This window comes from Paenibacillus sp. KS-LC4, assembly GCF_036894955.1.
Classification (GTDB): Bacteria; Bacillota; Bacilli; order Paenibacillales; family Paenibacillaceae; genus Pristimantibacillus.
The window spans coordinates 4,828,400-4,886,070 of sequence record NZ_CP145905.1; the positions used below are offsets into that span (position 1 = coordinate 4,828,400).

53 protein-coding genes, 2 pseudogenes and 1 riboswitch (2 of these 56 running past the window's edge) are annotated in these 57,671 nt (G+C 46.4%); of the genes and pseudogenes, 17 read left to right on the forward strand and 38 right to left on the reverse strand.

What is annotated here, in order from left to right; genetic code table 11:
• Positions 1 to 778, forward strand: the 3' portion of a protein-coding gene (locus tag V5J77_RS20430) for a YafY family protein (RefSeq protein WP_338552678.1). The gene continues 164 nt to the left of window position 1, outside the view; only the last 778 of its 942 coding nucleotides appear in the window; its start codon lies beyond the left edge, outside the window; it ends in the stop codon at positions 776 to 778.
• A 30-nt stretch (positions 779 to 808) separates the two neighbouring features.
• Positions 809 to 1,297, forward strand: a complete 489-nt coding sequence (locus V5J77_RS20435; protein ID WP_338552679.1) for a DinB family protein — start codon at positions 809 to 811, stop codon at positions 1,295 to 1,297.
• A gap of 93 nt (positions 1,298 to 1,390) precedes the next feature.
• On the opposite strand, the gene yunB is transcribed toward V5J77_RS20435, so the two are convergent.
• Entirely contained in the window at positions 1,391 to 2,635 is a 1,245-nt protein-coding gene (gene yunB, locus V5J77_RS20440; protein WP_338552681.1) for a sporulation protein YunB, read from the reverse strand.
• Between the two features lie 173 nt (positions 2,636 to 2,808).
• Between yunB and V5J77_RS20445 the strand changes: the two genes are divergently transcribed.
• A complete protein-coding gene (locus tag V5J77_RS20445) occupies positions 2,809 to 2,997 on the forward strand; it encodes a hypothetical protein (protein ID WP_156182362.1) in 189 nt (62 codons plus the stop codon).
• A 49-nt stretch (positions 2,998 to 3,046) separates the two neighbouring features.
• On the forward strand, positions 3,047 to 3,532 hold the full coding sequence (locus V5J77_RS20450) for a hypothetical protein (protein ID WP_338552682.1): 486 nt from the start codon (positions 3,047 to 3,049) through the stop codon (positions 3,530 to 3,532).
• A gap of 145 nt (positions 3,533 to 3,677) precedes the next feature.
• Here V5J77_RS20450 and V5J77_RS20455 read toward each other — a convergent pair whose 3' ends face one another.
• The 3 genes from V5J77_RS20455 to V5J77_RS20465 all read right to left on the reverse strand — a co-directional run bounded on the left by V5J77_RS20455 (position 3,678) and on the right by V5J77_RS20465 (position 8,608).
• Positions 3,678 to 5,603 (reverse strand): LTA synthase family protein, encoded by a 1,926-nt coding sequence (locus V5J77_RS20455; protein ID WP_338552684.1) that lies wholly within the window; start codon positions 5,601 to 5,603, stop codon positions 3,678 to 3,680.
• A 203-nt stretch (positions 5,604 to 5,806) separates the two neighbouring features.
• Complete coding sequence (locus V5J77_RS20460) at positions 5,807 to 7,897, reverse strand: YhgE/Pip domain-containing protein (protein WP_338552685.1); 2,091 nt, start codon at positions 7,895 to 7,897, stop codon at positions 5,807 to 5,809.
• A 126-nt stretch (positions 7,898 to 8,023) separates the two neighbouring features.
• Positions 8,024 to 8,608, reverse strand: a complete 585-nt coding sequence (locus tag V5J77_RS20465) for a TetR/AcrR family transcriptional regulator (protein ID WP_338556952.1) — start codon at positions 8,606 to 8,608, stop codon at positions 8,024 to 8,026.
• Between the two features lie 322 nt (positions 8,609 to 8,930).
• Between V5J77_RS20465 and V5J77_RS20470 the strand changes: the two genes are divergently transcribed.
• On the forward strand, positions 8,931 to 9,353 hold the full coding sequence (locus V5J77_RS20470; RefSeq protein WP_338552686.1) for a DUF4395 domain-containing protein: 423 nt from the start codon (positions 8,931 to 8,933) through the stop codon (positions 9,351 to 9,353).
• 127 nt (positions 9,354 to 9,480) lie between these two features.
• Here V5J77_RS20470 and V5J77_RS20475 read toward each other — a convergent pair whose 3' ends face one another.
• Positions 9,481 to 10,626: a hypothetical protein gene (locus V5J77_RS20475; RefSeq protein WP_338552687.1), complete on the reverse strand. Its 1,146-nt coding sequence runs from the start codon at positions 10,624 to 10,626 to the stop codon at positions 9,481 to 9,483.
• A gap of 248 nt (positions 10,627 to 10,874) precedes the next feature.
• Here V5J77_RS20475 and V5J77_RS20480 point away from each other — a divergent pair, with 248 nt between their 5' ends.
• Positions 10,875 to 12,893, forward strand: coding sequence for an acyltransferase family protein (locus tag V5J77_RS20480; protein WP_338552688.1), 2,019 nt, complete (start codon positions 10,875 to 10,877; stop codon positions 12,891 to 12,893).
• Positions 12,894 to 13,015: 122 nt separating this feature from the next.
• On the opposite strand, the gene V5J77_RS20485 is transcribed toward V5J77_RS20480, so the two are convergent.
• From V5J77_RS20485 to V5J77_RS20520, 8 genes and pseudogenes are all read right to left on the reverse strand, one after another.
• Entirely contained in the window at positions 13,016 to 14,506 is a 1,491-nt protein-coding gene (locus V5J77_RS20485; RefSeq protein WP_338552689.1) for an RtcB family protein, read from the reverse strand.
• A 239-nt stretch (positions 14,507 to 14,745) separates the two neighbouring features.
• Positions 14,746 to 15,963 carry a glycoside hydrolase family 5 protein gene (locus V5J77_RS20490; protein WP_338552690.1) on the reverse strand — a complete coding sequence of 406 codons (1,218 nt, stop codon included), beginning with the start codon at positions 15,961 to 15,963 and terminating at the stop codon, positions 14,746 to 14,748.
• A gap of 362 nt (positions 15,964 to 16,325) precedes the next feature.
• Positions 16,326 to 16,679, reverse strand: coding sequence for a hypothetical protein (locus tag V5J77_RS20495; protein ID WP_338552691.1), 354 nt, complete (start codon positions 16,677 to 16,679; stop codon positions 16,326 to 16,328).
• A gap of 53 nt (positions 16,680 to 16,732) precedes the next feature.
• Positions 16,733 to 17,113 (reverse strand): VOC family protein, encoded by a 381-nt coding sequence (locus V5J77_RS20500; protein WP_338552692.1) that lies wholly within the window; start codon positions 17,111 to 17,113, stop codon positions 16,733 to 16,735.
• Between the two features lie 84 nt (positions 17,114 to 17,197).
• Positions 17,198 to 17,722, reverse strand: coding sequence for a DinB family protein (locus tag V5J77_RS20505; protein ID WP_338556954.1), 525 nt, complete (start codon positions 17,720 to 17,722; stop codon positions 17,198 to 17,200).
• A 91-nt stretch (positions 17,723 to 17,813) separates the two neighbouring features.
• On the reverse strand, positions 17,814 to 18,302 hold the full coding sequence (locus V5J77_RS20510) for an NUDIX domain-containing protein (protein ID WP_338552693.1): 489 nt from the start codon (positions 18,300 to 18,302) through the stop codon (positions 17,814 to 17,816).
• Positions 18,303 to 18,344: 42 nt separating this feature from the next.
• The gene (locus V5J77_RS20515; protein ID WP_338556956.1) at positions 18,345 to 18,893 is read right to left on the reverse strand and encodes a GrpB family protein; all 549 of its coding nucleotides are present in this window, start codon (positions 18,891 to 18,893) and stop codon (positions 18,345 to 18,347) included.
• Positions 18,894 to 18,923: 30 nt separating this feature from the next.
• Positions 18,924 to 19,421, reverse strand: a pseudogene (locus V5J77_RS20520) (YfiT family bacillithiol transferase); the annotation flags it as partial.
• A gap of 207 nt (positions 19,422 to 19,628) precedes the next feature.
• Here V5J77_RS20520 and V5J77_RS20525 point away from each other — a divergent pair.
• Positions 19,629 to 20,387, forward strand: coding sequence for a class I SAM-dependent methyltransferase (locus V5J77_RS20525; protein ID WP_338552695.1), 759 nt, complete (start codon positions 19,629 to 19,631; stop codon positions 20,385 to 20,387).
• Positions 20,388 to 20,430: 43 nt separating this feature from the next.
• Here the strand turns inward: V5J77_RS20525 and V5J77_RS20530 are convergent, their stop codons facing one another.
• The 12 genes from V5J77_RS20530 to V5J77_RS20585 all read right to left on the reverse strand — a co-directional run bounded on the left by V5J77_RS20530 (position 20,431) and on the right by V5J77_RS20585 (position 33,266).
• A complete protein-coding gene (locus tag V5J77_RS20530) occupies positions 20,431 to 21,177 on the reverse strand; it encodes a sulfite exporter TauE/SafE family protein (RefSeq protein ID WP_338552696.1) in 747 nt (248 codons plus the stop codon).
• A gap of 248 nt (positions 21,178 to 21,425) precedes the next feature.
• A complete protein-coding gene (locus V5J77_RS20535; RefSeq protein WP_338552697.1) occupies positions 21,426 to 21,803 on the reverse strand; it encodes a hypothetical protein in 378 nt (125 codons plus the stop codon).
• Between the two features lie 174 nt (positions 21,804 to 21,977).
• Positions 21,978 to 22,532: a GNAT family protein gene (locus V5J77_RS20540; RefSeq protein WP_338552698.1), complete on the reverse strand. Its 555-nt coding sequence runs from the start codon at positions 22,530 to 22,532 to the stop codon at positions 21,978 to 21,980.
• Between the two features lie 48 nt (positions 22,533 to 22,580).
• Entirely contained in the window at positions 22,581 to 23,126 is a 546-nt protein-coding gene (locus V5J77_RS20545) for an O-acetyl-ADP-ribose deacetylase (RefSeq protein ID WP_338552699.1), read from the reverse strand.
• Positions 23,127 to 23,155: 29 nt separating this feature from the next.
• On the reverse strand, positions 23,156 to 24,067 hold the full coding sequence (locus V5J77_RS20550; RefSeq protein WP_338552700.1) for a hypothetical protein: 912 nt from the start codon (positions 24,065 to 24,067) through the stop codon (positions 23,156 to 23,158).
• A gap of 120 nt (positions 24,068 to 24,187) precedes the next feature.
• On the reverse strand, positions 24,188 to 25,258 hold the full coding sequence (locus V5J77_RS20555) for a glycoside hydrolase family 88 protein (protein ID WP_338552701.1): 1,071 nt from the start codon (positions 25,256 to 25,258) through the stop codon (positions 24,188 to 24,190).
• A 45-nt stretch (positions 25,259 to 25,303) separates the two neighbouring features.
• Positions 25,304 to 27,832: a hypothetical protein gene (locus V5J77_RS20560; RefSeq protein WP_338552702.1), complete on the reverse strand. Its 2,529-nt coding sequence runs from the start codon at positions 27,830 to 27,832 to the stop codon at positions 25,304 to 25,306.
• A 5-nt stretch (positions 27,833 to 27,837) separates the two neighbouring features.
• Positions 27,838 to 28,662 carry a carbohydrate ABC transporter permease gene (locus V5J77_RS20565; RefSeq protein WP_338552703.1) on the reverse strand — a complete coding sequence of 275 codons (825 nt, stop codon included), beginning with the start codon at positions 28,660 to 28,662 and terminating at the stop codon, positions 27,838 to 27,840.
• Positions 28,662 to 29,567: a sugar ABC transporter permease gene (locus V5J77_RS20570; protein WP_338552704.1), complete on the reverse strand. Its 906-nt coding sequence runs from the start codon at positions 29,565 to 29,567 to the stop codon at positions 28,662 to 28,664. Before V5J77_RS20570 ends, V5J77_RS20565 begins: the two co-directional genes overlap by 1 nt.
• Positions 29,568 to 29,663: 96 nt before the next feature.
• Positions 29,664 to 30,965, reverse strand: coding sequence for a sugar ABC transporter substrate-binding protein (locus V5J77_RS20575; RefSeq protein ID WP_338552705.1), 1,302 nt, complete (start codon positions 30,963 to 30,965; stop codon positions 29,664 to 29,666).
• 35 nt (positions 30,966 to 31,000) lie between these two features.
• On the reverse strand, positions 31,001 to 31,867 hold the full coding sequence (locus tag V5J77_RS20580) for an AraC family transcriptional regulator (protein ID WP_338556959.1): 867 nt from the start codon (positions 31,865 to 31,867) through the stop codon (positions 31,001 to 31,003).
• A gap of 715 nt (positions 31,868 to 32,582) precedes the next feature.
• Positions 32,583 to 33,266, reverse strand: a complete 684-nt coding sequence (locus tag V5J77_RS20585) for a class I SAM-dependent methyltransferase (RefSeq protein ID WP_338552706.1) — start codon at positions 33,264 to 33,266, stop codon at positions 32,583 to 32,585.
• Positions 33,267 to 33,623: 357 nt separating this feature from the next.
• Between V5J77_RS20585 and V5J77_RS20590 the strand changes: the two genes are divergently transcribed.
• From V5J77_RS20590 to V5J77_RS20605, 4 genes are all read left to right on the forward strand, one after another.
• Positions 33,624 to 34,106, forward strand: a complete 483-nt coding sequence (locus V5J77_RS20590; RefSeq protein ID WP_338552707.1) for a DedA family protein — start codon at positions 33,624 to 33,626, stop codon at positions 34,104 to 34,106.
• A gap of 35 nt (positions 34,107 to 34,141) precedes the next feature.
• A complete protein-coding gene (locus V5J77_RS20595) occupies positions 34,142 to 34,708 on the forward strand; it encodes a methyltransferase domain-containing protein (RefSeq protein ID WP_338552708.1) in 567 nt (188 codons plus the stop codon).
• Positions 34,709 to 34,819: 111 nt separating this feature from the next.
• A complete protein-coding gene (locus V5J77_RS20600) occupies positions 34,820 to 35,500 on the forward strand; it encodes a response regulator transcription factor (protein ID WP_338552709.1) in 681 nt (226 codons plus the stop codon).
• Positions 35,493 to 36,599 carry a HAMP domain-containing sensor histidine kinase gene (locus V5J77_RS20605; RefSeq protein ID WP_338552710.1) on the forward strand — a complete coding sequence of 369 codons (1,107 nt, stop codon included), beginning with the start codon at positions 35,493 to 35,495 and terminating at the stop codon, positions 36,597 to 36,599. Before V5J77_RS20600 ends, V5J77_RS20605 begins: the two co-directional genes overlap by 8 nt.
• A gap of 193 nt (positions 36,600 to 36,792) precedes the next feature.
• Here the strand turns inward: V5J77_RS20605 and V5J77_RS20610 are convergent, their stop codons facing one another.
• The 3 genes from V5J77_RS20610 to V5J77_RS20620 form a co-directional block, all read right to left on the reverse strand.
• Complete coding sequence (locus V5J77_RS20610; protein WP_338552711.1) at positions 36,793 to 37,221, reverse strand: hypothetical protein; 429 nt, start codon at positions 37,219 to 37,221, stop codon at positions 36,793 to 36,795.
• Between the two features lie 336 nt (positions 37,222 to 37,557).
• Positions 37,558 to 39,723 (reverse strand): 1,3-beta-galactosyl-N-acetylhexosamine phosphorylase, encoded by a 2,166-nt coding sequence (gnpA, locus tag V5J77_RS20615; RefSeq protein WP_338552712.1) that lies wholly within the window; start codon positions 39,721 to 39,723, stop codon positions 37,558 to 37,560.
• Positions 39,724 to 39,735: 12 nt separating this feature from the next.
• Positions 39,736 to 40,755, reverse strand: coding sequence for a glycoside hydrolase family 88 protein (locus tag V5J77_RS20620; protein ID WP_338552713.1), 1,020 nt, complete (start codon positions 40,753 to 40,755; stop codon positions 39,736 to 39,738).
• 232 nt (positions 40,756 to 40,987) lie between these two features.
• Here V5J77_RS20620 and V5J77_RS20625 point away from each other — a divergent pair, with 232 nt between their 5' ends.
• From V5J77_RS20625 to V5J77_RS20640, 4 genes are all read left to right on the forward strand, one after another.
• On the forward strand, positions 40,988 to 41,929 hold the full coding sequence (locus V5J77_RS20625) for an AraC family transcriptional regulator (RefSeq protein WP_338552714.1): 942 nt from the start codon (positions 40,988 to 40,990) through the stop codon (positions 41,927 to 41,929).
• Positions 41,930 to 42,027: 98 nt separating this feature from the next.
• Positions 42,028 to 42,909, forward strand: a complete 882-nt coding sequence (locus V5J77_RS20630) for an AraC family transcriptional regulator (protein ID WP_338552715.1) — start codon at positions 42,028 to 42,030, stop codon at positions 42,907 to 42,909.
• A 108-nt stretch (positions 42,910 to 43,017) separates the two neighbouring features.
• A complete protein-coding gene (locus V5J77_RS20635) occupies positions 43,018 to 44,298 on the forward strand; it encodes a glycoside hydrolase family 27 protein (protein ID WP_338552716.1) in 1,281 nt (426 codons plus the stop codon).
• A 361-nt stretch (positions 44,299 to 44,659) separates the two neighbouring features.
• Positions 44,660 to 45,241, forward strand: a complete 582-nt coding sequence (locus tag V5J77_RS20640; protein ID WP_338556961.1) for a hypothetical protein — start codon at positions 44,660 to 44,662, stop codon at positions 45,239 to 45,241.
• A gap of 76 nt (positions 45,242 to 45,317) precedes the next feature.
• Here V5J77_RS20640 and V5J77_RS20645 read toward each other — a convergent pair.
• Positions 45,318 to 45,583: pseudogene (locus tag V5J77_RS20645) on the reverse strand (GNAT family N-acetyltransferase); the annotation flags it as partial.
• Positions 45,584 to 45,804: 221 nt separating this feature from the next.
• Here V5J77_RS20645 and metE point away from each other — a divergent pair.
• Positions 45,805 to 48,078, forward strand: coding sequence for a 5-methyltetrahydropteroyltriglutamate--homocysteine S-methyltransferase (gene metE, locus V5J77_RS20650; RefSeq protein ID WP_338552717.1), 2,274 nt, complete (start codon positions 45,805 to 45,807; stop codon positions 48,076 to 48,078).
• A gap of 17 nt (positions 48,079 to 48,095) precedes the next feature.
• Here metE and V5J77_RS20655 read toward each other — a convergent pair whose 3' ends face one another.
• The 4 genes from V5J77_RS20655 to V5J77_RS20670 form a co-directional block, all read right to left on the reverse strand.
• Positions 48,096 to 49,037 carry a LysR family transcriptional regulator gene (locus V5J77_RS20655; RefSeq protein WP_338552718.1) on the reverse strand — a complete coding sequence of 314 codons (942 nt, stop codon included), beginning with the start codon at positions 49,035 to 49,037 and terminating at the stop codon, positions 48,096 to 48,098.
• 166 nt (positions 49,038 to 49,203) lie between these two features.
• A riboswitch (cobalamin riboswitch) is annotated at positions 49,204 to 49,410 on the reverse strand.
• Between the two features lie 201 nt (positions 49,411 to 49,611).
• Positions 49,612 to 50,313: a metallophosphoesterase gene (locus V5J77_RS20660; protein ID WP_338552719.1), complete on the reverse strand. Its 702-nt coding sequence runs from the start codon at positions 50,311 to 50,313 to the stop codon at positions 49,612 to 49,614.
• Positions 50,314 to 50,666: 353 nt separating this feature from the next.
• Positions 50,667 to 51,524: an RNA methyltransferase gene (locus V5J77_RS20665; RefSeq protein WP_338552720.1), complete on the reverse strand. Its 858-nt coding sequence runs from the start codon at positions 51,522 to 51,524 to the stop codon at positions 50,667 to 50,669.
• A 9-nt stretch (positions 51,525 to 51,533) separates the two neighbouring features.
• Complete coding sequence (locus V5J77_RS20670) at positions 51,534 to 52,199, reverse strand: TrkA family potassium uptake protein (protein WP_338552721.1); 666 nt, start codon at positions 52,197 to 52,199, stop codon at positions 51,534 to 51,536.
• Between the two features lie 187 nt (positions 52,200 to 52,386).
• Here V5J77_RS20670 and sspI point away from each other — a divergent pair, with 187 nt between their 5' ends.
• Positions 52,387 to 52,617 (forward strand): small acid-soluble spore protein SspI, encoded by a 231-nt coding sequence (gene sspI / locus V5J77_RS20675; RefSeq protein WP_338552722.1) that lies wholly within the window; start codon positions 52,387 to 52,389, stop codon positions 52,615 to 52,617.
• A 6-nt stretch (positions 52,618 to 52,623) separates the two neighbouring features.
• Here the strand turns inward: sspI and V5J77_RS20680 are convergent, their stop codons facing one another.
• From V5J77_RS20680 to V5J77_RS20700, 5 genes are all read right to left on the reverse strand, one after another.
• Complete coding sequence (locus V5J77_RS20680) at positions 52,624 to 53,877, reverse strand: alpha-D-ribose 1-methylphosphonate 5-triphosphate diphosphatase (RefSeq protein WP_338552723.1); 1,254 nt, start codon at positions 53,875 to 53,877, stop codon at positions 52,624 to 52,626.
• Positions 53,878 to 54,247: 370 nt separating this feature from the next.
• A complete protein-coding gene (locus V5J77_RS20685; RefSeq protein ID WP_338552724.1) occupies positions 54,248 to 55,351 on the reverse strand; it encodes a Xaa-Pro peptidase family protein in 1,104 nt (367 codons plus the stop codon).
• A 239-nt stretch (positions 55,352 to 55,590) separates the two neighbouring features.
• Positions 55,591 to 56,694 carry a Gfo/Idh/MocA family oxidoreductase gene (locus V5J77_RS20690; protein WP_338552725.1) on the reverse strand — a complete coding sequence of 368 codons (1,104 nt, stop codon included), beginning with the start codon at positions 56,692 to 56,694 and terminating at the stop codon, positions 55,591 to 55,593.
• Complete coding sequence (locus V5J77_RS20695; protein WP_338552726.1) at positions 56,687 to 57,388, reverse strand: ThuA domain-containing protein; 702 nt, start codon at positions 57,386 to 57,388, stop codon at positions 56,687 to 56,689. Before V5J77_RS20695 ends, V5J77_RS20690 begins: the two co-directional genes overlap by 8 nt.
• Before the next feature lie 18 nt (positions 57,389 to 57,406).
• Positions 57,407 to 57,671, reverse strand: partial view of a Gfo/Idh/MocA family oxidoreductase gene (locus V5J77_RS20700; RefSeq protein WP_338552727.1) — the final stretch only. 905 nt of this gene lie beyond the right edge of the window; only the last 265 of its 1,170 coding nucleotides appear in the window; its start codon lies off the right edge, out of view — the gene reads right to left on this strand; the stop codon is at positions 57,407 to 57,409.

Below are 57,671 nucleotides of genomic sequence, written 5' to 3' on the forward strand. Positions count from 1 at the left end.
TGCGGGAGGCTTTCGACTAATGGATGGCTATAAGCTGCCGCCGCTGCATTTCGATTCGCAGGAAGCACTCGCTGTTTTATTTTCGCTGAATGCGATGACCAAAATGGCCGACACCCCTTTTAACCAAGCACGTTTTACAGCTATTGATAAAATTCGTGCCACCATGCCGGAGCATATTTTGCAGCATATAGAGCCGATCCTGGATCGTTTGGAAATTTCCATTCCCGATCGGAGCTACAAAACGCCGCTTCTGGAGAAGCTGCTCCAATATGCAGGAACATCCATCTGGATCCGCGCCTTCTATCGCTCCGAGCAGCATCAAAGATCACTGGAGCTGCTGCCCCTCCGGCTCTATACAGCGCATGGCTTCTGGTATTGTGAGGCTTATTCCGTGCTGCATGAAGAGCAGCGTACATTCCGCGTTGACCGTTTTGTGGAATTGGAGCCCATCGACCCGCCGCCAGCGGCTTCAGCCTACCTGGACAAGGCGATATCGGCGGAGCCCGGTGCAATGGAGCTAGTTCATATCGCTGCCCAATTAACGTATCGGGGAGCTTTACTCGCCGAGCAGGACCCTCATTTTGGGCAGCTGGTCAAGCAGGTGGACAGCCAGCTGTGGCTGCTTGAAATGGATTTGCCCATGTCCGAGTGGGACTGGGCCGTTCAATTTTTCACCCATATTGGCATGGATGCCGAAGTGACACAGCCGCCAGCACTGCGCAAAGCAATTTATCAACGAGTATGCCAGCTCGCTGCCCGCTATGAACAGCATGAATAAATAATCGAACAAACAAGGAGACGATATATCATGTCAGGAACATTTACCGTTAGAGATCATTTATTAGAGGAATTGGAGCTGTCCGTTCGGACAAGCTGCTCCTTCATTGCCCAAATTCAGCCATCGGAATGGGACTTTCGCCCTCAGGACAATATGCGCTCGCTGCTAGAGCTTGTTCATCATATAGTAGCTATTCCAGCGAGCGATCTTGCCATCTTGCAGGAAAAGACAGAGCATGAAGTAGTTGCGGTTGAAAATGGAGCCGCTGGCATTACGAGTCCAGATGAGCTGATTCAGCGTTTTCAAGCCAACCTTGCAACGTTTAAGCAGTATATCCTCTCCTTAAGTGAGGAGGAGCTGCTGAATCGCTCCTCTAAAGCTTATTATTTGGAGCATGGCATCGTTCAGATCAAATGGCTTATTGAAGTCGTTACCCATACGTTCCACCATCGTTCCCAGCTCTACAATTACTTGAAGCAAAACGGACATGACGTGAATTTCTTCATGCTGTACATGTAATTTCTGCTTACGCTTCAATAAAGCCACAAGGAAGCACAAGGATTCACTATGTGCCACTGATGCTGACGCTTGCATCAGTGGCTTTCCTTATTTCTAATGCTCGCTTTCATTGTCCGCGCTAGGCGCAGGCAGCGCTGGCGCATCCAGCTGCTCCTCCAGCATGCTGCCGTCCGATGGCTGCGTCACTCCTGTTCCTTTTGATAAAGGCAGTGCAATATTAGGGGCGCTAGGGGCAGAGTTGCCGACTGGATTGCCTTTGTTGTCGTAATAATACATTGGGACGTCGCCAACGACGAGCAAATAGGAAATCGGAATTTCCGTCTCCACCATTTGCGGCTCCGTTTCGAAAGGAATAATAATGGCAACCTCAGCGACAATATGAATGTATACCTCAATCAAAATCATATTGATGCCCGCATTTTGCTGCCGTGTGCTGAGATCTACTTTAACAGCGCCGACCGGCTCAAATTTCACGGGCACACGGGGGCCATACGAAGCGATAAGCGGACTGCCCAGCGCATTGCCAATCGGGATATGCTCGGGTATTTCCTTCAGATCAGCAAGCGTCGATTGCACCGTTTTAATCGTCTGCGCCCTAATTTTCGTATGCTCATTGTAGTTCAGCATGAATCCCGACACTTTGCCGTTGCTGTTCATTTTCCAATCTACCAGCTTCTCGAACTCGGATTGGCTGGCCACCTGCTCCGTTGTCGCTTTATTAATCGCCTGTGTTGCTACCTGCTTGATTCGCAATTGGGCAACCTTAGTGAGCGGCTCGCGCAAATGCTTATCAACGTATAAAAAAGACTGGATGCCGCCAAAAAGCAGCGTCAGCACAATAATGGCAGTCCATATTTTGAGCTTCCGCCTTGGCGACTTTGGCCGCGAGCCCCGGCTTCCTCCTCCAGACGACTGTGACTGCCCAGGCTGAAAAGCATCATAGGTCGCTCGGCGGGCTGCATCGCTCCCAGACTGCGATTTTGCCACGAAACCGCTATGTCTGCTCCCTTTGCCGAGCAGCGGCTTCCTCATCCCCCAGCTTTTGGGTCGACTAGCGGTGGGACTAGTATGGCTCCCTCTACCCCAGCTTTTGGGCAAGCTCATGCTTGCGCTGGCAAGCTTGCCACTGCCCCAGCTCTTGGGCCGGCTAACCCTTGCGCCATATCGCTTGCCATTGCCCCAGCTTGTGCCGCTGCGGCTGCCTGCATTTCCGCTTGCGTTTCCACGACTGCTCCAATTGACCGTCTTTACCCGCCGCAGCGGCAGGCCAGGCCAGGATAGCTTTCGATTGCGGTTCAACAGCTGAAGCAGTCCCCATTTTCTCCCCCATCTTGCCATGCTTCTATCGCCTCCCGCCTAAGGATCGTCCCACTCTGTATTCAAGCTTATGCTTGGCTCGGATAAAAAAGAAGAAAGGCTGCCCGCGCTGACTTGCACCCGCAAAAAAGCTCCATTGTTCAGGTTATAGCTTTCATCCTGACGGTGAAGCCTATATAATGGAGGAACTTACGGTGCAATTGGATTGGAGGCTGGTACCCATGTTCACCTATCGGGAGAAGCTGTATATGCTGAAGACGCTGAAGCAAAACAAAGCAAAACGGTTATTCGGCTTGCGGAAGCTGCCGCCTGAGCATCAAGCTCTCGTCGACAAGCTGGAGCAAATGGTACGCAACGAACAGGTCAACAAGGCGCATCTGTAGCCAGCGCCCTTTACGCTAAAGTAAACTGGATTCAACGATGGAGGAAATTATGCTAACCTTTGAACAAAAGCTTGAAATCATTACATCCTTTCCCGAGCTGGAGCGCAGCGATGTATCGCTCGGACGCGTTAACTTTCAATATGCAGACAGCGTGTACGACCGCAAAAATGTCGTGTACCACCTGCATCCGAACGGCAATGGCTTCGTTTATGCCGCTCTGCTCAGCGGCTATGACATCGACGACAAGGGTCTCGTCAACATTCGCAGTCTGGATGAGCCCGCGCTTCGCACGTTGATTGCCGAGGCAATCAAATCGCTATCGTTCAAGCCTGAAGTGCCGCTGACAAGATCACAGCGCAGAAGACAACGGGCCAATTCCGATCAGCAATGGGTGAACGAGGATTCGCAGACGCTTCAAGTACGGTTTGAGGAAGATACTTGGATGATCTACGAGGGACTTAATTTGGAGATGGCCTTCGAAACCTACGAAGAGGCTGTCGAATATTTGGAAGAGGAAGGCTTTTCGCGGGAGTAGCCGCCTGCCTGAAAGACGAGCAACGCGATAAAGCAGTTAGCGAAGCCATTGAAAAGTGGAAAAATTCGAATAATAATGGTGAAAAGCTCCGCCAATAGGCAGAGCTTTTTTTTCACAATAAAATTCGCTCACTCATCTATTATCCTTAATACGCTTCAAGCTCGCGCTTTGGCAGCATTCGCACGTATTTATCAGATAAGCTCATGAGCTTCAAAATATAATCATAGTCGCTGCGGTACTGCTCAAAATTCGCAAGCGGCTCCATCGTATCAAGTGATACGGCAGTGCCGTCATCAAAGCCTTTGCCGGGAACGAACAAAATATCATTATTGAAAAATGATCCGCTCGGCAAATAATAGCGCATCCCCAGCACATTCCGATTGATGTTCAGCAGATCATGGCCGAACAGCGTAGCGCCCGACAGCTCCGGCTTAAGGCCAATCAAATTAGCAATCGTCGGCATCATATCCAGTTGACCGCCTACCTGCTCAACTACCTGCCCTTTGCCGCCCTTAATACCGCCCGGCATATGGACGATAAACGGTATATTAAAGCGGCTGAGCCGCGCATCATAAGTCATGTCAAGCTCTGTCTTAAATTGCTCTGGATCGACTTTGTCAGGCTGTAGTCCAAAATGGTCGCCGTACATAACCAGCACCGTATTGTCCCATAATCCCTGCTCCTTAAGCTTGCTGATCAATGTGCCAATGGCGTAATCGGTGTAATGGATTGCCGTCAAATAGTCGCCCAGTTGAGTGCCTGCAAGCGAATCCGGCAGCGTTAGTGTTACGCGCTCAGCCGGCACCTTAAAGGGAAAGTGGCTGGATGTTGTAACGAACTGCGCGTAAAACGGCTGCTTCATCGCGGAAAGCTTTTGGACGCCAACCCGGTAAAGCTCCTCATCTGAGGCTCCAAAATCATTAAAATGGTCATTCGTATAATAAGGCTTATCGTAATAAGCCTGAAAACCAAGCGCCGGATACAGCTTGTCGCGATCCCAGAACGTCACGTTATTAATATGGAAGGTGGCGGTATCATAGCCCTGCTCCTGCAATAGCTTCGGAAGGCTTGGGAAAGCGCGGTCTCCGTACCCTTTTGACATCGCTTCGCTGCCGACCGGGTAAATCGACGTATTCGACATAAATTCGGCATCCGATGTGTTGCCTTGGCCAATTTGCTGATACACATGTGGAAAATAGTAGCCCTCATCCGCCAGCTGATTAATGTTCGGCGTAATCTCCAAGCCATCAACCTTAAGATGAATAGGAAAGTTTTGGAAAGCCTCCATTTGCAGGACAATTAGATTTTTACCGGCTGCCTTGCCAAATTGAACAAGCCTTTTCTCCGATTGCTTGGCTGGCACATCCTTATTAGATCCCGCATCAGCATAAGGATAGCTTGCTTGCAGCTCATTAATTTCAGCAATCGTTTCTGGCAAGCTGCCGCTTTCAGTCTCGATGGCTTCACTGCCAGCCTGCCAAGCCGCAGATGCCTGAAAGCCGATAAACCCAAGATTTTTCGCCCGCTCCAGCTCATTTACAATCGTTTGATCCATATAAACCTGGCGGCCAAAAAACGATGTACTTACGATTAACAGGACAAGCAGCACCGACACTCTTCCTATACGCTTGTATTCATAAACTTTTCGTGTACGAAAGCGTCTTACTGCATACACCGCCAGCCAAATCGCCACATCAAGAAAATAAGCCAAATAGACTGGCTGAATTAACGTCTGAACACTTGCCCGCACTTGACCAACTTGATTAATCGACTTAAGCACATCATACGTCGGCACCGAGCCATAATAATCAAAATAAACCGTCGAGGCAAAAAGCAGCAGCGACAGTACCGTATTAACGAGTAAAAAAAGAGCGCCTTTGCGTTTGCCGGGGGCAACCAGCTCAAGCAGCAATAGCACGCCTAGCAAGCCTAGGCCATCCATTGCCACATCTCTGACTGCAATCGTATCAAAAATAAAATAACGAAATAACGCCAGCTTGAGCAGCAGCGCTGCATAAACAAGCAAAAAAGGCGACCGCTGCTTATTTTCTCCAAATATTATTTGCTGCATAAACCACACTCACCTTCTCGCATTCAAATAAGCCGATTATAGCCGTGAAACTAATAAGGCTTATAGTTTAAAAAAAAGAAGCCATCAACACGTGATGGCCGCTTCTTGAATGATAATTGTTAAGATAATATTAACGCATTTGCGGGTTGAATGAAAGAGGAGGTTCCTTCCGATTTTTTCGCTTTATTCATCCTGCTGCTTCATTAAGCGGTAATAGCCTGTAGTTGTTCATTTTTCCCAGTCTGGCGATAGAAATACAGGAAGGTCAAGGCGAGCGCAATAATCGCAAAGATGCCCAAAATCAACATTTGCTCGCGTATTACCCCATAATCTCCGCTTGCTACAATCGCTTTGAAGCCGATTATGCTGTGTGTCATGGGCAGCCAAGGATTGACCTTCTGCATCCAGTTCGGCAGCATCTCCAGCGGAAACGTTCCTGCGCTTGAAGTAAGCTGCAAAATCATAAGCAGGATGACCGCAAAGCGACCCGGGTTATCCAGCCATGTGACAAGCATTTGTACGATCCAAGTGAAGGTCAAGCTTGTTATAATCGTAAATAAGAAAAATAATGGCTTGCTATGAATTTCGAGCTTGAGGACGTATAGCAGAACCGTGTCGGCAATGACCGACTGCACGAGACTGACTATCGTGAACGTCAGCGTCCGGCTGACAAAACGCTGCATAGGTGTAGCGCTGGCAATGTCAGACTCTCTTAAAGAGAACACCGTAGTAAACACGAGCGCTCCCATAAATAGCGCCAGTGACAGAAAATATGGCGTAATGCCCAGACCATAATGACTTAGCTTATGATCGGTATTTTCTGTCACTTTGACTGGAGCAGCGAACATGCTGACCGTGCTGTCTCCTGATTGCACTTCTGACGACTTACTAGCCGCTTCATTTAATTGGCTCGCAAGCTCGCCCGAGCCGTCAACCAGCTTCACAGAACCGTCAGCAAGCTTGCCCGCGCCAGCGTCAAGCTTTCTCGAGCCGTCGGCCAGCTCACTAACGCCGCCGTTCAGCTTTCCAAGTCCGGCTTGCAGCTTTGCAGCGCCTGCCTGAACACTTGAGGCACCTTCTGCTGTTTTCTCGCCGCCTGCCGCAGCTTCCTTCATTTTGGTGCTGAAGGTATGCAGCCCCTTAGCTAGCTCCTGCTGTCCGCTGCTAAGCTTAGCTGCTCCATCCAGCAGCTGCTCCTGCCCCTTCGCAAGCTCTGTGCTGCCGGTCAGCAATTGCTTCTGTCCGTCATGCAGCTGCTCGCTGCCCGACGCCACTTGGCGGCTAGCTGCCAGCAGCTTTGCCAGCTGCTCATTGCTTTGCAGCTCCGGGCTGCTCGCCGCGAGCTGCGCCAAACCGTCAGCGACCTGGCTTGCGCCTGCCGCAACCTGCGCGCTGGCTTTCTCCGAAGCCGTGAGGCCAGCGGCCAGCTTACCGCTTCCTGCGCTTGCCGCTTGCAAGCCAGCTTCAAGCTTCGCAGCGCCATCCTGCGCGCTGCTTGCCCCTGCGTCGAGCTTGGCAGCCGCCGCAGACAGCTCACTGAGCCCGCTCGACAAAGTCGCGGTTCCCGACTTCAGCGCACCTGCGCCTTCGGCAAGGTCACCCGCGCCGCTCGCGAGCTGCTTCACACCAACCTGAACGTCCGCTGTGCCGCTCGCCAGCTTGTTCAGATTCTTTTTCAGCGTCGTAATTCCGTCACCTAACCTACCTGCCCCATCCTTAAGCTCCGTTGCACCGGAGCCTGCTTTTCCAAGGCCATCGGAAATTTTATCAATTTGCTCAAACATGCTGCGCGTATAGGCTTCCGTAATTTGCACCGACAGCTTCGACTTCAGTTCTTTCATTGCCGTGCTGCCAATTTGGGCCCCTACAAAGTTATAATCGCTATTCGGTTCAAAAATAATTTCCGCCTGCTTCGGCTCAGCCTCCGTCAGCGTCGATGCATCCTGCGAAAAATGCTCCGGAATTGTAATCGTCATATAATAATGATTATTGCTCATACCGGTCTTTGCCTGATCCTGCGTAACGAATGACCAGCTAAAGTCAGTATTTTTCCCCAGCTCATCGACAAAATCCTCGCCAATATGCAGCTGCTTGCCTTCATAGTCTGCCCCTTGATCAAGATTAACAACCGCTACTGGCAGCTTGCTCGTCTGTCCGTAGGGGTCCCATGAGCCTTCGACTAGAAAACTGCTATACAGCATCGGAAGCAGAGCAATACCTGCTAACGTCAGCAGCACCATCGGCTTCTTGCCGAGCAGCTTCATTTCCTTCCAAAACACTTGAAATATACCCATCGCGAACACGTCCTTTTTCAATATGCTGATCTATGCTGCTTATATATTGAACTAATGACCACTTCGGTTTATTAGTCATTTCCCCCTAAAAAAATAGGCATCGCCAGCTTGCTTTGACTTTGCCCATTACTTTACCGAATCGGCTACGATGCCAGATGTGATAAAGGAAAGCATATTTTGTTTAATCTCATCCTTGCTCAGCGGTGCGCTCAGCTTATTCCAATCGGATGTCAATCCGATGTACAGTCGAAAAATCATAAACGCAGCAATCTCAGAATTGCAAGGCTTCACCTCGCCGTTGTCGATCGCACGCTCCAGCTGTTGCTTAAGAAAGTCCAGCGCAAAATGTTCCATTCGGCGAATGCCCTCCAGCGCTTGTACCGTTCCAATATCTCGAACCTCCTGAGAGAGCTTCACCGCCAGCTCATGATCAGAGCGGAAATCGAGAATCGAATCGAGCACATTAAACAAATTGTCGACGAACGCCGCGTCCTGCTTCGTTCCCTCGCTCATAATGCTTTGCAGCTCTGCAAAGGCTTTGCCGAGAATTTCCTCAAACAGCTCCTCCTTCGTCTTGAAAAAGGTATAAATCGTCCCTTTGCCTACATTTGCGATTTTGGATACGAGATCCATCGTCGTCGCTTTATAGCCAAACTGTGCAAACGACTGCGCCGCTGCTTCTAAAATCAATGTTTTGCGATCAATCGCCATTCCCAGCACCTCCCCTGCATCAAGCATTATATCCTTTTAACTCCTTGCTTAATGATCAAAATGACTAAAATTCATTTTCGGTCAATTGGTCATAAATTAATTTAACACACAGCCCTGAAAAAGTAAAAGCTTTTTTTAGCATCTAATTATACGCCGCCCTGTACACTGTTCCATTATATTTATAATATAGAGGTTTCGTATCGTCAAAAACAAGCTTGTACCCTTCTAATGTCTAATGACGCTGCAAAATATTTGTGTTGCTCAAATTTGAGCTAGCACATACAATAATACCAAGTAAACAAATTGGAATTAGAGGTGAACGATGATGCATGAAGTGCCGATGCGCTATGTTAAAGCAAACCAGGTTGGAATCGTTACTTTTGTTCTTCTATCCTTTTTCCTTAATCAGCCCTTGCTTTTGGGGTTATTATGGATCATTCAAGTGGCTGGCCTTGCTTCCGCGGGGAAGCTTAATCTTTTTGTACGGATCGCAAAGCTGATTTTAAAAGGAACAGGCACCGAGACGCAGGCGGCTGAGCTGCAGCGTTTCAACAATGTGCTGGCTGTGCTGTTCCTTACTTTAGCGCTGGCATCCACAGCGTTTGGCTGGGACATAGCAGCGTATGCGTTCTCCATTATGCTGCTGGCAGCCGCCAGCGCCGCCCTGCTCGGCTATTGCGTAGGCTGCACCGTTTATTTCTGGTACAAGCAGCTCCGCGCCGGCCGGAAAATAGGTCGCATTTAGCAGCCGCTGCAATCAGCAATACATGCCGTAATACATCCCGTAATACACGCAGTAATAAATGTGGCATTAAAAAAGGAGCTCCGATCCAACTGCTATCCAGCAGGGGAGGGAGCTCTTTTTTTCACTCTTATGGCTTAACCGGAATTTCAAGCTTCGTATACCAGCTTTTCCCGCCATCCACTGTGCTGTAAATCGCCGGGGAATTCAGGCTTGTGTCCGCCATAAACCCGACATAGGTGCTCGTGAACGAGATGGTATTGGCATAACCGACCGTATCCGATGGCGCAAACCAGGTTTGTCCGCCATTGGAGGAGCGTCCAATGCCGATGCGCTGCGCCGCTGGGGAATACGCGCTCAATATCGCTGTGCCTCCCACCAGCTCAAGGTCGCTCGGATGTCCGCCCGGTGATGCCGGCCCTTGAGAAACGAGTCCCTTTGCTTCTCCAGGCGCGCTGCCACCGCCCGCTGTACTCTGGCTAATGACTTTGCGCCAGCTTGCCCCATTGTTAGCCGAAGCGTATACCGAATAAGATTGCTGCGACATACCCGCTCCACCATTAAATTGCGCCCATACCGCAGTGCCATCTGCAACGATTTTGCCGCCGCTCAGCTCGTCCGCCTTCACATGAAGGGAGGTCGTCCAGGTAACGCCTCCGTCCGTCGTTCTCGACAGGTTATAGCCGAGACCCGGCAGAATGACTAGCACCCAGCCCTGCTTGTCATTAACAAACTCCGCATAGCGCGTGTTTGCCGGGGTCGCGATTTTCGCCCAGCTTTTCCCGCCATCCTTCGTTTTGTAGGCAAAGGCCTTCGTATAACCAAAGCCATTATTTTTATCTACAAAATGAATGCGCTGCAGCTGAAGGTTGCCAGTAGGCAGCTTTGTAAATTTGCTTCCGCCATCCGTCGTATACAGCAAAGCGTTCGGACCATCGCTCGCAGATTTTGCTAGTACCCAGCCTGTCGTATTGGAGATGAAGTCCAACTGGGTAAACTGCCATGTTCCTTTATAGATCGACTGCCAATGGGAGCCAGCATCCGATGTCCCGATTAGAAAGCCGTTGCCGGCAGCCCGCCCTGTCGTCGCATTTAAAAATTGGATATCGCTAAAATGGTAGGCGCTGTCGCCTGCCGGCTTTCCGCTGAACAAACCTTGCTCCGCTGTAGTGTCCGCTGCCCTTGCTGTCGGCAATATCGTTGCCAAGCCAATCGCAATAGCCGCTGCTGCCATCATGCTTTTACCTTTGGAGATCGGTCGTGTGGATGTTTTCATTATAAGTGTCCTCCTGCTTCGTAGGTGGTTTGATCAACATTGTGACTCTGCCTTCTTAAATACCCTTCATCCACCAAAACGAATCTTACACCTAAATAGTTGCATGGTAAAAGAACACAATTCTAATAACCGATTTGTAACTTTTTATCCTTTGCATTTTTCTATAATCATTATGATAATAAAGGTTACTGCCTTCATTCATTTAAATGTTGCGCAACAAAATTACACATAGGCAGGTACGAGGCACAATGGACAACAGCAAGCAGTCACAACAGCATATCGCGCGAAGTACATATGAGCAGCAGGGAAACAAAGCATACAGGACTGGGCTTGACGGAATCAGGGCAATCGCTGTAATAGCGGTTATTGTGTACCATCTTCATCCCGGATGGATGCCGGGCGGACTGCTCGGTGTGGGCATTTTTTTTGTTCTATCAGGGTATTTGATTACTAGTATTTTATTGAAAGAGCTAGAGAAGCGTGGAAAAATAGATTTGAAGGCTTTTTGGATTCGTCGGGCAAAAAGATTGCTTCCCGGCATGCTGTTTATGATAGCGGTCACCGGGGCAGCGACCCTGCTGTTTGCCTATCCGCATTGGTCCCCCTTTTTAACCGACTTGCCTGGCGTGCTGCTATATGTGAGCAATTGGTCGCTTATTTTACATCATGTTTCGTATTTCGAAAGCTTTGGCCCCGCCTCGCCGCTCGGCCATTTATGGTCACTTGCCGTAGAAGAACAGTTTTATTTGGTGTGGCCGCTAATGCTCTTGATAGGCCTGCGTTTTTTGAAACGGCGCCGTGTGCTGCTGCTGGGCATACTTGGATTGGCCGTTGTTTCCGCCGCTGCTATGGCATGGCTTTACCAGCCTGACAGTGATCCAAGCCGTGTTTATTATGGAACAGATACGCGCTTGTTCGGCCTGCTTTTCGGGGCAGCACTTGCTCTTGTATGGCCGTTTCATAAGCTCAAGCCACGCGTTTCCAATGAAGCGAAGCTTACGCTTGATATCATCGGCGGAATAGCGCTGCTCGTGTCGCTGCTTGCTTTTTGGTATACGAATGAGTATCAGCCCTTCTTATATTTAGGAGGCATGCTGATACTGTCCTTTGTATCCGTGCTGCTCATTATGACATCGGCGCATCCAGCCAGCCGAATCAGTCGTTTATTATCCATTCCGCCGCTTCGTTACATCGGTGTTCGTTCTTATGGACTGTATTTGTGGCATTATCCGGTCATTATTTTAACGAGTCCAGCTGTGGATACGGGTGAGATTTCGCTCATGCGCCTAAGCTTGCAGCTCGTGTTGATGCTTGTGCTTGCAGCGGTATCCTTTAAATATGTTGAACAGCCGCTTCGTTACGGAAGCGTGAGAAAGCTGTGCAGGCAATTCCCCGCATGGATGGCCGCCCATTCCTATCGGAGAGCCTTTATCGTCTTCTTCAGCATGTGCTTATTCGTCACGTTTTCGTTTTCGTTTGCACTGCGAATGGATTGGTTAAATTCGATCTGGGGCAATAAGCCGCTCTCCCCTGTTCAAGCGTCGGGCAGCTACGCTGCTGAAGACGCCGAAGCTCCGGGGACGGCGCCCGGTGTTCGAGGAAGCTCTAGTACTCGGACGGGAGCAGAAGCGGGCGAGCTGGAAACGGCCGCACCAGAGCAGACGCCGGCACTGATCGGGGAGGCAAGTGCATCGTCAAGCCCCGAAGCAAGCAGCGAGCCAATTTCGTCAGCGAAACCGACCGAATCAGGTGGGGACGGAGGCAAGAGGGCATCGGAGAAGGAGAAGGAGCCGGGGCCTTCTCCTTCCGAAGCGACGGTGACTGCAATTGGAGATTCAGTCATGCTCGACATTCAGAGCGAGCTGGAAAAGCTCGTTCCCAGCATCGCGGTAGACGGTCAAATCGGCAGGCAAATGTCTGAGGCTCCACCTATTCTTGAACAGCTTCAGAGGGAAGGCTCACTTGGCGACACTGTTATTATTGAGCTAGGGACGAATGGCGCTTTCGCCAGCAAGCAGCTGACGCGAATTTCTGATCTGCTAAAAAATAATACAAAAGTTATATTGGTGAATACGAGGGTTCCTCGGCCGTGGGAGCAAATCGTCAACGATGCCTTGGCCAAAGCGGTCAGAGGAAGCAAAAATATGACCCTCGTTGACTGGAACACGGCCAGCTCCGGCCAGGATGATTATTTTTCACAGGATGGCGTTCATCTGACGGCTAAAGGAGCAAAAGCGCTGGCGGCATTAATTGCTCGGGCTGTTTAAAGCCTGAGTCTGCGGCATGTACAACCTCGCGTAACAGCTTGCAGCATCACAAAACCGCTTGTCCCTGTCTTTCGACATTAGACAAGCGGTTTTTTTTGGAATTTTAAGCTTTACACGGCTGCTTACCCCTTAATCGTTAAAATCGGCTCCACTTCCGCAACGACCTGGGCCATGCCATGCTCTTCATGTGATTCAATAATAGCATTAATATCCTTGTAGGCATAAGGAGCTTCCTTCTTTAATTCCTCTTCCCATTTCTTCAAAATATCCGGCCGCGATTTAATATCGTTGCGCTTCGGATCAATCGGCGTGACCACATTAAACTTGGCGATAAATTCACGGAATAAAGCATCATCTACCTTGATCGAGTCGCCTCGGGACAGACTTCTGCCTGCGCCATGGCTAGCGCTGAACAGACTCTCCCGGTTGCCGAGTCCTGCAAGAATATAGCTTTTTGCGCCCATCGAGCCCGGGATGAATACAGGCTCCCCCGTATATTGGAAAGGCGTGTTCATCATTTGCTCTGCCGACTTTGCCGTACATGCCCCTTTGCGGTGGATAAAGCCCGCGCTGCCATCAATCTTCTCTTCCCATACAAAATTATGCGGCGCATCATACAGCAATTGATAGTCGAACGAGTTCAAGCTCTGATGCAAGGCTTTTTGCAGCATGAGCCCTAGAAATAAACGATTTGCGAAAGCAAAATTGGCGGCATTGTGAAGTAGGTCCCAGTAACGCTTCCATTGCAGCGCATACTGCTCAGATTGCGGCAGCACATAAATGCCATTGCTTGGATGCTTTAATGATGCTGGATAAATGTCTTTCAGCATTTCTTTTATATGGAGGCCTGCATGGTGTCCAATCGAGACGGAGCCCGTATGAATCATGACAACCACTTGGCCGTGCTTAATATTCCACTCGTTAGCTAAGGCGTGATTGCGTATATGAACGACCTTTTGTATCTCTACAAAATGGTTCCCGCCGCCAATCGAGCCAATCTGGCTGTCATAGGAAAGCCCCGGGCCGCCTAGAAAGCTGTCGAGTCCGTCTATGCCGCCAGCCTTGAACGAGCCAGAGCGGTTTACTCTAGCAAGGTCTTGCTCTTGCTGCTTCGCATCGTAAAAACCCCATAGACCTTCGCGGCTGCTCCCTTGCTGCGATGCCAAAACACCCATTAGGCCTTCTTTGAAAATCGCTTCGCGCTGCGACCTTGTCATCGGAATATTGCGTCCGCCTTCGAAGAAAATATGGCGAATGTCAGCTTCGATTTTTTTGAGCTTGGAACGAATGTCGTCCTCCTGAAGCGAGGTCGTATACAGCCGCATGCCGCAATTAATATCGTTGCCTACCGCCTGAGGAATGACGAAGCCTTTGGTCAGAAGTGTCGTGCCAATCGGGATGCCGCTTCCTTTGTGGAAGTCCGGCGTAATGGCAACCTCTTCGATCTTGGCATCTGTATTAGAAAAATAGTCCGTCTGATGCTGCTTCAGCATTTCGACCGATTCATTCACCGTCAGGAGCTGGTCCAGCTCGGCCAATGCATTTTTTTCAAGCTTAATTTCGTCATTATTGAAAAATCGTACAGGAACATTGCTGCTATTTTTAATTTTCAATCAAGAACCATCCTTTTCATTCGTTCGTTTATTCGTATATTTGAGCTTCTGAATGTTTTCGATAGAAATGCATAACATGGCTGCTCACCCTTTCGTTGTAAATGATACGTACACTTCCATTTTAACGGTAATAGGCTCATATCGTCCATCCTAACAAATAGCCTCTCTCTTTCACGAAAAACGACGCGCTCCTTGTTGCAAGGAACGCGCCGATTTAACCGCTTCAGTCTAACATACAATTATTGGATGCCCTGCATAATAGCATTAATGATGCCCTGCTGAGTTACGGTATTATTAGAACGATTGAACAGCGCAAAGCCGTGCTGGCCATTGTAGCCGTTATCCCAGTATACAGGAACCATTTTGTATCTCTTGGCCGTGGACGTTACGGCTTTGGCGAATGCTGCGCGGTACACATTGTTTGTGGAATCATGTGCGGTTTTGTCAATTGAGCCAAACTCGCCAAGCACAGCAGGGTAGCCTTGTGTCACAAACTTATTATACACGGAATTAAACTGCGCGTTTAAGTAATCCTCCTGCCCCCAATTAGACCTTTTGGAAGGATTCGTGGCTGTGGCTCCCCATTGCGTAATATTTCCGTTTTCCTCGCCTGCAAAATCCCAAGGGGAATAATAATGTACGGAAATCATAATTCTTTTCTCCGAGCTCGGAATTGTGGAGGATCTAAAGTTATCCGTTGGGAGGACGAAGCCGTAATTGCCAACGGTATGGTCAATATTCGTATTCCAGCCTGGAATCAGCAACCATCTGGCACTGTTATTGCCCCCGGTCTTCCTTACCGTATCCACGAAGATTTGATTATATGCGTTAAGATTGGCGTAGTAGGCTGAATTGGGATTTCCGTAAGTACCGTCAAACACTTCATTCATTGATTCTAAAATAAGCCGCTCGTCATAGTTAATAAACTTATTGGCAATTTGCTGCCAAACACGCTGGTATTTCTCCTTGATGGCAGCTTGATTTCCGCTATTTACGAACAACCATCCACCCGGAATGGAATGATAGCCATCGCCATGGATATTCATGACAACATATAGACCTTCATTGTAAGCATAGTCAACAACCGTTTTCACACGGTCCAGCCAGGCGCTATTAATTGTATAGTTGGGAGCGCTTCCAATATAATTCAAGTAGGAGACGGGAATGCGAATGGTCTTGAAGCCTGCTGCCTTCACCTTTTTGATCAGCGCTGCTGTAATGACCGGATTGCCCCAGGATGTCTCGCTTGGCGTACCGTTCACCGTCGCCTCAAGCTGATTGCCCAGGTTCCATCCTGCGCCCATTTCGGAAACGATTTGCGAAGCCTGCAATGACCTGAAATCGGCTGTAATAGGTGTTGCTGCCGATGCCTGAGCGCTCCATCCCGTAAAAACTATCGTAGTCAGCAACATAAAAGCTAAACTGCAAACGCCGTATTTTTTCATTTTCACAAGCATGTCTAAACCTCCACTAACGTTATTTGGTCGTGCAACAAGCAGAATAGTTACCATGATGATTCATATTCTACGATGCAACAATTCCATGCCTCCCTTCTTCAACAATCTAGCTAGCTTGCGTTGTAATCAAGGATTGACAAATGCAGGCATGATCAACCAAAGAAATCCGCTGTCTCCTCCTCAACACAATAACATATTATTGGAAAATAAGGCAATATATTCACACCCGTTTTAATATCATATACGACTTGGAATCACGCAAGTAAGGTCCTCATATAAACTAAAAAGCAGAAGCCCCTGTATGACTAGGAGCCTCTGCTTTTTGAATATATGATTTGATTAGGTCTGTTAGATACATAAAACTACCATGAATCAAGAATAAAGAAATCGTCAAAGGCTTCCCCTTCAAGCGTAAAAAGCAGCTTATATAATCCAATCTTTTTAGCTCGATATACAATTGGAATATAGGATACAACATAATCAAAGCCATATGAAATCAGCTCGTTATCTTTTGTTTCATCCCACTTATCTATGAATAGAGCTACACTTTCTATCTTAACGGTTAAAAATACATGATCGAAATCCTCGCCAAAAACTTCGTGAAATTCAATTGGCTCTTCTTCAATATAGTTGTTAAAGCACACCCAAAAGCTAGCAAGAGTTGTTTTTTCAATGTCATATTTAATTGCCCATTGTTTTAATTCATTGATCATCATTTCATCCTGCCTTTGATTGACCAGCTCGAATTTTCTTATCCATTTCCCACCATTTACTGTTTGTTCCCAACAGCAATCCATCTTCTATCAATATCTTCAAATACAAATTCCTTATTGTTATAGTCCGTCGTTGATAATGGTCGAACGATCGAAACGCCTAATGCTCTAAATTCATTTTCCATTTCCTCTTGGTTATTTGTTATAAAATAAGCATCATATCCATAACCATGAATCTCTCGATTAGGTGCGATAACTTCTTTAGTCGATTTTGTTAAAACGATCTCTATTTGATCCCTATATAAACAAATATGTGGTTCCTCAGAATCAAGATAACGAACGGCTCTAAATCTAAGCAATTCATAAAAATTTGCTGTCTTGTTCATGTCAGAGCTTGGAAAAATTTGAAGACAGTGCGAAAAGCCCTTAGTCGACATCTATTTTCATCCTTTACTAAAACCTTTTCGATTCAATCAGTACTTAATATTAGACTTCTGTTGCGGCTGACCATTACCTTGTTTCTATACATTCAATCTTTTTCTAATCATTCTAATCTGGCCCCTATGATTGATTTCATCTTCAAATACATGAAACCACATAAAATAACGGTTAGCTTGTTTGTTGTACCAAAATGGCTCCTCGACATATAGCCAGTCATCTTGAACTGATTTCAAGAAATCCAGCGTTCTATTTCTTACTTGCTCCATTTGGGTAACATAAAATATTAAATCATTCCCTTTTATCTTTTCTCGCCCTTCTTTACCTAAATCAAGTGCAGGACCCCAAGCTTTAAGCTCTTCTTCATTTAACTCTCTATTTTCAAACGTCTCTACCTGATAGGCATATTCAACAGCAGCAAAGTGCAATAATAATGCACCAATTGAATTACTCTCAGAATCCAGTAAAAAATCAAGCTGGTCCTTCGACAAATCTTTCACTGCCTCTAGTGTAGTAAATCTTGCATAATTCATCATGGAAATGAGTCGACTGATCTGAGGAGAATATCCAGGAATATCGGTAATTAAGTATATATTGTCCATGTTCATCATTGTGTGCTCCTCCGGATTTTCATTTTAATTTCACCTAACACTCTGTGCTGGGCGAAGTTAACAGCTTCTGTGGCTACCCAATACGTTTTCATGACTTTCCAAACCTATGTTTTAAATAGTATTTCAGTCCTGCTCGATCGACATCTGAAAACTGTCGCGGGTCATTTTTCATTAGTTGATAAATATCATCAATAGCTTCCCATCGAATATGTAACGTTTCATCTCCAACAGATAATAATTGCCCCTCTGCTCTACAAATAAAGTACATGCCTATTGAGTCAATGGGTCCCTTAATGGTCTGATACACACAATAGGGCTCTAAGCATTCCACTTCAAATTCAGAATTAATGCCAACCGTGTCAATACGCTTATCACTGCCTTCTACTTCTGTAACGATCAAACCTGTTTCTTCAAGTACCTCTCGTTTTAATCCATCTAATATAGCTTCATAGGGCTCCAATCTTCCGCCAGGCAGCTCTATCGCTTCTTCATTTTTCTTATTACGAACTTGGACAATAATTTCAGTACCATTATTACGTTCTCTCTCAATAAATGCTCTTGCATTAACATAGAACAAACCGTAGTCACCTCATAATTATGATTGTCCCAAACACTAATACTATTGCGCTTCTAATATCCTTTTTATAAAGTCGGTTTTTGCCTCCGTATAAGCTTCTCTGTCTTCTCTGTTTTCTTCTGCTAACTTTCTTTTTAGCTCGGCATATTGCTCAGCCAAATAAGGCTGTTCACGAAGTTTATTTCTGAATTTAATTTGTTGCCCCCAATGTGCTTCGTCCTCTAGCATCAAATGAAGATGACAATCTCTTCGATCATTTTTAACTTTGACAAAAAATCTTCTCCACTCATGTCCATCCAATTCATATGGAACATAACTCCAATCATTAGCTTTCAAACGTTCAATGATCTCTTCTAAATCATTATAGGACTTGATTTTTGCCATCATATCAATAATGGGTTTGGCAGGGAGATTAGGAATTGAAGTACTACCCATATGCTCTATATCTCTCACTCCAAAAGGATAAAGCGTTTCTCTTAATTGCTTAACTTCTTCTGCCCCCTTCATTAACCAAGCGGGATCAGGAGGCTTAATCTCAACTGGTTCTGTGGCCCAAACTGGCCAGTTATTCACTTGAACAGAAGTTTGGATTTGAGCTATGTGATGCTGGTTATGCCATATAAATCTTTGAAGCGCGATATCTAATGTTACTTCCCCTAGCGCTTGAGTTTTCAAGGTTCGCCTGAAATCTTCCGTTTTTAAATGGTTAAGCAAAATCATAAATCGTCTATGCAGTATTTCAATTAGTAATAAAGAGTCCTCAATAGGCACATATTTATTGTCGCTTAATTCTGCCCATAAATCTTCCCGATAAGAGCTTGCCATCGGTGCCTCTTCCGTTAGTGCCCTCTTAAATCTTAAGTAAGCATTCATATCATTATCAGCAAGATGATGAACGATTTGTTTTACTGTCCAGCCATTTTTGCGGTATGTAGTGTTCATTTGAGCAGGCTCCAAATCACTCAAAATCGTTCTTAACTTCTTTATGATTTCTGGTATTTGATTGATGAGAAAAACGCGTTCTTCCTCTGTTGGATTCATTATCGCTTTAAACTGACCTATAGGAAACCGAACATTGTCCATTTCTCCATCAACTCTCCCATCAAGCTTTGTAATCATTACGCATCATACTCAAGCACCTTCACAAGCTCTATTATAGATTATTATACCGTTCTTCTACTCTAAAGGTAAAAAAAGCAAACAAAATGGATGTGATGTAGTATATTATTAATGGAAAAGCAAATTATCCAAAAGCACCACGAATTCACACTTCTTTTTCGTAAAATTCGCAGACACCTAATACACCATTTATAAGGGAGATAATCAGTGATAAGTTACTATGGAGAGCTTTGCACGAAAATGTATGAAAGTGATAAATCATTAGCAGACGGCAAGGAGCTTGATTTTTATCTTTCTTTTGCTGACAGAAAAGATATTCGTGTACTTGAACCAATGTGTGGCAATGGGAGAATGTTGATACCCTTTATGCAACGTGATATACAAATAGAAGGTTTCGATATTTCAGAAGATATGCTTAAGGTTTGTATAGAGAAAGGCAATAAAAATAACTTGAAACCCAACGTGTATTATCAAAAGATTGAAGACTTTGTTAGCTCTCATACATTCGATTTGATCATTATTCCGTTTGGATCTTTCTCACTTTTGCCGAACCAACTCGTTAATAAAAGCCTAGCCAATATGAGATCCGTACTAAAGGAGCAGGGAAAACTTCTACTGACCATTATGTTAAAAGGTAATGATATTGAAGAGAGTTCAGATTGGATACAATTAGAAAAAAAATATATTAACAATGAATGGATTGTTATATCCAAAAAAGCTCAATATCATAAAGAGCAATCTACGCTCTTTACGAAGTTGAAATACCAGGTAGTTACAGAGGATAAAATCGAAAAGACAGAAATGATGGATTTTCCACTTCGCCTTTATGATGTTAAAGAGTTTGAAAATATACTTAAGACGAACGGTTTTCATCATATTCAGTTGCATGAAGTGAAGGATGGATATGGTGAAGGAAACCATTTCCATGTGTTTGAGTGCTCCTTAACGGAACTTAACAACAATTAATTATTCCAATCGAGGAAGCAATACTAAGTGTCATCAGGTTGCTCTACACGAGCTTCAAAGAACCCAGAATCGTCCACAACCCCGAGAGGATGATGAGCCACAGCGTCAGCTTTTTAAACAGCTGGTCATTCAACTTTTTGATCGCTATAATGCCAATAAAAACACCGATTAACATGCTTGGAACAAATAGCGAGGTGTACATTACCACTTTTGGAGTCAATAAGCCGCTATAATAAAATGTGCCAATTGTAATCATGTTTAATATGACGCCGTATACGGTGATGTTCGCTCTGAATTCATTTTTGCTGTATCCCTGATTGGACAAAAACAATGCAACCGGAGGACCACTGAGCGAGATGCTTCCATTTAATAACCCGCTTGTCATGCCGATAGGGATAAAAGCGATTTTATCATTACGGACAGGGAAGGATTTCCCTAATAACAATAGGCTGGCAAAAGCAATAATGAATATACCCGTAAATCCTTTTAGAAGGTCTGCATTTAGATAGACAAGCAAAAAGGTTCCCAGCGGGGCCGCCAATAGGCTGGAAAGGATTAATATCCATATTTTCTGAATGGCTACATGCCGCCAACTATTTAGAAGTACGATCATATTTGTACATAGACTGAGGATGACAACGATTGGGACGACCTCTTGTAGCGGAATCATTTTCACCAAAAAAGGCATGGTCACTAACGCGAAGCCAAAGCTCGTTAATCCTTGAATAAAACCCGCTGCCAGCACAATAAATAGGCCTAAGATGAGAAACATATTGATTTCAATGTCCATAAAAGCTCCTTATGCTCCAAAATGAGCCTTTAGTCGAAGCGCTGGGCTTCCTTCCATTGGCTCTTATCATATTTTTGTTATTATATATAACCGAAAATAAAACCGTTATATCGCTTGCCATCTTTTCTGAAGCTTTTTAATGCCTTCATCCACCAGCGATCCAAAGAAAGATGTCCCGTTACGGGAAAACAGTACACTCCGTGACCAGTGAACGACAAGCACGGGGATGGCTCCCTTCAATATAACATTTAATTCCGGTGTGACATAAGATCAGAATTAGCAAGCTCTACTGCAACAGCAATCGTAAGCTGCGGATATCTTCTAAGACCCTTTATATAATGACGATCTATTGGCTTACTCTCTACTATAGGTTCTATGCTAGTATCATATCTATCAAATTCTATACTTGCAATTGTATTGTTATTAATAAGTAGAGTTACGATATCTTCTGACTCCTCTGGCAACCAAAAAATAATATAAGCCGTTCTCATCTCAGGAAAAAAAGATTTAATCATCTCAAGCAATCTTGATTTACTTTCGTCATTAAATAAAGCACGATGTTCTCGTATTAAATGACTTTGAATATCTGACTCTGTTTTTGTATGTTTTAATTTGATTAACTCCATGTTATTCACTCCCCTAGTAAAACGCAAAGCTACAGGCTAGCTTCCAATCTGATTGGCAAAAATACCGTTTGCAGTAACTATCTCATCACAAATCACTTTAGAGAATTTTAATCGACTAATTCGATCAAAATGTAAGGTTTCAACAATGGTTTTGCATCAGGTTGAAAAATTTTTTTAGGCTTTGGAACTTCCTCTCCACTCTTCACCAATCATCCCGTAAGTTACTCGATCTAAATATTTGCCGTTTAGAAATTCGAAGCAGCGAATGGTTCCCTCTTCCGTAAACCCTAAGCGCTCAGGAACGGCTCTACTTCTAATATTGCTGGTAGCCGCGCATATTTCAACTTTGTTTAATTTTAGTTCTTCAAAAGCATGTTTCATAAATACGGAACACGCCTTGGTTGCTAAACCCAATCCTTCAAAATCCTTAGATAACCAATATCCGATTTCCGTCTTCTTGCTTTGCCAATTAAAATATAAAAAGCCAATTGATCCCGCTAGTTTTTCTTTATGCCAAATCCCAACCCAGTAGCCGTTATTAGCTGCAAATGAACTTAACGTTCGTTTGATAAATTTCCGTGTATCATTAATTTCGTGTGTATGATTGGGAAAATCAAGCCATTCTCCAATACTGTCTCGACTCTTATCAATTAACTCAAATAATTCTTCCGCATGTCTATTTTCTAAAAGTGAAATATAGGAATCCTGATCTATGATGGATTTGAACATATTTTGCCCCCTAAGGATCTGACTTTTGATTTACCTGTCTTCTTGAACCTACATATACAATTCTTCAAGCATCTTCTGATAGATATGATCGTTTTCTTCATCAAAACAAACAAACTGTATGTGATCTATGACTGGATGCAGTTCAATATAATGTTTGACTGATGTCAGCGCAATTTGAGCTGCAACGTTTTTGGGGAAACGATATATACCTGTGCTTATATTAGGAAACGCTATGCTTCTTATATGATGCTTACTTGCTAATTCCAAGCTATTTATGTAGCAGCTTTGCAGTTTTTTCTCCTCATCAAGCTTTCCATCGTTCCATACCGGACCCACTGTGTGTATGACATACTTCGCGCTCAACTTACCAGCCGTCGTTATAACTGCATCGCCTACAGCACAACCACCTTGTCTAGCTCGTATTTGTTTGCATTGTTCAAGTATTTCACTTCCACCAGCACGGTGAATGGCGCCATCTACGCCCCCACCGCCAAGTAAGCTCGTGTTTGCAGCATTGACAATACAATCCACTTCAGATTTTGTAATATCCCCCTTTATTAATTCAATGGTTGTCGAATTGAATTTTATCCTCATTTTCCAACCTGCCTTTCGCACCCTTCAGCTCAATCGCTTATTCTATTAAATGCTCGCAACGTTTTTAACGTATTTAAAGTAATAATACCTGCCCATTCTGTTTCAGCTAACTTCCACTCCTCCTCAAATCTTCCCCAGCTCCAGTTCGGTTGCCAACAACCTTCCGTAGATTGACTCATGATGATCTGATCAAGCTCTGCTGGAATAGCCTCGGAATACTTATGATAAAAAAGAGACGCCGGAGAATCAACAACTTGCAGGGGCGTAGCACAATAGCCCTTTCTATCCTCCTGTTTCACAACTACACATAAATCTAAAAAATGCTCCAGTTTTTTCATAAAATGATTCAATCGTTCACCCGACATTCGAGCAGCTAATCTCAGATAGCAGTAAATTTCGTGCATTTCTAGCTCTTCACAATTGTCTAGATATTGCGTTGCTTTCACAGTGATTTCACTCACGATATGATCAGGCAAGGTCTTATTATATTGATAAAAATAGCCCAATACTTCTGCATTCGGATTTCCCCATTGCGGGCTATGCCCTTGATAATTCCACCATATTGCCCGCGGGGCTTCATCTGCCTCCACAGGGATGATCTCCCATCCCATATGCTCTCTTGAATATTGCCTAGCTAGGTAATTCATTGCTCTAGCAACGGATTCATGATCTCTTGAAACTTTCATGCTAGATAGGATCTGTAAAGCTGTAGTTGTTGCAAGCACTGATGATGCATCACAACGCAAATCCGGCTCAAGTCCTTTGCCAAATCCACCATCATCATTCTGATATCTGGTTAACTCCCTAACGACGTTATCTGTAGTCCCGCTCTCAAATTCAAACTGAAATAACGCTTGCTCAAGCCTTCTTCCTTGATTCATAATAAATTCTCTTGATTTTTCAAACTGTGCTTTTGATAAATTTATCATGGAGTTTTTCATAACTATTCCCCCGTCTGAATTACACCTTATGGCTTGGAATAATATTACTATAAAATCGCAAAAAAAGGGAGGATACAGGAACCTTCATTCCCATATCCTCCCCACAAGCAAGTCTTGCTATTATTCGGTGCCAGCAGCGTTCAAGCCCTCTATGAGGACGAACAAAGTCAGCGCCTGTCCATAGCCCATCGGGCTAAGCGGAATATCCTTATAGAACTGGGCATCATGGCCGACAGGAGTTCCGTAGGACACCTGCTGTACGACTCCATTATCATCAATGTGCCGCAGTACAGCTTCAAGTGCCTTCAAGCCTGTCTGACGATAGGATTCATCTAAGTAGCCATAGCGGATTCCCTTGAGAATGCCGTAGCCAATCGCCGCCGTTGCCGACGCTTCTTTGTAAGAGTCCGCTTCATCAAGTACGGTGTGCCACATGCCATCCTCTTCCTGAAGCTTGCTCAGCGCTCTAATTTGAGCAGTCGCCGTATCCAGCAAATAGGCTTTCAGCCCTTCTTCTAGCGGCGCGATATTAAGGAAATCAATGACTCCCGCCGTGTACCATGCATTGCCTCTGCCCCAATGCACAGCGCCATAATTATGATTTTCGTTAAAATCCCAACCATGATAGAATAATCCGGTTTTCTTATTATACAAATATTTGATATGCACAAGGAACTGTCGCTTAGCTTCCTCCACATACTCCGGTTTATTGAAGTAAATACCTGCCTTCGCCAAAAATAGAACCGTCATAAAAAGGGTATCTATTAGAATTTGCCCGTCATTGGCATCTCCGGTTATCATATGCTGAAATGCGCCATCTCCCGTACGCAGCAGCCCATCCATAATCCAACTGCTCCATTCCTCACAGACACGCTCATATTCCTTGTTCCCCGTAATCTCACATAACGAAATTAGCGTAAGAAGCGGTGCGCAGGTATTCACATTTTTTTCAGGCAAGCCTTCCATTAACCTGGCCTTGTACCAGGAATCCAGAAATTCCAGCACCTCAGCATCCTTCGTTGCCTCATAAAGCTGAAGCAAGCCATATAGACCGACACCTTGCGGCCATTCCCATAAGTGAATATCAATTAGTCCAATGGGAAACTGCTCATCCATTGTTGTGTTTTCCATGGACTCCATCGCATGGGATACCTTCTTTATTTTCTCCAGCAGCATCGTCTTGTTCAGCATGTTCGTATTCGCTCCTTTGCTTTGTTGCCCCAGGCTCGGTGAGTGCTACATGTCCAGCAGCTGTAATTGCCCTCTCACGCCATAACCGCCGTGCACGATTTCCTCTCCTTTTATAAGGAAAGGCTTATCCATTCCCCACTGTATTTGACCATGCATCGGGTCTACTAGAGTAAGAGATAAGGCTTGACTATCGAATTGCGGGCTTGCCGCTACCATTTGGTTTTTGAATTGATCGAAGCTTCCGAACTGCTGCTCGCTGCCTGCCCTGATGATCCAGGCGTTGCGTAAGCCGTGCGAGATAAGCTCACGCTCCTTCGTCACCCCAACTGTCTCCATAGCTGCCCCATTGGCCGCATAAATGGCCGCATATCCTTTATCCAGACGAGCAAAATACCAGTTGCCCTCCCTTGTCCATTCCGTGAAGGAATAGGAAGGAAAATAAGCATGAGTCCAATCTGAGCTATGAGTAGTCGGAATATCAAAAATCATTAATGCTATTCCCTCATGCTGAACTACATCGGGCAATATGCCATTTCCTGCCCAGAAGCAAGGTCTGCCATCTCCATGCTTATAGATTTCCGCCGGATGATTTACCCAAATTTGCGCTTCAGGGGACAGAGATAAATGGTTGACATGCTCCTGATAGCCTTGCTTGCCTGGGCGGAAGCGAATAATAGACGATAGGGTGTACTCCGCAGTCCGATTATGATAAAGCTGGGCATACCCTCCCTTGCCCTGCTGGTTGCTGAACACTAATTGCTGTTTTTCACTGAGCAGCAAATGCTCCTGATACGCTGCTGGCGGCTCATAATTCGATAAACACAAGGCGACATTGCTTATCGAATAATTGTTAACATTGCCGACTCCATATCCGATCCAGCACATGGATGTCGTTCCCGCTGCATAATGGCCGAGCAATTCCTTCTCGTAGCTGCGTCCGAAGGTTGTCGTCATAACGCCTCTGTGCATTTGAATCGTAATATAATAGTAAAGCAGATCCATCGCTTTTTTGGCTTGCTCCCGTAGTTGCTCGCTAAGGGCAAATTCATAAATATGCAGCAGCCCTACCGCATCTATAGGAATGTAAGCGCTAGAGTTCCATTCTGCAAGCCCTTCATCAAAGAAGCGCTCGAACCATAACGCGAGCCTCTGCTCAGCTTTTTCACGATGCACGTTACCGGATTCCCCGCTGTTGCTGAACGTTTCTTCCCCGAAAAGTTGTCCGGCCAGTAGCTCATTGGTGTGAAACAATAGAGCATGGTTTTCACTGAAAAACCACATCACATCATCACCCGGCTCATCAATCCAATAGCGATAGCCTAAAATGCTTGCTTTCACCCGATCCCAGAACGCTTCCGTAAACAGACCGCTGTTGCGCTCATCTCTCCAAAGGCGGAACAGCCCGACCAGGTAGAAATCACTGCAATCCTTACGCTGCTCTATGCCTTCCACACCATCCAGCAAAATCTTCTCCGCTGCCTGGATATCGCCTCCTGTTTTCAGCATGGCGATAGCTTTGTGTATATTAGGACTCCCCTTCTCGGCAATACAACGAAGGGCGAGGGATTTGCGAGCTTCTATATCTGCTGCATGCTGCGCAGCCTCATCATAGGTCGTATCAAACGCTTGACAGCCGAATTTCTTCGTCAATACAACATTTGAAACAGAGATGGTTAATGTGAAATAGACGTAATGATGGCCAATCTCATTCGTATGCCCCAACGTTAAATCCGTCGCGCCCTCGGATATGCTTATCGTTTTATTTTCCGTACCATCAAAAAAATTACCGTACTGAATATCAGCCTCTGTCACGATAGAAGGAAAGGGAAGCGGAAGCCGCAGCTTAATTTCCTCCCCCTTAAAAAGATCCGAAGGAAAATAAGCCTGTTCCAATGCCTGCTCTGCCGCTTGCACAAGCTGAACCAAATCAGGAGCGATAGGTAAAGAAATCTCCAATTCCTCGCCGCCTAAATATTCCACTGCGAAAGCATACATCGTATCCCGTTCGGCAAGATCCTCCCAGCACGCATAAATTTCATTATATCCGGCTGTAAGCTGAGCCTCGATGACGATTTCCTGCTCCTTGTTGCGGGTGAGCGGGGCAAAGTCTGTTACTTGCTGTCCATTAATCCACAGCGCCAAGCTGCCATAGGTTCTCACCCGTAAAGAGGCCGTATGGCTAGTAGGGGATACAACCCGTGTCGCCGCATAGCTGCGCAGATGAGTGGGAACGAACCAAAAGCCCGATCTCTCTACTCTCGGATTATTCCAAGGGGAATAAATCTCCCAAGGCATTCCATCCTCTATTCCCTTCGGTGTGTCTCCTGGCGATGGGAATTCATTCCATTGCTCGAAGAAGCGAGCCGGGGGCTGCATTCTCCGATTTTCTACAAATTCCTTGCGGCAAGGATTCTCATGAATGGCAAAACCCTCAATAAGCCAATCATTAATATCTCCCTCCATCGTCGTCGGGACAAATTTTACAGGCTGCGTATAAATCCCGCTAATCATCCAATGATTAATCATTTGATTTTTGCCCAATTTCATTGGCTTATAATTTAAGGCGTCAGACACTCAAATCATCCTTTCATCCCTGAAGTAATCATACCGCTAACAAAATAACGCTGGAAAACGAGAAAAACGATAAGCACTGGAATCATCGTGATTACGGACATGGCAAGCAAGCTTCCCCAGTCCACGCTGTATTCGCCAATAAAATTAGAAAGTGCAAGCTGAATCGTATATTTAGCTGGATCACTAATTGCTATTAATGGCCATAGGAAATCATCCCATCTCCACATAAAGGAGAAAATCGCCAATACAGCAAGAATAGGCTTGGCAATAGGAAGAATAATACTCCAGTAAATTTTCCATTCCCCCGCTCCATCCATACGTGCTGCTTCGAGCAGCTCATCCGGTACAGTCAGCAAATACTGTCGCATCAGGAACACCCCGGTTGGAGTTGCTGCGGGAGGGATAATAATCGCAAGCATGCTGTTATACATGCCAAGTGCGCTCAGCACCTTAAAGATCGGAATCATGATAACCTCAATCGGGATCATCAGGGTGGATATAAAACCGATCAATATAATAGAGCTGCCGCGGAAGCGGTACTTTGCGAGTGCAAAGCCTGCCATGGAATTGATCAGGAGCAGCAAAATCGTTGAGGATAGCGTCACGATCGTACTATTTTTGAAATACAAGCCAAAATTTCCTTTGTTGAACGCTGCCGTGAAATGCTCGAAGGTTAAGGGCTGCGGCCATAGCTTAGGAGGATAACTGTACAGATCCGTATTCGTTTTTAAAGCAGAAATGACGACCCATAATACCGGCAGCAGCCAAAACAGTGCTGCTACACTTAATATACTGTAGATGGTAATTTTAGTTAGAGGCTTAAGCTCCATTAAACAGCACCTCCCTTGGACATACGGAATTGCAGAGCAGAGAACCCGCCGATAATGATAAACAACATCACGGACATCGCACTAGCCAGACCAAGCTCCTGCTTCGTAAAACCAATCTCATAAATATATTGAACAATATAGGTCGTTTCTTTACCCGGTCCGCCGCCCGTAAGCGCAAACATAAGGGGAAACGCTTTGAACGCATCAATAAGAGCGAGCATGAATACGAGCAAGCTTGTAGGCTTCAGAAGCGGGAGAGTAATATGACGGAACACCTTGATGCCCGTTGCTCCATCCAATCGTGCGGCCTCATAGTAATCCGTAGGGATTGCTTGCAAGCCCGCTATAAAAATGACCATGAAAAATCCGGCTCGTGACCATACGGTCGCGATAATAACAGCCGCATTGGCCCAAAATGGCGAGGTTAGGAAGCCGATAGGCTCCACTCCGATCACAGTAAGCATATGATTCAGAATGCCGAATGAATCTCCAAAAATCCACTTCCAGGTCAAACCAACAATAATAAAAGAAATCATCGTCGGCCAGTAAAATATGGCTCTAAAAAGGCCTCTCATTCTAATCTCGCGTGCAAGCATCATCGCAATTCCTAATGCTACTGCATAAATTAGCGGAACGACAATCGCTGCATAAATTCCTGTTCGTCCAATCGTCGTCCAAAATTCCTTATCCCCAATAATCTTGATATAGTTGCCGAGCCCATTAAACTTCATTGGATTCAAGCCATCATAAACATGGAAAGAATAATACAAGCCCAATAAAGAGGGAATTACGATAAAAACACCGAAGATCAGGAGGTTAGGAAGAACGAACAGATAAGGAGCAATGGCGAGTTTCCTCGTCTGTCCTGTCTGCTTTTTACGGTTTAAACTTTGACCTCCGCTCATCTGCTTACCCCTTTCAAATAAATTCTATAAAGAGGCGGCTTGACGGATATAGATCCGCCGCCTCTTTATTGTCGATCATTGCCTTCTTAGGCTGGCCTATTGGTTTGCAATAGCATCGTTAATCAGCTTGGCTGTCTTGTCCATTGCTTCCTGAGAGGTCGCCTTATCCGATAGAACATCAATAATATTATTTTTCAAATCAGTCGAAATTTTAGAAATGATGGTCTGTCTGGACCAGTCATTTGCTGCAAGCGGCGAAGTATTTTTCAGCTCATCCGAGAAAACCTGATACATTTCCTTGCCAAATGAATAATCCAGCACAGCGCTGTCCTTGCGCGGACTCATGAACAGAGATTCCTGATTATATTTAGAGTTCACTTCTTTGGACGTTAAATACTTAATAAATTCAGCTGCCTCTTTCTCATTGCCGCTATCTTTGAAAGCCATAAGGAATTTTCCACCTGGTACCGAGGAACGTTGTGTTCCTTTCGGCATATAGGTAACTCCCCATTCAAAATCAGTGATGTCCTTGTAGTTGCTGATCATCCAGTTGCCTGCCCAGTGAGCAGCCACCGTGCCTGAACGGAATAGATTATTAGGATTTTCTCCGCCAAGCCATACGGAATCAGGCATAATTCCATCTTTATGAAGCTGCTTGAACATATCCATAGTGCGAATTCCAGCTTCACTGTTAATCGCTGCTGCTTTGCCGTCTTCCGTTAAGATGCTTCCGCCGTTCTGATACAGAAGAGTAGACCATCTATGCGGCGTGACATCCCAAACCATGCCGTATCTTGCTCCGCCCTTCGCCATAACCTCTTTCAGCGCAGCTGTATACTCATCCCACGTCCACACATCATCTGGTGAAGTCGGCACTTTGACGCCCGCTTTATCAAACAAGGTTTTGTTGTAAATCAGTCCATTCGCTGTTACATCCATAGGAGCTGCGACCAGCTTGTCATTAATCACATAATAAGGCTTGAGCGAATCAATAAATTGACCCTCGAATTGCTCTGCACTGTCGACGTATGGAGTAAGATCCACTGCCTGATTAGCGAATGATCCTGTATCCGTGATACGGCTCAGAGCAGGCGGCTTACCGCCGGAAATCATCGTTTTCAATTTGGTTTGCAGATCCTTAAAGCCGACTTCAATCAGATTGATTTTGACATTGGCATTGGCCTGCTCGTAATCTTTAATGATTCCCTTCATGACTTCACCTTCATTCCCATCTGAGAACCATAAGAAATCAAGAGTAGCCTTCTCGGTACCTCCGCCGCTATCCGTTTTGCCAGTATTGCCAGTGTTAGTGCCGGCATTGCCGCAAGCCGTTAGCATAATGAGCGTCATGATTAAAACCAGGCTAAGACTGAGCTTGAGGTTCGTTTTACGTTTCATACAAACATCTCCTTTAAATGGTGTAATGGTTTCGCTTAGCTAAGCACTTTGTTTTTACGGAATTGCTGTGGCGATGCACCTACATATTGTTTAAAAGCTCTACTAAAATATTCAGGTGTGTTGAAGCCGAGTGTTTCTGATATGGACAAAATCGGCTCATTCGTAGACAACAGCAGCTTTTTGGCTTCAGCCACCCGTTTCCTTATTACGTAATTGCTTATGGTGTAGCCTGTTGTCTCTTTAAAGGAATGACAAATGTAATACTTATTCAAATGAAGCATCTTGGACAGGTCATCCAAAGAAACATTCTCCGTGTAATTTTGGTTCAAATAGTTAAGAACGCGGCTTACACTTGTTTGCTTCTGGGAAGGAGCTGAAGGCTCATTTTCAGACTGCTCCATCTTCATTTTTCGGTAGATGCGCAGCAGCAATTGCGTCAGACTCATCTTGACCATCATTTTATATCCTGTATGATTGGCTTCCATCTCCTCCTTAATTCCTTTGAATATGCCTTTTATTTGTTCACGCTCCTCCAAGGACCAATGCACCAACAATCCATTAGGATGACGAAAAATAGACATCAGATTGTCGAGCTGGCTGACGCTTAGCAAATCCAAAAGCAACGCTTCTGTAAAATTGACGAAGCTTCGTTTGTAAACGATTTCTCTTGAAGGATTAACCCGGTGCGGCACCGCCCCCCTAAATACAAACATGTCACCGGGCGAAGGCTTGTAAATCCTGTCACCGATTAAGAAGGTGGCATCCCCCTGTATAAAATAATGAATTTCATAACCGTCATGAGTATGAATAGGCCATTCATCCTGAAAATTATCCGCTTCTGAGCGCACATAAACTTCATTTTCCTCCAGAGCAACATTCGTCGGGGTGTGGATGGATAGCACCAATAACGGCCTCCCTTCTATGGGTAAGATAAGCAATATTGATCAACAATCAAAAATGATAGCGCTTTATAATGAATTGTAGCATAGGCATTCAAATAAAATCAGCACTATATTGCTCTATTATTGATCAAAATTGTTGAAAATGATGTGAACGCCTTCACAAGAGCATAAATCTCCATGAACCTTCCAGACACTGGTTATTTAGCTGAGTTGGTGGTGCCGCTTCCTAGATTCGAACGCTACATTTGTCGTAACCCCTATGCAGGCAGGCTTAGCTTCATAATAAAAAAAGACCGCATGTACAGCCTGGAGGCTGATCATGCCGTCTATAAAGATATGGTTCAATGATACGCTGATTTGTTCTGTCTAAGTTTAAATATGAAGGCAGTTATACTTTATCCAATACCTTTTAATTATATTCAAAGCTTTTATGTTATAAGTCTCCATCAATATAGCAGCCTGCATCAAAACCTTTCCTCTTAGCATTCCAGGTAAGAAGAGTGTCCTCGGGGTATCCAAAGGTAAATAGCAAGATACAGAGCGTTTATAAATACGCATGTTCTTCTGTATTGGAAGAATTCGTTTCTTCAATTAGCAACGACCTAATTTCTTGTAATACTTTAGCTCCGGTTCTAATCCAATGCGTTCTAATCAAATATCTTCCCTGTCCATCATTATCACCTCGAATTTAGCCAATATCATTTTTTGTATAACATCAAGGCTTGTTTGCCTTCCATATATATCTATACTCTCTCAATCCAAGCTTTCCGTTCATTTTACTCTGTTCAATCTTCACTTCTAGTTCCTTCTTTAACTCAGGCTTAGTATAATCGGGATTTCCGGGACTTCCTGAAATAAACTTAGCAAATTCAATCTCATTAGGGAAAAAAATAAGCGCGCTATTAAATTCTTCAATTTCAATGTTAATGAAACCATTACTGTTTAATCTGTTTTTAACCGTGTCCAATGCTCCCGAGTGAATTCCGAATATCGTGCCTCCAGAACAAAGGATTCTACTGTGATTTAATATTGAGGTTGGTCCTCTTCTATCATAAATCAAGTCAAATTGTTCATCCTTAAAGGGCAAGTCGCTCTTGGTCGTAGCGTATACAAACCTAGCATTTTTCACATTACTTTCTTCTAACAACGTCTCAGCAATTTTAATCATTTCAAAGGAATTATCAAATCCAATGATTGATTTCGCATGCCTCGACATCTTAAGTGTAAAATCCCCATGTCCGCATCCCGCATCAAGCACTGAATTAAAATTTGGCAGCATATCCACAAGTTTTGCTTCAAATATCGGCTCCGCTGAAACTCCTTCAATGGTAAATACCGCATTATTTTTATAACCGCCATTTCTTCTAGCAATCATGTCATACCATTCAATCCCCATCATTTTACCTCCATGTATATAAATTTTTAATAGGTTACGCAATATGAATGATCGAGTCTGCTTCCATATGCATGGGCAGTCCCTCCTTATTTTCGAATACCAAAAAATATTCTGACATAAAATGACCTCCAAATTTTCTTTTTGCCTACTATACTTTCAGAAAATAAATGAATATAATTCCAATCCGTTTCAGTATACCAAACTTAGAAATTTACAGCATAACAAAGTGACCTCCCGATTGCCTCTAGAAAAGTTCTATTTTTTAGTTCTATTCTTTAGATTTTCTTTAGAAAGTTACCCATAAGCTCCTCAGAAGTTTTCGTTATGATTTCTCTAGCAAAACAAACGAGGAGGCTCATCATGCTTAGCGACACAATCCTGCGGCTATTCGAGCAGCACGGTTATCTGATTTTTTATTTAGCCTTCTCCTTAGGGCCCTTTGGCATTCCTGTCCCGAATGAAATAACGATCCTTACAGGCGGCATGTTGAGCAGCACCGATGCTTTAGATCCGTGGGTAACCTATATCTGCATTTTAAGCGGGCTATTAACAGCCATTTCGCTCTCCTATTGTGCGGGCCGAATTTTTGGAGAGAGATTAATATACAAGTTTCAGCATAAGCGACCGTTTCAGCGGGCGGAAGAGATTTTTAAACAACGAGGGGATTGGGCGATGTGCATTGGCGTATTTATTCCAGTCGTACGGTATATTCTCCCTCTGTTCATCGGGCTAAGCGGTGTAAAATTCAGAAGGTTTGCACTGCTTTCCTATCTTAGCGTTTTATTTTGGACCATTACATTTTTTACGGTCGGCAAATACTTTGGCACTCATCTGCTAGCCTAGCCATCAAGAAAAACGAAATATTGGAGGTACATCCATTGAGCATCAGGGAATGTCTACTTTTTTTGCAACGCTTTATTCAAAGCCCGAAACGAGTCGGAAGCGTTATGCCCAGCTCTCGATTTCTGGCAACAAAGATGGTTAGCTCTATCCCCTTGCACAATGTTAAGGCGGTCGCTGAGCTTGGAGCGGGTACAGGGGCAATCACACGCTTTATTAATAAACGGTTATCCGGGTCCGCTAAAGTGCTGTTGTTTGAAATGGATGATTTGATGAGGAAAAATTTACAGTCGGAATATCCGGATTTCATCAGTCATCCAAACGCCTGTCACTTAGTTGAGAGGATGAAGCAAGAAGGCATTGAGCAGTTGGATTGTATTGTCAGCGGATTGCCCTTTTTTAACTTTTCCAGCGAGCTGCGAGAAACGCTGCTTGAGCAGACGATCAAAGCTCTCAAGCCAGGTGGAGCCTTTATCGCCTTCCAATATTCCCTGCAAATGAAAAAACAATTTTCCGAACATTTTATTATTGAAAAAATCGAGCTTGTGCCCTTCAATTTCCCCCCGGCTTTCGTATATACGTGCCGCAAGAAGGAAAACCTTTAGTCGAAATAAACAATTTTGTTTCAAATGAAAAAACATTTGTCCGATACATTTATTATTGAAAAAATTCTCACCCGTATTGACCTTACAAACTCATAAAAGGAGCAGCCTGTCATGCATACCGTGCTTGTTGTAGATGATGATTCGGAGATTAGAGATGTCATCCATGTCTACTTACGAAATGAAGGATATCGAGTCATTGAAGCCGCAGATGGTCTGGAAGCTTTAGCTGCCATACAATCTGAATCCATCCAGCTTGTCATTTTGGATGTGATGATGCCGCGGATGGATGGCATTCAAGCCTGCTTTAAAATTAGAGAAATATCGAATATCCCCATTATTATGCTGTCGGCCAAGGAAGAAGACATTGATAAAATTACAGGCCTAACGACTGGCGCAGATGATTATATGGTGAAGCCATTTAACCCATTAGAGCTGCTGGCTCGAGTAAAAGCCCAACTGCGGCGGCAATCGCTAATTGGAAAAGAAGAGTATGACTCGCTTATTTTAATCAAGGATCTTGTCATTGATAAGAATAAACATTCCGTTAAGCTGAAAGGCAAGGATATATCCTTGACCCCTCTGGAGTTCGCTATTCTGGTGCTGCTTGCCAGCCGTCCCGGGCAAGTATTCGGCGCTGATAAAATATACGAAAGCGTATGGAAGGAGCCTTACGGTTATTCAGACAATACCGTCATGGTACATATTCGTAATTTGCGGGAAAAATTAGAGGAGCGCCCAAGAGAGCCTCAATATATTAAAACGGTATGGGGAGTTGGCTACAAAATTGAATGACTCGGTGCAAAAGCCAAAACGCCAGAAAAAAATTCAAGTTAACATTTTGAGCCGTATCGCCCTAAGTATCATCATCTCTGTTTTTATAAATAATTTTCTTATTTTGCTTTTTGAAAAGATAGGCACCTCCATGGAATCGCCTTGGCTGCTCTCTTTTTTTCCTTATCTGATCACCCCGATATTTATGGTCATTTTTATTTTGACCTTTCTAATTTTAACTAGACGTATCGTTAAGGATTTAATTACCCTTGAGCGCGGGCTGCAATTTATTACTGAAGGGAATTTGAATTATCGGGTAGCTGTCAATCGGCATGATGAGCTTGGCCGAGTTGCCTATAACATTAATCGTATGACAGAGCGCCTTGAGCAGCAAATCGTGAAGGAACGTGAATTAGAGAAATCTCGTATGGAGATGATTACAGGCATTTCACATGACCTGCGAACGCCTCTGACCAGCATCATCGGCTATATCGAGCTTTTGAAATCAGAGTCCTATAAAGATAAGGACGAATATTCGCGTTTTGTTCAAAACACATATAACAAAGCGATTCATTTAAAGAAGCTGCTTGATGATTTATTTGATTATACCCGCCTTAGCTCGATCGAAACGAAATTGGATTTAAAACGGATTGACGTGCATCAGCTGCTGTATCAGCTGCTTTTTGAATTTGAGCCTATCGCCCAGGAAAATAATCTTCAGATTGAAACTGATATCGGCAATACGCCCCTGCTTGCTCGCATAGACAGCGAAAAAATGGCCCGAGCCATCGAAAATCTTTTGATGAATGCGCTGAAGTACTCCATAAAGCCGGGAACCATCCGCATTTTTATGAAAACGGACAAAAATCATATGACTATTGTAGTCGAAAATAAAGGGCAGCCTCTTACACAGGAGCAACAAAATAAGCTCTTCGACCGCTTTTATAAAGTAGACCACTCCAGAAGCAATGATGGCATACAAGCGAGTGCCGGGCTCGGCCTTTCGATTGCCAGAAACATTATTGAGCTGCATGGCGGAACCTTAACCCTTGATCATAAAAACAGCATTTTCAGGTTTAAGCTGACTCTGCCTTTGGAGGATAAACCCGATATTGTTTAGAAAGAAATTTGTAATATCAATCTCTTTGCTGATTGGAGAATATTTTTTCTATACTCCACAATGCTCTACTACGAAATTTCCAGTTAAAAAAAGAGACCCCTAGCCCGCTGCCAGCAGGCTTCGAATCTCCGATGCTTTCGATATAATCCATTTAAATCTTTATCTACTGTACTTATTAATTGTTCAGTTCATCTTAAATGATAACAATAAAATAAGTATTCGGTGAGTATCCACTAATTTGGGCTCCAATTTCAATATTTACAACGGCACCTGGATTACACACAATGTCGTAGCGATAATAGCCAAATTCCTGTACTACCGGGTTAATCAACTGCACGCCTGTTGCATTAATAGAGCCTGGAACATAGTTAAAGCCATCGGGACTATCCACAATTAGCGTATATGTTCTAGTGTACGAAAACGTATTCGTAAATTTGAAATAATCTTTATCCCCAGGCGTTAAAGTAGGAAAAGACCAATCTCCCGCACTAAATATGTGCGGATTGCTTGCACTATCAGGCTCAAACGGCGGGACATACACAGCGGCACTCGCACTTGCCGGAAGCACAAGCACTGCAACTAGAATAAATGTACTTAACATAGCCATTAGTTTTTTCTTCATAAATTAACGTCTCTCCCTATACACTCTCATATAATGGACTGGCCAGTCACGTATATAAAATTACCATTTTTGTTATTAATTATAAATAGATATTTGGTATCAAATTCCTTTTTTTAACATCTTAAACTTCCTCTTTTTTCTCTTGTTTTCTTTCTTTACTCCCTCGTTTCCCCCTGTTTCTACAAGTGCTAACAATGACAGCAATCGACAGGGTCAAAATAACTTAAATCGGAATAATGCAAAAAGGCAGCAGGCAGCCCATATGAGCTGCCTGCTGCCTTTTTGCATTATTTGTTCTACATTTGGACAACTTGCAGATTCATTCGTGTTCTATTTTTATGAACCGCCAATCGTCCTGATCATCGTATCATACGGAGCTAGCTCAAACGTCTGCTGTCCATATTCCGTATCAATGGTCGTGCTTTGCGGCTGGTCGCTGTTGTTAATTGCAACGAGCATTTTACTTTCCGGGTAATACGCGCACTCTGTATATAGGTTGTCGGTCAGGTATTTTGTTTCATGCTGCTCGTTGCCAGCATAGCGGAGCAGGTTCAGCAGCAGGCGAGTATTTTCCAAGCTTAATTCGAATGAAGGAAGATAGATTCCCTTACCTTTGCCGAAAGCATGTATGGACAGCGTGATTTTTCCGTCCGACTCCTGTGCCACAGTAACTGATCCATCAGTAAGGTAAATCCCCTTCTTCGCTTTAATGCTTGCCCCGACAGGGATCAGACCATGCTCATCGCTGGCCTCATAAGTCCACCTGCCATGAACGACTCTGGCACCGGTATCCTCATCCACACCGAGAATATGGGCCATTCTGAAAAAGCTGTCATACCCTTCAACCGCCGAAGGCTGGTTAACCCCAATAAACGTACCACCCTCATACACCCATTTGGTCAGGATGTCCACGCATTTGCTGTCGTTCCAGTGATATCCGCCGCTCCAGGCTGAGCCGGCCGAGCCTGCATTGATCACCACATCATAATCTTTCAGCCTTCCTTGGCGAATATCCTCAAAATCAATGAAGCCCACCTCGACCGGCAAGCCAGATAGCGCCTCATTAATATGAATCAGATCATGCATATAGGTCTCATGAAAATGGCCCGACAGCGTCCATGATCTCAGCTTGCCCCAGCTGTGCAGAACAGCAACCTTCGTCTTGATCTGATAAGGCTTTCCTTGCTGATGCAGCTCCTTGATTTCCCTAAACTCATTGGCAATCTTCTCGATATAATCGCAGAAATCCGGGTACGGCTCTACGAGATGCAGGTAGCCGCCCAAGCCAATTCGATCAATCGGCTCTCTTAGCAAAGCCCTGCGAATATTAATCCAGTATTTTTTGGCATCCAGTGTCGGATCGCCGCCCTCCATGAAGGTAGGCAGCCCGCCTAAGCCGACCGGGAACAAATAAGGATGCAGCCGGATTTCATGCGTGTCCACCTTGATCCCTGAGCACATCCTTGCTTCGTAACCCGAGAATACGCATTTGATCATCCCGTCGAAGCCAAACTCCTGAAAGCGGTCATTATAAGGCTCCATGCCGACCCAGCTGTCATCGTAGAAAACGTAGGCCAGCTTGCCGTGCTGATGGACAATGTCAATCAACCGCTTGCTGAAGCCGATGACAAAATCATTAATAAAAGCCATCCAGTCGAGCTTGCGCTGCTCCGCGGGCATATGACTGACGCGATATTTGCCGCCATTTACAAAGTCCTCGGCCGTCAGCGAATAGCCGTACTGCTTGGCGAACAGGTCAAGCGCCTTGGCGCTCACCGTAAAATCATAGGAGCCCCAATCCGAGAACAAATGGCGATTGCGCTCGCTGCTGCCCCAAATCCAGGCAAAATTATAAAATAAGGAGGTGAACCGAACGACCGTCGTTTCCTTATGCTGAGCGCACCAGTTTTCCATCCAGTTCAGCATATACGCCTGCGTATCTGCGTACATCGGATCAATCTGCATGAGATGCTCTTTAGTCCAGTTATTCGTGGTGTGATTATACATGGAGATTTCTTCCCAGATCCGGTAAGCCATGAAGCTCACCGTATATTTATGCCAAGGCATAATTCCGGTAAGGACGACATTTCCCGTTTCGCGATCATAGTTCCACTGGTCTCGCGGAACCTCCTCCCCAGTCGTTCGGTCAACCACTTGCCAATATTTAAACGCTTCCTTGGAGTCATTTACTTTGAACTGCTCAGCGAAGAAATCCTCCATCACATAGATGGTTAAGTAATCCTGCACGGCTACCTTCGGATGCGTAATTAAAAAACACTGCTGGAGCTTATCCAAATTTTGCGATGCCCATTCATTATGGTCTCTAACGATACAGATTGTAGAATAGATCCCATACCCTGCATGGATGATTTCATCGGACAGCTTCGTACCATCGCTGTCACGAATGACGTCAGCGCCCCAGCGCTCGGCTAATTCCAAGGTCAGTGCCTCATAGCCGGATTCACCCGGAAGGGTAAAGGCCCCCGTCGTTTTTTTCGACAAATGGATTCCCTCCTATTTCACCATATCGGATAGAAAAGCGAGTGCTAAGCCTTGCCCCCAGCCTTGAATCCAATCTTTTGGAATGTTGCGATACCCTTCACGGTCCTTCATGACGGCCGTACCGCCAGAAACACCAAGCACTCGTCCATCTGCGCTTATATTTTCCAAAATGCCCTTGAGCGCCTTCTGCACATATTTCGTATGCAGCGGATTGCCATTATTGATCATAGCCGCCGCAATGCCGCAGGATGCAGATACCTCCTCATAGGATTCCTCGTCATCAAGCAAGGTTCGCCACAAGCCATTCTCCGTCTGCACAAGCTTCAGTGCGGCCAGTTGGTCCCGAACCGAGCACTCTACGTCCATGCATTGCGGGTACAAATACCATTCCTTCAAAAGCGGCTTAACCTGCGACATCGTATAGGCGCCCCAAGCATTCGCTCTCGCCCAGTAAAACCCGGACATATGATCCTGCTTCACATTATTGTAGCCGTGGTACCAGAGCCCGGTGCTAGGGTTTTGCAAATATTTAATATGCCAGTAATATTGATTCAGAGCATCCTCAATCATCGCCTGATCCTGAAGCTTGCTGCCTACCCGCAGCAGGAAAAATGCCGCCATAAACAGCGTGTCCGCCCACGCCTGCTCGGGAAAATCGTTAGAAATGGATACGGTATGCTGCAGCACATGGTCCCCGAATCTCAGCGCGCTATTTTGCAGATAATCAACCTTGCTCATGACAATGTCCCAATATTTCTGGTTGCCCGTCTCTTCATATAAGGTAATCAGCACATGGCCCATCGCACAGGTGTTGACCGTCCAGTCCGGCAAGCCCAGCTCCATATATTCATCCGCCCAACTGATAAGCTTGTCCAAATACTCTTTATTTCCAGTTGTCTGGTAAGCTCTGGATACGCCGTAATAAGCGACTCCACAGGGCCAGTCCCATGTTAAATCCATAGCCAACGTTTTTTTGGCAACCTGATCAATCACACTCAATATTTCTTCTCTGTCATAGTTAATTTGCAGCATGTATAAAAATCCCCTCTCCCTCGCATATGCCCTCAAAGGTAGTTAAGAGCCATCTGACATATTGTAAACGCTTCATAATCTCTATTGTAAGCAGTAAAATGTTCTATATCTAAGCGTATTCGCAGAAAAAATGTGCAATTTCAATCATTTATTCCTGCCCTTTCATTGAATTTAGAAGCCCTTTCGCCTATAATCAACTCAAATTAACGTATGGAGAATGGGAGCGTCGAGCATGCCCAGAAAAAAGAAGCCTGTCATTGAATACCGCCACTACAGCCTGCCCATCAGCTTCCCTGTCCTGCTGTTAAGCGGAGAACGCTGGCGGATTTCAGATATTAAAAGCGAGCATCTTCATTTCCACAATCATTTGGAAATTGGCATCTGCTATTCGGATAGCGGCAGCATGGAGATTAAAGGAGAAACCGTCCCTTTTAAAGCGGGAGACGTGACCTTTCTTCCCAGATATCTCCCGCACACGACATATAGCGCGCCTCGCACAGCCAGCCTGTGGTCCTATCTCTTTTTTTCACCGGAGGAGCTGTTTCACTCTTCCTTTAAAAGCGCTTACAGTAGCTTCGAGCCGAATTTGTTAAGAATGCAGGGAAAAAACTACATTTTAAATAAGGAGCAGTACCCTAAGGTATATACTCTTGCGACGTCGATTGTAGAGGAATTGCAGCAGCAAAAGCCGTATTATCAGGAAAGCGCCTACGGCTTGCTGCTATCCCTCTATATCGAGCTCATTCGAATTCATTCCGCGACTGAAATAGGGGCTGAACAAGAGGCGGAGCATAGTATGAAAAATGACTTTGTCATCTCTCCCGCGCTAGAATATATGATGACAAACTATATGACCTCTATTACCATTGATTTTCTGGCTGAGCTATGCCACTTAAGCACGACTCATTTCCGCAGAAAATTTCATGAAATAATGGGCAGCGCCCCTCTGGATTTTCTGAACAGCACCCGAATCGAGGAAGCCTGCAAGCTGCTCAAAAGCTCTGACGCCTCCATTCTCTCGATTTCCGAGCAGGTCGGCTTTCATTCCATTTCCAGCTTTAATCGCAGCTTTTCTAGGCTTATGGAAGCAACGCCGAAAGAATGGCGCAAAGGGGCTAAATCGGAGGCGCAATCAGCGAAGGCATCCATATTGGCATTTAAGGGCTGGGTTTGAGTCGGTCGCAATAGAGGGCAGTACAGCAGCATGTGGCAATCATCGGTTGGCTGCTGGCGTGGCGGACAAGCTGTATTTTCACAAAAAGGAGAACATGTATGGACATTCCCAAAGGCACCTACGGCTTTCGGTTTGCCGAGGATAAGGAGCTGCAGCTGTGCGTATTGTATGCGGCTGGATATGACGCGATTACCGATTCTGCTTACTGCTGGGATGGCCTGGAGCGGAATGATGGGCCTCTTCTATTGTTCCAATACACCCTATCAGGTGAGGGTGTGTTTGAATCGGACAATCGGATTCATCGGGTTACTGCCGGGCAGGCTTTTCTCGCTGAAATTCCCGGTCCCCACCGCTATTACTACCATCCGAACTCGAAAGAGCCTTGGCAGTTCCTGTTCCTGCTGCTGCGGCCCAACCTAATTTTGCCCCATTGGCGCAAATTTTTGCAGGCTGCGGGTGAAGTGCCCCCTTTGCCCATAGACTGTGCGCCCGTCCGGCTGTCGCGGATGATTGTGGCGGATGCAGGGGCAGGAAGAATAACTGATCCCCTCATTGCCTCCTCCTACGTCTATCAATTCGTAACCGAGCTCGCCAGAATGCAGGTAACGACGCTGCGGGACAGGGAGAACTGGTCATTGAGCATCAGGCTCGCCGCCGAATTTATAGAGCACCACTATGCCCAGATGATCAGTATGGATCAGCTCTCCGAGCATGTTTCCCTGTCCAAATACCATCTGATCCGCCGCTTCTCGGCTAGCACAGGTCTAACGCCCGGCGCTTATTTGACTCGCGTGCGGATAGAGAAGGCTATGGAGCTGCTGCGGGGAACGAGCCTGAGCATGGAAGCGATAGCCGAGCGAATTGGCTACTCCAGCGGGAGCTACTTCATTAAGGCGTTCCGCAGCCTGACCGGGCTTACACCAGGTGAATTTCGGAGCGGAAGCGAAAGCCTTAGCTACAGAAGGTTATTTTTCGATTAACCGCAATATAGTGCTATTGGTCTTGAAATATTACTGTAGATATCACCAATCTCCTTTACTATGATGGAATTATAAAGAGCAATAATTAATTAGTAGAGGAGCATCACTATGAATCACAAACATATAGCACCAACTCCGCCGCTTGGGTGGAACAGCTGGGATTGCTACGGCGCAGCCGTGACAGAGGACGAAATTCGCGGCAATGCGCAGTATATGGCAGAGCATCTGAAGGCATTCGGCTGGAGCTACATTACCGTCGATATACAATGGTACGAGCCGCTAGCGAATTCCTCGCAATACCGTCCCTTCGTTCCGCTGGTCATGGATGAGCATTCCCGGCTGATGCCTGCCGAGAACCGCTTTCCTTCCGCAGCGGGCGGTCAAGGCTTCAAGCCACTAGCCGATTATGTTCATAGCCTTGGACTGAAGTTCGGCATTCATATTATGCGCGGCATTCCGCGGCAGGCTGCTCACTCGGCTACCCCTATCTTAGGCACAGCTGCGACGGCACGCGATATTGCGCATACGAACTCCATCTGTCCATGGAATACGGATATGTACGGCGTAGATGCGACGAAGGAAGGCGCTCAGGCCTACTACGATTCGCTGTTTCAATTGTATGCAGAGTGGGGCGTCGATCTCATAAAGGTGGACGACATCGCGGCATCGCGGCTGTACGACACTCATCAGCCGGAAATTGCTCTCATCTCTAAGGCGATTGAGCGCTGCGGTCGCCCTATGGTGCTAAGTCTGTCTCCTGGTCCTGCTCCGGTGGAATACGCCGAGTTTTTCACCGAGCATGCCAACATGTGGCGGGTTACGGACGACTTCTGGGATTTGTGGCCGCTGCTGCTGGATATGTTCGACCGCTGCCGAAAGTGGCAAGGCGTTCCCGAAGCGGGCACTTGGCCGGACTGCGATATGCTGCCGCTCGGACATATTGGCATCCGCTCGGTAGACGGCGGCGGGGCAGACCGCTGGACGAGGTTCACGCGCGATGAGCAGCTGACGATGATGTCGCTCTGGAGTATTTTCCGCTCGCCGCTGATTTTTGGCGGCGAGCTGCGCGATAACGATGACTGGACGCTTTCACTGCTGACCAATCGTGAGGTTCTGCGCATGCACCGCGAGAGCTTTAATGCCAAGGAAGCGCTCTGCGAGGGTGAGCTCATCGTCTGGACAGCCGAACATACAGACGGCGGCCGCTATGCAGCTGTATTCAACGTTGGCGATAATCCGCTGCCTGTTAATCTGGCGATTGAGCAAATCGGCCTAAGCAGCACAGCCGAAGGTACAGAGCTGTGGAGCGGAGAGCCAGCCGAGCTGCAAGCAGGCTCTCTGCAAGTCAATATCCCGCCGCATGGCGTGCGCCTCTATCGCTTCACCTAAACATTCAACAACATCATTCGTCAAAAAAAGAGATCTGCTGTTATCAGCCGGATCTCTTTTTTTTTGCAAATATTAGGGCGTGTCTGAGAACGCTGAGAGCAGCCAATTTTGCCGAATTTTCGTTCCATGCAAGGCGCATTTGTGAAGGCGTACCGGAGGTACGGCAAGCAAACGGAACGAAGCAGGGGGCGGAAAGGCGGTGATAGGGGCCACTGAACGGGTTTTCAGACACGCCCTAGATCCAGAAAAAAATATATAGTCCCACCTAAGCATGGCTGTTCAAAGGTTGAAACAAACTGTACAAGCCGGACAAAAATCGTACAATAGAGAGGCGGTTGATTTTCATAGGTGGAGGAAACAGATAATGAAACCAATTATAGCTGTTGATATGGACGATACGATTTGCCAATTGGTCAAACGAGCATTATATTACAATAATCTTGAATTTCCAACGCATCAGCTGCGTTATGAGGACATGACTTTGTGGGATACTACGCATCTGCGGCACCCCAACTCCACTCATGAAGTTTTTTATTGCAGGCCAGGTTTATTTGAGGAGCTGGAGCTATACGATGAATATGTTACTGAGGAAATGGAGAAATTGAATGCCGTCTATGACGTAATCATTGTAACGGCGGCGGATGCGATAACGGTCGTGGAGAAATGGAACTGGCTGCAGCGCCATATGCCGTTTATTACGGACACGCAGTTTATTACTTGCAGGCGGAAAAACCTGCTTCAGTTTGATCTTTTGATTGATGATGGTCCACACAACCTGCTCCCGGCGATAGCCGATGGCAAAAAGGTGCTATGCATTCCCCATCCTTGGAACCTGAAGGAGCGAGAGCAATACACTATGCCTGTAATGAGCACTTGGAAGGGCGCAAAGGAAACGATTGATCAGCTATTAGAAATAAACCTTCAAAGCTTTCCTCATAGCTAAAGATGTATCATCGGGAATCAAGCCGAACGGAGAAATGAGGGCGAATCCTTCATTCCTCCGATAAGCTCTTAATATAAGTTTGAATGGCATGTAGCACTAGTTGTTTACCAATCCCTCTCCCCTGTCGTTCTTCTGCCACAGCGACGTTCACCCATTCAACGGTTTCAGGCCTAGTAGGCAGAAGGACGTAAACGCCGATAAGCCGATAAGTTGATTTTCCGCTTCAGCAACGAGACACTCTCCTCTTTTAACATAATCTTCAACAAGCTTTCGAGAAGGATCTGCTAGTAACAAAAGCTCCATTGGAAATTCTTCATTTGAATTAAGTTTTCTAATGATCATAGGACTCTCCTTTAGGCAGCTCATAGCGTAAGTTCGCAATATTACAATACACCGTGTATTGTGTCATTAACGCGACTATTAATCAATATATTTACATTTCGATTTTCTTTTCGTTTGAGCCATATAAAAAAACTATGCCTTGATATAGTTTATTAGTCTTTCCCGATAGCAGCTTCCGCGCTCTATACTAAAGCCAACCATTACATAAGGAGCTGTTACAATTGAAAACATCCATTATCGGTTATCCACGAGTCGGCGCGCTCAGAGAACTTAAATTCGTATCCGAAAAATATTTCAAAGGCATACTTCCCGTTGAAGAACTGCAGCAAACGGCGGCTCAGCTTAGATCGGCAAACTGGAAGCTGCAGCAGGAGAATGGCGTCGATTTCATTCCGTCCAACGATTTTTCCTTCTACGATGGACTGCTCGACACGGCTTGCTCGCTTGGGATCATCCCGCAAAGATACCAACAGCTCGGCCTAAGCCCGCTGGAGACGTATTTCGCAATGGCGAGAGGCTATCAAGGAGACAAAGGCGACGTTAAAGCGCTGGCGATGAAAAAATGGTTCAACACGAACTATCACTATATGGTGCCCGAGATCGACGATACGACAAGCATCCATTTGGCTGGATCAAAGCTATTCGACGAATTTACGGAAGCTAGTCAGCTTGGCATTGCAACCAAGCCTGTGCTGGTCGGAGCGTTCACCCTGCTCAAGCTCGCGAGATTCACCGGCTCGAAGAAAGCAAAGGATTTCGTGCCTGCAATTGTCGAAGCATATACGGCTGTTCTTAACCAATTAAACACGCTTGGCGCAGCATGGCTTCAACTCGATGAGCCTGCACTGGTATCGGATTTAACTGCGGAAGATATCGCGCTGTTCACAGAGCTTTACAACGGCATCCTGTCTGCCAAAGGCAGCGTAAAGGTGATCGCGCAAACTTATTTTGGAGACGTTCGCGACTGCTATCAGGTGCTTCAAGCGCTGCCGTTCGACGGAATCGGCCTCGACTTCGTCGAGGGCAAGCAGTCTTTGGAGCTCGTGCGCCAGTATGGCTTCGCAAGCGACAAAGTGCTGTTTGCTGGCGTAATCAACGGCAAGAACATCTGGAAAAACCAATATAAAAAGACGCTCGCTCTCGTTCAAGAGATCGGCAAGCATGCAAGCCAAGTTGTGCTCGGCACTTCATGCTCGCTGCTTCACGTCCCATACACGATTAAGCACGAGACGAAGCTGACGGCGAAGAATAAGCAGTATTTCGCATTTGCGGAAGAAAAGCTGCGCGAGCTTGCAGAGCTCAAGTCGATTCTGGAGCAGGCAAGTCAGGAGGCATCCGCTTTTTATACGGAGAATGAGAAGCTGTTCAGCGCATCGCGCCTCACGAACGACAACTCGGTTCAGAAGAGAGTGGCTGAGCTGACGGACAGCGACTTCACTAGACTTCCTGCATTCGCTGAGCGGGAAACGATTCAGAAAACGAAATTCAATCTGCCGCCGTTACCTACAACGACGATTGGTTCATTCCCTCAGACAGCTGACGTCCGCTCGAATCGCGCTGCCTTCAAGAAAGGCAATATCACCGAGCAGCAGTATAAGCAATTCAACTTTGACCGTATCGCGGAATGTATCGCGCAGCAGGAGGAAATCGGAATTGACGTCATCGTTCATGGTGAATACGAGCGCAACGACATGGTCGAATACTTTGGTGAATGCTTGGATGGCTTTATTTTCACTGAGAACGCTTGGGTGCAGTCTTACGGCACACGCTGCGTAAAACCACCGATCGTATGGGGCGATATTAGCCGCAGCAAGCCGATTACTGTAGAATATTCGGCATTCGCTAAGAGTCTTACCAACAAACCGGTTAAAGGCATGCTGACGGGCCCGGTAACGATTCTGAACTGGTCGTTCCCACGCGAAGATATTAGCCTGAAGGAAAGTGCGCAACAGATCGGTCTTGCCATTCGTGACGAAGTACTCGATCTCGAGGCTAACGGCATTGAGATTATCCAGATCGACGAGGCTGCATTAAGAGAGAAGCTTCCGCTCCGTCATTCCGACTGGCAGAGCGAGTACTTGAGCTGGGCGATTCCTGCCTTCAGACTTGTGCATAGCGGCGTCAAAGCAGAAACGCAAATTCATACTCATATGTGCTACAGCCAGTTCAACGATATCATTCGTGATATTGATGCGATGGACGCAGATGTCATTACGTTCGAAGCGTCGCGCTCAGACTTAGCCATCATCGACGCAATCAATGAGTGCGGCTTCCGTACAGAAGTCGGTCCAGGCGTATACGACATCCATTCACCTCGGATTCCAAGCGTCGAGGAGCTTAAACAAGGACTCGACCGCATGCTAGGCAAGATAGAGGTGTCCAAGCTATGGGTTAATCCCGACTGCGGACTTAAAACTCGCGGTGTCACTGAAACGTGGGCCAGCTTGAAAAACCTTGTCCAAGCAACTAAAGAAGTAAGAGCAACCTTATCATAACGTACAAGAGGATGGGCTCAAGCGAGCTCATCCTCTTGGTTTATGATCGGATATCCAAAGTCTGTAATGACCGTTTTAAGCTTCCGAACATAGGCGGCGGCCAATTGGCTCAAGCTCGCCTTCTGATTCACGATATAACCTACCTGTATGCTCTCATCCGTACGAAGTCTTACGGATTTGATTAGCTCCCCGTTAAGATCCTTATTGAGTACGCCCGAGCTTATGGTATACCCATTAAGTCCGATGAGCAGGTTGAATAGCGTCGCGCGGTCACTGACCAATATTTTTTTCTTGTACGTTCGTGTGCTAAGTATTTCCTCTGCGAAGTAAAAGGAATTATATTCGCCTTGCTCAAAGGCCAAGCACGGGTACTCGTCCAAATCCTCGATGTCCAGCAGCTCCTTTGAGGCAAGGGGATGCTCTTGACTGATGAATACATGCGCTTCCGCTTGGAACAATGGTTGGAAGCGCAGCTCGTTGTCCTTTAAAATTTTCTGTATCACCTTTCGGTTGAATTCACTCATATAGATGATTCCGAGCTCACTTTTCATATTCCGTACGTCTTCGATAATCTCGTGGGTGCGTGTTTCGCGCAGCGTGCACTCGTACTCGTCCACGTTAAGCTCCTTCAGCAGCCCGACGAAAGCCTGTACAGAGAAGGCGTAATGCTGAGTTGAGATGGAGAACAGCTTCTTTGAAGGCTTGCGATTCATGTAACGCTGCTCAAGAAGCTCGGCTTGCTCTACGACTTGCCTAGCGTAGGATAAAAACTCCGCTCCGTCGCTTGAAAGCACAATTCCCTTGGACGATCGAAGGAAAATCTCAATTCCAGCTTCCATCTCGATTTCTTTCACCGCGTTGGACAAGCTCGGCTGCGAAATAAACAGCCTTTTTGCCGCTTCGCTTATGGAGCCGCTTCTAACGATGGTCAAAATATATTTTAATTGCTGCAAGGTCATTGAATTTCCCCTCCACATCAGAATTATGGACCGTCACACTCGTTTAAAGCAATGGTCCAATTCGCAACAATAAAAGGCATCCTCCCGTTGAAAATACATAGGGAAAGACGCCTTCATAAATGGTGCATGATGGTTCATCTAACACCTCCCTATCTCCCGTAGGTACAGCAGTGTTGTCAGAACAGGCAGGTCTCCTGGCTCCGGAATCATCACTCGGCAGCAGCCTTCCCGATCCATGTCGATCAGTGGCTGGTTAAGCTGCCTGCTCCTCCGTAACAGTGGCGGGACCGCGTCGGTATTGCACCGAACTTCCCTTTTAAGTCAGAACGACAAGCACGCTCGCCGATCAGACACCTGTTCTCACTTATGTAATTTATACAGCAATGTCATTTATACAGCATTATTGATGATTACATTTTAATCGACAATGAATAGCAATACAAGAACAGGGCTGCTATGGGTTGTAACTCACATGGGTCAAAAATTATTGTTTATGTAAAACGCCTGTAAAGGGGTATAGTCATATTGTACGATGCTAAACCCCATTAGAGACAAAATAATACAATTCTCTGTATTAATAATAAAGTATCTTTCGTTTTTCTATCTTCTTCTGTGTTTGTTTATAGACGAAGTAAACCATCTCCGATAGATTTATAAGTCCTAATCCCCGTTCTTCCTCTACATAGTAGGTGTTTGATCCCATATCGCAGTTCATTCTTACACCGTCAAAATAAATTCTTTCGACAGGAGTATGACCATGGATAATAGGTTTTCCGACGGTAGAAGTTAAAAGCGATTCTTTTGGAAGCGAGTAGAACTCACCTTCGGACATCCAAAGTATGTCCCGACTCTGAGCGTCCAGCGGCTCATGCGGGTTCAAGCCAGCATGCGTATAAACAAACTCATCATCCTCAAAGTACATAGGTAATGAGGTTGCCCAGTAGATGTGGGCTTGTCGCTGCTCTTCGTTGGGAAATGTCTTTTTGAAGTCCGCAACCGCATCATGCCCCCCGTGACTGAGCCATAATCTGTTCCCTCGCTGAAAATACCAGCCCATCATCTCCTCGTGATTGCCAATGACGGCTTGAACGTTGTTCGAATACTGTTCACAAAGCAACTTGATTAACTTCATCACTTTGCCGCTATCCTTGCCGCGACTAATCATGTCGCCGCCAACTACGAGCTGATCCTTTTCAAAATCTACCTCTGCATGCTCTATCAACATCTTGAACCCTCGATAGTCGCCATGTATGTCAGTAATAAAAAACTTCCTCATTTAAGCCCTCCAGTGTTTTTGTCAGCAAAATTTCCCACAAAGCTTTCAACAACAACACCGTTTATTAATTACGCAACAATGTGTTAGGAATTTTGAAAGTATCATTTAATGATAATCTTTTTTTGGTCTAATTTAGAATAACAACATTTCAGCGGCTATTAATCGCCGCCTCTTTTTTTTATTAGAGAGACTTCCATCCAAGTTTCATATGAATCACAGAACATGCTTTATAGCATGAGAAAAAGACTGGAGGGGTTGGTCGTGAAAAGCAGCAACCAGCTTCCAGCCTTTGGTGCTTTGGAGACAGTTAATTTTAGTTAGGGACGATTATTTGGGTGTTGGACAGGAATTTTTTATTTGTTAAAACGCCGCTGCCGCATCGCCTCATGCAGCAGCACGGTCGCCGCCATCGCCACATTCAGCGATTCCGCCCGACCCTGCATCGGAATAATAACCGTCTCATTGGCTGCTTCAAGCGAGCTTGCCGACAGCCCTTCCGACTCATTGCCGAGCAGGAGCCAGGTCGGAGCTGTCCAATCATACGAGTAGCAAGTATGTGTAGCGTTGAGGCTTGTTCCGACCAACGCAAAACCCTGATCCTGCGCCGCAGGCAGCAGCTCCGTCAAGTCCGCCTCGATAATCGGCAAATGGAACAACGAGCCCATCGTGGAGCGCACCGTCTTCGGATTGTACAGATCAGCACAGCCTCTGCCCAGCACAACGCCATTCGCGCCGACCGCATCCGCGCTGCGGATAATCGTCCCGACATTGCCTGGGTCCCTTACGCCATCGAGTACAATGACAAGTCCACCTGCTGAAAATAATGCATCGTCCGCCGTTTCCAGTTTGCGCACGACAGCAAAAACCGGCGGCGGCGTATCCGTCCCCGAGCATTTGGCCATTACGGGACGCGTCGCCTGAATCCATTCGACATCAGCGCTCGCCTCCGCATTACCCGCGACAGCATTGGCCGCATATCTGCTTCCACGGCCAGTCTGCTCCGCAAGCTCGCGCAGCTCCTCCGGCAATCCGCGCTCCGCATCATATAAAACCGCTTCAACTTCCACTACTGCTGCGAAAGCTTCCTTCACCAAATGAACGCCTTCAATAATAAACTTTCCGAGGCGATCGCGGTATTTTTTGTCCAACAGGGACGCCCATTGCTTGACACGGTCATTTTGAATCGAGGTTAAAAGGCTATGATTGTTCATCTCTATTACTCAACCTTCCGAATAAGCAATTTCCAAATTGGATAAGTCTGAATTTTTTCCTACAATAACTAAAATGTCGATATCGCGAATGAGATCATCCGCATAAGGCGCAATATTCATGCTCGAACCCGTCTTGATTGCCATGACGTTGCATTTGAACTTCGCACGAATTTCGAGCTGCTTTAAGCTTTTGCCAATCATCGCCTCAGGCGCTTTAATTTCAATGATGCTGTAGTCCTCGGAAATTTCGATGTAGTCCAAAATATTAGGCGAGATCAAATGATGCGCGACGCGCAGCCCCATATCCCGCTCGGGATATACAACCTTGTCGGCGCCGATTCGGCTGAGCACCTTGCCGTGCAGCTCATTTTGCGCCTTGACGATAATGAGGCCGACGCCCATATCCTTCAAAATCAGCGTCGTCAAAATACTCGACTGAATATCCTGGCCAATCGCCACGACTACAACGTCAAAATTGCGAATGCCCAGCGCCCGCAGCGCTTCCTCATCGGTTGAATCCGCAACAACGGCATGCGTGACATGGTTAACCGCATCCTGTACTCGGTCCTCACTCGTATCAATCGCCAGCACCTCAAAGCCCATGTCCGTGAGCGATGAAGCAACGCTAAGACCAAATCGGCCGATGCCGATAACGGCGTATTGTTTTTTCGGCAAGCAGCACCTCTCCCTTCGCTTATGCAACAAAAATCAGCTATTTGCCATTATAACATACGAGCTCATGTAGAATGAAAAAACACCGCTGCGGACATATTAATTAGGCACGCCGACTTGCTCAGTTTTAGCGACCTCGCTCCAAACTGCTGCAGCTGCGCGTAATAACGACGACTTGGAGGGAATCCGGTTGGATAATCTGGATTTGCGTCAAGCCATTATAAGGCGGGTTCAAGATAAGCCGCTTAATGAATTAACGGAAGTGATTGAAAGCTCGATCGGCAATGACGAGCGTGCGCTGCCTGGACTTGGCGTATTGTTCGAAATGATTTGGAAGCAAATCGACGAGCAGGAGCAAGCACGCTTGGTAACTGCGCTGCATACGCAGCTAGCACGAATCGCTCAGCCCGCCACGCGTTAAAATGCTTTAACGGGTCAACGCGGTATATACCGTTTTGCCGCCAACGATTGTCCGTTTGACCCATGGATGGCCTTCATAACGATCGACGATGATTAGGTCTGCCGCTTTGCCCCGCTCAAGCGTTCCGACTTCACTGGCTATTCCCAGCGCTTCCGCTGGAGCCAGCGTAGCGGTGCGAACGGCGGCTGGCAAAGTGGTTATTCCTTCATCCGCCAGCTTGAAAATCGCGTTCAGCAACGCCGAAGGATGATAATCTGAGCAAATGATGTCAGCCGCTCCTGCGGCAATCGCCTCGACCGCTGATAAATTTTTATCATGCGAGCCGCCGCGCACAATATTAGGCGCCCCTACGCATACATGGAGGCCCTGTTGGACGGCGTAAACGGCCGTTTCCAGCGTAATGGGAAATTCGGAGACACTGACGCCGCAACCTCTTAACTGATCTACCCGCAGGCTCGAATCATCATCATGCGAAGCAACCGAAATGCCGCGCTGCACGGCCAGCCGACCAAGCTCCTCTAAGCCGGGCCAGTCAATTTGGCGCCTATTTTCCATCAGCTCTTCCACGATGGTGCGTACCTCATCGACGCTGACCGATTGATTTTTCATCACATAACGCTCGAAGGAGCCCGGTTCTCTGTACTGCCCTTGACCCGGCGAATGATCCATGAACGATAAATAATCAATGGCACCTTCATCCACATATCGCTTCACGATGGGCAAGCCCGGCAAATACGAAATTTCATATCTTAAATGAATGCGATTGCGCACGACAGAGCGCTGCTCGCGGTAGCTGCGAATAAGCTCCACCATTTGCGTCAGCAAATGCTCGCCCCGCAGACTTAGTCCAACACCTAGCGATAAAGAATGATACATCGTCGTAATGCCATGGAGCGGAAGCTTGCGTTCGAACTCCAGCAATGACATACCCAGCGGAAACAGCGTATTTGGACGAGGCTGAACTTCTTTTTCGATCGCATCGCAATGCACATCAATAAGCCCCGGCAATAGGTAACAACCATCCGCCTCGATTATTTCAAGCTCATGGTGGCGATAGCTATCCACATTTTCTCCGCTGTCCCTGATGGCCTGCCCTTCCTTATGATCTGAGTGCGCCAGCCAGCTTTGAATCTGCTCTGCTCCAATCAATACTTCCGCAATGATGCCTGCTTTTATAATAACAGCGCCCTCCGCTACCGTTTCCGGCAGCACCAGCGTCCCTTTTACCATTACAACCGATTGCAGTATGTCTGACTTCAACGTACACACCCCTTTATAGTTTCGCCAAAAATATAAAGTGATTATGTAAAAGCTACTAGGCTGTTGAATTGGCTTTATCAAATCTTAACATACCATTTTTGCAGGCAGCAAGGTGAAACGGCTATAGCCGTCCTTTGGCAGCTTGGCGCGGTGCATTCAGAGAAGTATAAGCCTGTTTATAATCGTGAAATTTATATTTTCTTATATATGAACAAAGAGATTCCAATTCTCAATTAGCTCGTGAAAAATAAAAAAAATCCTTTTGTCCATGAGGACAAGAGGATTTTACACCTGCGTAAACCCATTCCTATTGCTGCTCTTATGCTGCTCTTTTATCGCTCTATTCTGCCCTGTACTGCTCAGCCGCAGGCTACAGGCGCTGAAGCTCCTTCGGAAAGCTTGTCAGCACCTGCGGCTTGCCATCCTCACCGATATAAATATCGTCTTCGATACGCACGCCGCCAAGGCCTGGAACATAGATGCCCGGCTCTACGGTGAACAGCAGCCCCGTTTCAATCCGTGCTTCATTGCTCCCGTGAACGGAAGGCAGCTCATGAATATCAATGCCGAAGCCGTGACCTACACGGTGATTGAAAAATTCACCGTAGCCTTGTGCCTCAATCGCCTCGCGAGCAGCACGATCTACTACAGCGAGCGCTTTCCCCGCTTCTGCGGACGCAATTGCTTGACGGTTCGCCGCAAGCACCGCTTCATAAATACGCACCTGCTCGGCTGTACCTTCACCGATTACAAATGTGCGCGTAATGTCCGAGCAATAACCATCCTTGTACACGCCCATATCAATGAGTAGAAAATCATTTTCCTTCAGTCGATACTCACCCGACCTGCCATGCGGCAAGGCGGAGCGAGCGCCGCCCAGCACACTCGTCTCGAATGCCGGCTTATCGCCGCCCAGCACGCGCAGCCGATATTCAATCTCTGCGTTCAGCTCAAGCTCGGACACGCCAACGGCCGCCTTGGCTGCTACTTCATACAGCACCTGCTCGGCAATGACTACTGCGGCATGCACCCGCTGAATTTCCTCAGGCGACTTGCGAAGACGCAAAGCCATAAGCAGCGGCTCCACATCCCGGAAGGCTGCCTTAGCAAACACACCAGCCAATTGCTCATAGGTTGCCACATTCAAATGCCGCTTTTCTACGCCAATGGTAGCGGCGCTTTTGTCAGCTTCTTTGCCAAGCAGCTCATAGGCATTGTCGGTATCCGAAATCGCAACCAGCTTCGATACCATCGCTGCTCCGCTTGCGCTCTCCTGATCCAAAGCTGGGACGAACAACGTATACGTCGACTCCTTCGGGTTAATTAGCAATCCCATAAAACGCTCATGTGGGTCGCAATGAAAGCCCGTCAAATAAAAAACACTGCCCGGCGACGTAACGAGTGCTGCCTCCATTCCAGCAGCGGAAAGCTCGGCGATCAAGCTCGATTTTCGAACCTCATAAGGGTTATGCATGTTTCACTCTCCTACTTCATCTCATGCTTCCATTTCTAAAACCAATAGCTCTATCATACCTCAAATGAGCCTGAAACTGGTAGCACACGATGCAAGGTAAGGCAAAGCAGAGCTTTTGTCGGATGAAAAATAAGCCCATTATAAGGAGGGGGAATTTTAACTGCCTATATTAAAAAAAAGCCCGCCAACCCGCAAGCTTTAGCGGATTAACGAGCCTACCTCAACTATATTAGACCAGCCTATTTGTCCAGTGTATATTCCGCTAAACCAAGCGGAAATAGCGCCGGCTTCTCGCAGCTGCTTTGCATCACATAGTGCTTGCCTTGCTCAGCCGCATCATGGAAGCCATGCATCGCCTCCAACACATGATAGGCAAGCTCTCCATTAGCCCGATGCTTGCGTCCCGTCAGAATAGCTTGCGCCATATCTGCTGCGCCAATGCCTCTGCCGTTTTCCGAATGGCCGTAAGCAAGCGGAATGGTCGACCATTCCGCAGACCAGCTGCGGCGCAGCTTAATTTGACCGCCGAAATCATTTGGGTTCGTAACTTGAAGGGTGCCTTGGCTGCCGTATACTTCAATGAATGGCAGCGTCGAGCCGGCCTTTACATCAAAGCTAGTCAGCAGGGTGCCGATTGGGCCCGCGGCAAATTCCATAATACCAGCTACATGCGTCGGCACCTCGACCTCAATTTTCTGGCCGCGCTTCGGCTCGCTTGTAATGGTTCTCTCTGGGAAGGTAATGCGTGTCGAACCCGTTACACGTGCAATCGGCCCCAGCATCGCAATAAGCGCCGTCAAATAATAAGGTCCCATATCGAACATCGGGCCGCCGCCTTGCTGGTAATAAAAATCTGGAGCTGGGTGCCAGCTCTCATGTCCGCCTGACATCATAAAAGCGGTAGCGCCAATTGGCGTACCAATCCAGCCGTCTTCAATGATTTTAATACACGTCTGGAGACCGCCGCCAAGGAACGTATCTGGCGCGCTGCCTACGAGCAGCCCTTTCGCTGCCGCCAGCTCCAGCACCTGCTTGCCCTCCTCGCGCGTAACCGCTAGCGGCTTTTCTACGTACACATGCTTGCCTGCTTCCAGTGCTTGCAAGCATACCGGAGCATGTGCAGCTGGAATCGTCAGATTGATGACCATCTGCACCTCCGGGTCAGCAAGCAGCTCCTCGACTGAGCAGCCGCGAATGCCATACTCCGCGCCCTTCTCCTTGGCGCGCTCCACATCCAGATCCGCACATGCGACAATTTCCATGGAGCTGAATTTCGAACCATTTTCCAAATAAATGCGGCTTATATTGCCTGTCCCGATGACCCCAACCTTGACTTTACTCATGCTTGCCTCCGTCTCTGCCTGCTGCAGCTGCTTTTCCTTCCGCACACCAATTAAACCCGCGACGCATCATTTCTTTTACAACTGGAATGTCCACAATGTTAGCTTGATGCCCAAGTGAATTGAAGTAGACGCGGCCTACACCCCAGCGCTTCGTCCAAGCTACAGGCATATCAACCGCTTTATTGAGCAAATGAGGGCCTTCTGCAACCGGGAAACGTGTCGTCGCCAGCACTTCAACCGCCGGATCTACATGCATGTAATACTGCTCGCTGCTAACCGTAAAGTCCTCAATGCCATCGGTCAGCACGCTGGAGGTGTTCGTTACATTGACCACATACTCCACACCGTCATTACCGGGATGCGACACCCACTGGCCGCCCGTCATGAACTGCCATTCCACGCTTTCGCGGAAGGAGTCGCACATGCCGCCGTGACAGCCTGCAAGCCCCACGCCGCTTTGAACCGCTTCAGATACATTTTTCAACTGATCGTCAGTAATTTTCCCCATCGTCCATACCGGAACGATCAGGTCCAGCGCCTTCAGCTTCTCCCCATCCTCAAAAGCCTCCAGCGTATCCGAAACCTCAACCTCGAACCCGTCTCCCGCAAGCACGGCTTCGAAAATAGCCGCTACCTCCTTGGGTTGATGTCCGTCCCAGCCGCCCCACACGATTAATGCCTTCGGTTTGCTCATCGTCTTCATGCATCTCCTCTATTTGTACTCCGCCAGCTTGACCCAGCGGCGCTCTGTAATCGACTGCTCAACTGCCTCCAGCACCTCTTGGCACCGCAGGCCGTCATGGAAATTCGGCACAGGCTGACGCTCCTCGTGAATCGCTAGCATCAGCTCCTGCATTTCATGCGTAAACGTATGCTCATAGCCGATCGTATGTCCCGCTGGCCACCAGGCATCCATGTAAGCATGAGCCGGATCGGTCGCGAGCACGCGGCGGAAGCCTTGAACATCGTCGGCATCG

Coding starts and splice junctions, on each gene's coding strand:
- V5J77_RS20435 (WP_338552679.1), top strand. CDS start 809: ATGTCAGGAACATTTACCGTTAGAGATCATTTATTAGAGGAATTGGAG.
- V5J77_RS20555 (WP_338552701.1), bottom strand. CDS start 25,258: ATGCTGAACAAGACGATGCTGCTGGAGAAAATAAAGAAGGTATCCCAT.
- V5J77_RS20620 (WP_338552713.1), bottom strand. CDS start 40,755: ATGCTGCAAATTAACTATGACAGAGAAGAAATATTGAGTGTGATTGAT.
- V5J77_RS20505 (WP_338556954.1), bottom strand. CDS start 17,722: ATGAACATGGACAATATATACTTAATTACCGATATTCCTGGATATTCT.
- V5J77_RS20590 (WP_338552707.1), top strand. CDS start 33,624: ATGCTTAGCGACACAATCCTGCGGCTATTCGAGCAGCACGGTTATCTG.
- V5J77_RS20460 (WP_338552685.1), bottom strand. CDS start 7,897: ATGGGTATATTTCAAGTGTTTTGGAAGGAAATGAAGCTGCTCGGCAAG.
- V5J77_RS20455 (WP_338552684.1), bottom strand. CDS start 5,603: ATGCAGCAAATAATATTTGGAGAAAATAAGCAGCGGTCGCCTTTTTTG.
- yunB (WP_338552681.1), bottom strand. CDS start 2,635: ATGGCAAGATGGGGGAGAAAATGGGGACTGCTTCAGCTGTTGAACCGC.
- V5J77_RS20655 (WP_338552718.1), bottom strand. CDS start 49,037: ATGACCTTGCAGCAATTAAAATATATTTTGACCATCGTTAGAAGCGGC.
- V5J77_RS20665 (WP_338552720.1), bottom strand. CDS start 51,524: ATGAACAATCATAGCCTTTTAACCTCGATTCAAAATGACCGTGTCAAG.
- V5J77_RS20470 (WP_338552686.1), top strand. CDS start 8,931: ATGATGCATGAAGTGCCGATGCGCTATGTTAAAGCAAACCAGGTTGGA.
- V5J77_RS20475 (WP_338552687.1), bottom strand. CDS start 10,626: ATGAAAACATCCACACGACCGATCTCCAAAGGTAAAAGCATGATGGCA.
- V5J77_RS20480 (WP_338552688.1), top strand. CDS start 10,875: ATGGACAACAGCAAGCAGTCACAACAGCATATCGCGCGAAGTACATAT.
- V5J77_RS20690 (WP_338552725.1), bottom strand. CDS start 56,694: ATGAGTAAAGTCAAGGTTGGGGTCATCGGGACAGGCAATATAAGCCGC.
- V5J77_RS20465 (WP_338556952.1), bottom strand. CDS start 8,608: ATGGCGATTGATCGCAAAACATTGATTTTAGAAGCAGCGGCGCAGTCG.
- V5J77_RS20450 (WP_338552682.1), top strand. CDS start 3,047: ATGCTAACCTTTGAACAAAAGCTTGAAATCATTACATCCTTTCCCGAG.
- V5J77_RS20600 (WP_338552709.1), top strand. CDS start 34,820: ATGCATACCGTGCTTGTTGTAGATGATGATTCGGAGATTAGAGATGTC.
- V5J77_RS20610 (WP_338552711.1), bottom strand. CDS start 37,221: ATGAAGAAAAAACTAATGGCTATGTTAAGTACATTTATTCTAGTTGCA.
- V5J77_RS20685 (WP_338552724.1), bottom strand. CDS start 55,351: ATGCATAACCCTTATGAGGTTCGAAAATCGAGCTTGATCGCCGAGCTT.
- V5J77_RS20635 (WP_338552716.1), top strand. CDS start 43,018: ATGAATCACAAACATATAGCACCAACTCCGCCGCTTGGGTGGAACAGC.
- V5J77_RS20570 (WP_338552704.1), bottom strand. CDS start 29,567: ATGAGCGGAGGTCAAAGTTTAAACCGTAAAAAGCAGACAGGACAGACG.
- V5J77_RS20545 (WP_338552699.1), bottom strand. CDS start 23,126: ATGAGGATAAAATTCAATTCGACAACCATTGAATTAATAAAGGGGGAT.
- V5J77_RS20660 (WP_338552719.1), bottom strand. CDS start 50,313: ATGAGGAAGTTTTTTATTACTGACATACATGGCGACTATCGAGGGTTC.
- V5J77_RS20495 (WP_338552691.1), bottom strand. CDS start 16,679: ATGATGATCAATGAATTAAAACAATGGGCAATTAAATATGACATTGAA.
- V5J77_RS20535 (WP_338552697.1), bottom strand. CDS start 21,803: ATGGAGTTAATCAAATTAAAACATACAAAAACAGAGTCAGATATTCAA.
- V5J77_RS20565 (WP_338552703.1), bottom strand. CDS start 28,662: ATGGAGCTTAAGCCTCTAACTAAAATTACCATCTACAGTATATTAAGT.
- V5J77_RS20540 (WP_338552698.1), bottom strand. CDS start 22,532: ATGTTCAAATCCATCATAGATCAGGATTCCTATATTTCACTTTTAGAA.
- V5J77_RS20625 (WP_338552714.1), top strand. CDS start 40,988: ATGCCCAGAAAAAAGAAGCCTGTCATTGAATACCGCCACTACAGCCTG.
- V5J77_RS20490 (WP_338552690.1), bottom strand. CDS start 15,963: ATGCTTGTGAAAATGAAAAAATACGGCGTTTGCAGTTTAGCTTTTATG.
- V5J77_RS20695 (WP_338552726.1), bottom strand. CDS start 57,388: ATGAGCAAACCGAAGGCATTAATCGTGTGGGGCGGCTGGGACGGACAT.
- V5J77_RS20550 (WP_338552700.1), bottom strand. CDS start 24,067: ATGAAAAACTCCATGATAAATTTATCAAAAGCACAGTTTGAAAAATCA.
- V5J77_RS20575 (WP_338552705.1), bottom strand. CDS start 30,965: ATGAAACGTAAAACGAACCTCAAGCTCAGTCTTAGCCTGGTTTTAATC.
- V5J77_RS20530 (WP_338552696.1), bottom strand. CDS start 21,177: ATGGACATTGAAATCAATATGTTTCTCATCTTAGGCCTATTTATTGTG.
- V5J77_RS20630 (WP_338552715.1), top strand. CDS start 42,028: ATGGACATTCCCAAAGGCACCTACGGCTTTCGGTTTGCCGAGGATAAG.
- V5J77_RS20585 (WP_338552706.1), bottom strand. CDS start 33,266: ATGATGGGGATTGAATGGTATGACATGATTGCTAGAAGAAATGGCGGT.
- V5J77_RS20500 (WP_338552692.1), bottom strand. CDS start 17,113: ATGTCGACTAAGGGCTTTTCGCACTGTCTTCAAATTTTTCCAAGCTCT.